This is a genomic window from Arthrobacter rhamnosi, assembly GCF_054510975.1.
The window spans coordinates 452,432-508,400 of sequence record NZ_JBTNDN010000001.1 but is presented as its reverse complement, the minus strand read 5'-3'; the positions used below and the strand labels follow the sequence as shown (position 1 = coordinate 508,400).

The window sequence follows — 55,969 nt, the reverse complement described above, 5'->3', positions numbered from 1 at the left end:
AGATCAGTGCCGTCGGTGCCGTGCAGGACATTGCACCACCCGGCTCGGCGATCATCTCGGCTGCCAACCCGACGCCCTGGCGCAGCGAGGGCTACCTCGACCACCGGTACCGGACGATCGACGACCTGTGCCTGAAAGACCTGGCGGCCGAGACCTGCGGCCCGGCCGTCTACGACTACATCCGGCACAATCCGGCCGGTGGCGTCGTGCTGCTCACGCGCTCCGCGGAGGCGAGCCTCGTGCTCCAGGGCACCACCACGGCGGGCGAGTTCGCCGAGCTGGAGGAGTGGCTGAGCGCGCAGGACGGCGTGGAGCTCGCGTTCAGCAACGCCGATGCGCGCGCGTACACGGTGGCGCGATGAGCGGCGTCAGCCGGGGCACCGTGGTGCTCGGTCTCCTGGCCGTCGCGCTGTCGCTGGCGACGCTCGTCGGGCTGCCGGCACCGCTGCAGGCGGTCGCCGCACTGGCCGTCCTCATCCTGCTCCCGGGACAGGCACTGGTACGGCTCATGGACGTGAAGGACCTCGCGCTCGGTGCGCTGCTCGTCCTGGCGGCCGGCCTCGCCGCGCTCACGGCGGTGTCCACGGCGATGTTCTACCTCGCGCTCTGGTCGTGGCAGGCGTGCGTCCTCGTGATGGGCGTCATCACCATCCTCGCGTGCATGGCACGCGCACGGCAGGAGGCGGCAGCATGATCATAGACGTGGCGGGACTTCTCGCGACGGCCGTCCTGCTCTTCACCCTCGTCGCGCTCGAGTTCCGGCGCGTCGGACCGGACAGCGGCCTACCGTCCGCAGCGGATCGATCCCCCGCCCGGCATGCTGCTCGTCCTGGTGCTCTGCCTCGCCTCGCTCCGGGCGATGTCCTACCCCGCGTTGCGGCCGTGGCAGGCGTGGGCCGTCACGATGGACGTCATCAGAGTCCCTCTGTGCAGGGCACGCGCTCCGCGGGCGGGACGCTGATGGACCTGGCAGGGGCTGTGAGTCGCAGGGGTGTCGCCATCATGTGGATCATGTACCTGCTCCTCGTTCTGCCCCGTGTCCTGGGACTGCTCCTGTGAGCGGCGCCGCGCGGTGGTGGCTCGTCAGCGACCTCCACCTGGGCGTGTCGGACGACGACCCCCGTTCCCCCGGGAGGGTGTTGTCCGAGTTCCTGCGCGGCGAGGTCCTTGCAGCCTCCGGCCTGCAGCAGCACGTCGTGTTCGTCGGTGACACGTTCGAACTGGCCGGGTTCACCGAGGAGGAGACCCTGGCGCGGCTCGAGTCCATCCTGTCCTGCCACCTCGACACCTTCCGGGCGCTGAAGGCGTGCGCCACGCACGGCATACAGCTGCACTTCGTCTGCGGCAACCACGATGTGGAGTTGGCCCGGCCCTCGGCCGCCGCCCGCCTGGCGGCGCTGCTGTCACCCGCCGAGCCCGCGCGGGTCCACGTACACCCGTGGTTCCTCCATGTGCCCCGCGTGCTGGTGGCGGAGCACGGGCACCAGCACCACGCGCTGCACCGGATACCCGAGGTGCTCCGGGCCGCGGTCAACGGTACCGACGAGCTGGACCTGCCACCGCTCGCCGCCTGGAACGAAGATCCGTCCAGGTCCCGCCTGAGCCGCGTGGGGGCCGTCGCACGGGCGTGTCTGGCATCCGAGCGGGCGGAACTCCGCGTCCGGGAGCACGCGTACGACCAGTTGTTGGAGACCGAGTCACTGCGGCTCGCGCTCGATGGGGTGGCCGTTCGGGACCTGGCGCGGCTGTCCCGCTTCCGGACGGTGTCGGCGCTGCCTGTCACCGCGACCCGGATGGTGCTCGCGGCCGCCGGGCGGAACGTCGTCAGGGAGGACGCCCCCGCTGCAGCGGTCCGGGTCGCGCGTACCCTCGAGGCGCACGATGCCGCGGTGTCCTGGTACGTCTCGGGCCACACCCACCGGGCGCTCGAGTCGGCCCTCGAGGCGAGCCCTACCCGGTACGCCAACACCGGCACCTGGGGTTCGGACGTCCGCGGTCGTGGACCTGACCAGTCGGACCGTCGGGCGTTCCCCTACGTGGTGGTCGACGTCGCCCGCGACGGCACCACCAGCGGTGGGCTGCGCTACTGGCGACCCGAGGGCGCCTGACCCGTAGCGGGTCAGTGGACTGCACGGGCAACCGTTCGGGCGCTGGAGGACCGGCCGGACCAGCATCCCCGGGGATGCTGGTCCCGTCGCGTGATGCCGGCCGCGACCTGCTATCGCAGGGTGAGTACCAGCGTGGGTGCGAGCGTGCTGACGGCCTCCTTGGAGTTGAGGATCAGGCCGTCGCTGCTGCTGGAGTCGATGGCCAGGGAGAGCTGCTGGCCGGCCTCACCGGTCAGGCCGGGGACCGTGAGCGGCACGTTGTAGCGGGTGTTGATCGCGGTCGGGCCGAGCGTGCCGATGCTGGTGCCGGCGGCCGGGGCGTTGGTGTAGGTGATCCCGCGCTCGGTCCAGCTGTCATCGGCGACCAGCTTGACGCTCTGCTTGCCCGCCGACCCGTTCTCGGCGCTGGTCAGCTGCAGCGTGGCACTCTCGATGGCCCTGCCCGCGTACGCCGACAGGTCGAACTTCAGGTACGTGGCCTCCAACGGGCTGCCGTCGACCCACAGGGCGGTGCCTGCGCCGTAGTTCGTCCCCGGCGCCCCGCTCGACACGTAGCTGTCGGCGGCGGCCGTCAGCGTGACGGTCGTCGACGTGCCGGCCGCCGCAGCCGTGGTGAAGGTCCAGGTCCTGTCCGAGGCCAGCGGGTTACCGGCCGCGTCCTTCACCCCCGTGGAACCGCCCGTGATCCTCGCCGTGTACGTCGTCCCCGCGGCAAGATCCGCCGTCGGGTTCAGCGTCGCAATCCTGCTCGTGCCGTCGAGTGCGACGGCTGCTCCCACCGACGTGCTGCTGCCGTGCGCCATGAGGGTGAACGTGTTCGCCGTGACCGTCGCCGGGTTCATCGCCTCCGAGAACGATGCCGTCACATCGGACGCCGGCGCCGCGGACGTGGCGCCATCAGCAGGAGACGTACCCGTCACCGTCGGAGCCGTCGTGTCCGCAGGCGCAGGACCAGCACCGCCACTACCGACGCTCGAGTCGTAGAAGTGCCAGTACCGGCTCGTGGCGTTCACGTCGGCGAGGATCAGCAGACCGCTGCCGGCCGTGCCCCGCGCCGAGCTGTTCAGGTTCTGCTTCGTCGAGGTCGCGTTGTGGACGTACTGGTCGGCGTCCACGATGCGAGGCACTTTCGTGGCGGTGCTGAAGTCGATATTGCCCAGCGGCACGGACTTCTCATAGATGGCGCCCCCCGTGCTGGTGCAGATGCCGGCGTTCGTGGTGCCGCTGGGCTTCGGGTAGGTGGCGAAGGTCCGCAGCATCTGGGTGCTCTCGTCGATCAGGACGGTCACCCGGTTCGGGCACTCCGCCACGGTCGCGATCGTGTGGGCCGTCCATTGCGCGGTTCCACTGTCCAGTGCCAGCAGCTGGATCAGCGGCTCGGACGGGGCGATGAACGACGTCTTGACCGCGGCGAAGACCCGGCCGCCGGAGGAATCCAGCCACTTCAGGTTCATGTGGTCATCGCCGCTGTGCAGCCCCGACACCGCCGCCACGGGATCGGTCCAGTCGGTGCTCGCGGCGCCATCGACGTGGTAGCTCCAGTACATGCCGTCGGTTGCATCGCCGACCTCACGGCTCCACATCACGCCCATCCTGCCGGGTCCGAAGGCGATCACCGCCGACGTATCGTCCACGGAGACGTTGCTCAGCCCCGCGGGGTGTGGAAACGGCGTCCCCCAGGTCTTGCCGTCCGTGCCGGTGACGTTCAGGTAGATCCGGCTGCCCTGCTGCCACGTGGCCCACACCCGACCGGTGGAGTCCTTGTCGATGGTCAGGATCTCAACCTTGGAATTGTTGATCTGGGTGGAACTGAGCAGCGTGTACGTCTTCGTGCTCGGGTTGTAGCTGTAGCGGCGCATCGTCGTCGGGAAGCCCGGCTCGGCCGGCACGCCGTCATTGACGAACCGGTAGCTGGCCACATACAGCGTGGTCCCGTCCCACAACACGTCGTGGTGCGTGCTGGCGCGCGGTTCCGTGGCCACACCGGTGTCGACCCACGAACTGGTCGCGGTGTCGAACCGGAAGATGTGGAAATCCGAGCTGGCCGTGTCCCACAGGTTGCCCCACCAGAGCCCGTCGTTGAACCACAGCGCACTCGTCGCCCGCTTCGACCCCGTCGGCGACCCCGTTCCCGCGTGCGACGGACCCTCTACCCCGACATCACCCTCAGCAGCCGACGCCGCGACCGGCACCACCAGGGCGCCCAGCGCAAGCAGAAGCGCCGTCAGCAGAGCACCGAGCCAGGAAGCCCTGCGCCCTCCACCACGCCCGCCCGTGGAAGAAAATGGATCGATCAGCATCGTTGCTCCCCGGAGTTGAAGGTCGATCCCCAGTTCGTCCAGTGTCACCGTTCGAAGCGGCCTGAACAACCCTCACGGTGGTGTGGAACTACCTGTCCCGCACGCAGCATTGCTCGTCGTCGTGTGACGTTCCCCGGGTAGCCGGCCTTGTCGTCGGTGCAGCACCCCTACCGTGGCGATCAGCGGGTCGGCGGTGGCCCCTTCTAGGGCGTCGCGCCGAAGATCGTGCGGTCGAGGAAGGGGTTGCGGAACTTGCCCTCGGGGTCCATGCGCAGGGCCAGCGCACGGAAGTCGTCGAAGCGGGGGTAGAGCGGCGCGAGTTGTGCGGCCTCGGCAGCGAACAGCTTGCCCCAGTGGGGGCGGGCCTCAAGCGGGGCAAGCGCGGCCTCGATCTCGGGCAGGAGTGCTTCCACCTCGTCCTGCAGGGGCTTCCAGGTGAAGTGCAGGCCGATCCCGGGGCGCTGGTAATTGGTGCTGAGCCACAGCTCGTCCGCCGCCATCGACCGCACTTCCGAGACCTGCAGCAGGGGGGTGATCCGCGGGGCGAGTTCGCGCATCCGCTGGATCGCCTCGACGGCGTGCTCGCTTCCCACGAGGTACTCGGTCTGCAGTTCATCCCCGTTGCTGGGGGTGAACGCGAGCCGGAAGTGCGCCAGACGGTCCGACCACGGTCCGGGGACGCCGAGCTGCTGCGTGCAGTGGTCGGCGGCCACGCCCGGCACCGGGTGGAGGGCGCGCTCCGCGGGGGCTCCGCCGTAGAACTTCGCCGGCACGCCGGAGCCGCTGTCCAGCCGGCTCTTGAGCCACGCCTGGCCGATCGTGTCCCCGGACCAGTCGGTGAACAGGCTGACGCTGTAGGCGGACGAGGTCGCGGCATCGTAGTCGGCGAGGACCGCGTCCCACGGCACCCCGGTGAACACGTCCTGGCGCACCTCGAAGGTCGGCTCGATGCGCAGGGTCACGCGGTGGACGACACCGAGTGCGCCGAGACCGACCACCATCCCGTCGAAGTCCGCATCCCCCTTCGCAACGTTCCGGACCTCGCCGGATGCGGTGACGAGCTCCAGCCCGACGACGGCCGTGGCGAGGTTGCCGTTGGCGTTCCCCGAACCGTGGGTGGCCGTGGCGATGGCGCCGCCGACCGAGATGTGGGGGAGCGAGGCGAGGTTGTGGAGGGCGAAGCCACGGCGCTGCAGGTGCTCCGCGAGGACCCCGTACCGCACCCCGGCGCCGACCGTGACGGTGAGCGCCCGCTCATCGACGTCGACGCCCGGATCGAGCACGTCCAGGGACACGAGGGTCTCGGGGCTGTCGGCGATGTCGTTGAAGGAGTGGCGCGAACCGAGCGCACTGACGCGCGTGGCGCCGGCCACCGCCCGCTGGAGGTCGGCGAGCGATGTGGGATGCTCGATCGTGCGGGCGCGGTACCCGTAGTTCCCCGCCCAGTTGAGCCGGTCCCGTACCTGTTCCTCGATCATGGTGGTCCTTCTCTGGCCGGTATCGCGACGATGGGATGAAAGACGATGGGATGAAACCTGGCACCACCTCATCAACGGTGCCCGGCCATCCTACATCGTTGTAGACTCACCTCACGCGTGACGTACAGGGCATCACGGCGGGAGGAGGGAGCGGCATGGCGGCCACACTGAAGGACGTGGCGCTGGCGGCCGGTGTCTCGATCAAGACCGTCTCGAACGTCATCAACGACTACCAGCACATCCGCGCGGACACCAAGCAGCGGGTCATGGAGGCCATCTCCGAGCTCGGGTACAGCCCGAACCTCTCCGCGCGCAGCCTGCGCTCGGGCAGGACGGGCGTGATCGGACTCGCCGTACCTGAACTCTCGCTGAGCTACTTCGCAGAACTGGCGGACTCCATCATCCGGGCCGCCGAGCGGCGCGGGCTGAAGGTGCTCATCGAGCAGACGGGCGGAGACCGTGCCCACGAGCTGGAGATCCTCTCGAGCCCCCGGCTCCAGATGACCGACGGGTTGCTGTTCAGCCCCCTCGGGATGTCCAACGACGACGCACACCACCTGAACGTGAACTTCCCGCTCGTCCTCCTCGGTGAGCGGATCTTCGGGGGGCCGACCGACCACGTGACGATGAGCAACGTGGAATCCGCGCGCGCCGCCACGGCTCACCTGCTGTCCAAGGGGAGGCGACGCATCGCCGTCGTCGGCGCGCACGAGGGTGAGGTGATCGGTTCCGCCGGCCTCCGACTGCGCGGGTACGAGCAGGCGCTCGAGGAGGCCGGCATCCCGGTCGATCCACGGCTGCTGGGCTACACGACGCTGTGGCATCGCTCGAACGGTGCCACAGCCATGCGGGAGCTGCTCGAGTCGGGGGTCGAGTTCGATGCCGTGTTCGGCATGAACGACACCCTTGCCCTCGGTGCCATGCGGGTGCTGCAGGAAGCGGGCCGGAGGATCCCCGACGACGTCGCCGTCATCGGCTTCGACGACCTCGACGAGGGGCGCTATTCCCTGCCGACGCTCTCCACCATCGATCCCGGCCGGGACGAGATCGCCGACACCGCCGTGCGCGTCCTCCAGGAGCGCATCTCCGGCCGCGACCAGGACACCGCCCCGCGGGAGTTCGAGGCGCGTTTCCAGGTGATCGAGCGCGAATCCACGGCCCTGCCCGAGTGAGGCGGGGGTTCCGAAAAAATATCGGAGCGACTGCTTGACAGTGACCCGCCCCACTCGGCATGCTTTCTCTACAACGTTTACCTACAACGATGTAAATGACGGAACCGGCACTTGCGGAGACCCTCGTACGGCGAGCTGATCTGCAGGAGGACGGACCCGGATCAAGGAAGATTCGAGCGGGCTCAGCATCTGTTGCCCCGGCGATCCTCCTCCCTGCAGTACCCGGACCGGCCGCCCCTGGGCGGACCACGGTGGAATACCACCGCGAGAGGAAGCAAGAGATATGAAAGCCAAGTTCCTGGCATCGGCAGGCATCGTCGCCGCCACTGCTGTAGCACTGACCGGCTGCTCCGGAGGAAGCGGAAGCGACGGCGGAGGCGGCTCCGAAGCTGCGTCCTGCACCAACACCATCGTCAACGCCGAGGCCCCCCAGGTCACCGTGTGGGCCTGGTACCCTGCGTTCAACGAGGTCGTCGACCAGTTCAACAACGCCAACGACGACGTCCAGATCTGCTGGACGAACGCCGGCCAGGGCAATGACGAGTACACCAAGTTCTCCACCTCCATCGAGTCCGGCTCCGGCGCCCCCGATGTCATCCAGCTCGAATCCGAGGTCCTCTCCAGCTTCACCATCCGCGATGCGCTCGTGGACCTCACCGAGTTCGGCGCCAACGACGTCAAGGCGGACTACGCAGAGGGTGCCTGGGAAGACGCGAGCAGCGGCGACGCCGTCTACGCCATCCCCGTCGACGGCGGCCCCATGGGCATGCTCTACCGCCAGGACCTCTTCGATGCCGCCGGCATCGAGGTGCCGACCACCTGGGAGGAGTTCGAGGCAGCAGCCAAGAAGCTGAAGGAGTCCGGCGACGGCGCCGTCATCGCCGACTTCCCGACCAACGGGCGCGCGTTCAACCAGGCACTCTTCGCCCAGGCCGGCTCCGTCCCGTTCGAATACGACTCCGCGAACCCGCAGGAGATCGGCATCAAGGTGAACGACGAAGGTGCCAAGAAGGTCCTCGAGTACTGGGACGGCCTCGTGAAGGACGGCCTCGTCGCCACCGATGACGCGTTCACGGCCGACTACAACACCAAGCTCGTGGACGGCTCCTACGCCGTCTACCTGGCTGCCGCCTGGGGCCCCGGCTACCTGCAGGGTCTGTCGGATGCCGATCCGAACGCCGTCTGGCGAGCGGCCCCGCTCCCGCAGTGGGACGCGGCCAGCCCCGTCCAGGTGAACTGGGGCGGCTCCACCTTCGCGGTGACCGAGCAGGCGAAGGACAAGGAGCTTGCAGCGAAGGTCGCCATGGGCATCTTCGGCAATGAGGAGGGCATGAACCTCGGCGTCGACAAGGGAGCCCTCTTCCCGTCCTACGCTCCCGTCCTCGAGTCCGAGGCATTCGCCGACAAGGAGTACGAGTTCTTCGGCGGCCAGCAGATCAACAAGGACGTCTTCCTCGACGCCGCAGCCGGCTACGAGGGCGCCACGTTCAGCCCGTTCCAGAACTACGCCTACGACCAGCTGACCGTCGAGATCTACGCGATGGTCCAGGGCGAGAAGGACGCGAGCCAGGCGCTCGACGACCTGCAGGCCTCGCTCGAGCAGTACGCGACCGAGCAGGGCTTCACCATCAAGTAAGCCGCGGGAGGGCGCCCGCTCCTGCGGGCGCCCTCCCGAACCGCTCCCGGTAGGCTTCCGCCGCACATCCGTCCCACAGCTCGAGGAAAGACCACCATGGCCACGACCACCGCGCCGACGTCGTCACACCGCGCCGAGGCACCCCACCAGGTCAAGCACCGCCCGGACAGGAACTACCGGCGCAAGCAGCGCTGGGGATGGCTGTTCGTGGCGCCCTTCGCCCTCATCTTCCTGACCTTCCTCATCCTTCCCCTGGTCTATGCCTTCCGGATGAGCCTGTTCACCAGCACCCTCGCGACCGGCAACAGGTTCGTCGGCGGAGACAACTACATCAAGGCGTTCTCCGACCCGATCTTCCTCCAGGGCCTCGGCACCGTGGCGAAGTTCGCCCTGATCATGATCCCGGCCCAGATGCTCGTGGCACTCGTCGCGGCCCTCGTCCTCGACAACCTGACCACGTGGGCCTCGAAGTTCTCCCGCCTGATGATCTTCATCCCCTATGCGGTGCCGGTCGTCATCGGCGCCCTGATGTGGGGCTTCCTCTACAGCCCCCGCTTCGGCCCGGCGAGCAGCATCTTCGGCATCTTCGGACTCGCCGCACCGGAATTCCTGGCACAGGACAACATCTTCGGCAGCCTCGTGAACATCGTCACCTGGCAGTGGGCCGGCTACTACATGATCATCATCTACGCCGCCCTGCGCGGCATCGACCCCGGGATCTACGAGGCGGCGGTGCTCGACGGCGCCTCCGACCGGCAGATCGCCCTGCGGATCAAGGTCCCGATGATCTCGTCCTCCCTGGTCATGGTGGTCATCTTCGCCCTGATCGGCACCCTGCAGTTCTTCACCGAGCCCCAGGTGCTGAGGGGTGTGGCGCAGGGCGCCATCCCGACCTCCTACACGCCGAACATGTACGCGTTCTCCCTGGCGTTCTCCTACAGCCAGTTCAACTACGCCTCCGCCATCTCCTTCGCCCTCGGCATCGTCGTGTTCGTCTTCTCCTTCTTCTTCCTCTTCCTGACCCGCAAGCAGAGCGGACTGAAATAAGCCATGGCACTCGTCACAGACACCCCCCAGCAGCAGGACAGCGGGCGCAAGGTCCGCGGATCGGCCTCCCGCAACCGGGCACGCAACGGCGGTCCGCGCATCGGCTCGCACATCTTCCTGCTCATCCTCGTCATCTACTTCATCACCCCCATCTGGTGGCTGACGGTCGCGAGCACCAAGGACACTGCCGGCCTCTTCGGAGGATCGGGCGGACCGCTCTGGTTCGACAGCGAATTCCACTTCTTCAGCAACCTGCAGGGCCTGTTCGAGCGGCAGGACGGCATCTACTGGCGCTGGCTGGGCAACTCGTTCCTCTACGCGATCTCCGGCGGAGTGGGCGCGACCATCCTGGCGGTCCTTGCGGGCTACGGCTTCGCCAAGTACAACTTCCGCGGCCGGGGCGCCTTCTTCGGGATCCTGCTCGGCGCCGTCATGGTGCCGCTCACGGCGCTGGTCATCCCGACGTTCGTCCTCCTGAGCTCGGTGGGACTGGTGAACACCATCTGGGCCGTCATCCTGCCCTCGCTGCTCAGCCCCTTCGGTGTCTACCTCATGCGGGTCTTCGCGCAGGAGGCGGTGCCCGACGAGCTCCTCGACGCGGCACGGATCGACGGCGCGGGCGAGATCCGCACGTTCTTCCAGATCGCGCTTCCGCTGCTGCGCCCGGCGATCGTGACGGTGCTCCTGCTGTCCGTCGTCGGGACCTGGAACAACTTCTTCCTGCCACTCGCGGTCCTCAGCGACCCGCTGCTGCTGCCCGTCACGGTCGGCCTCAATGGCTGGCAGGCCCTCTCCAACGCCGGCAGCGGCGGCGAGGCGCTGTGGAACCTGATCACCACGGGTGCGTTCATCTCGATCATCCCGCTGATCATCGCCTTCCTCTCCCTCCAGAAGTACTGGCAGGGCGGGTTGTCGCTGGGCTCGCTCAAGTAGCCCGCACCCCGCCCGCCGCCTACCACTCCGTACAGAAAGTAGCCCGATGCAGAACGCACGCCTAACGCTCGACCCCCATTTCACGGTCGGGCCCATCAACCGCAACATCTTCGGCGGGTTCGTCGAACACCTCGGCCGCCACGTCTACGACGGCATCTACGAGCCCGGCCACGCGACCGCCGATGACGAGGGCTTCCGCCAGGACGTCATCGAGCTCGTGAAGGAGATGGGCGTCTCGACCATCCGCTACCCCGGGGGAAACTTCGTCTCCGGCTTCCGCTGGGAGGACAGCGTCGGACCGCGCGAGGAGCGCCCCACCCGCCTCGACCTCGCCTGGCACTCCACGGAGACCAACCAGGTGGGCATGCACGAGTTCGCCTCCTGGCTTCGAAAGGTCGACAGTGACCTCATGCTGGCCGTGAACCTCGGCACGCGCGGCACTCCGGAAGCACTCGACCTCCTCGAGTACTCGAACCTGCCCAAGGGCACCGCCCTCGCCGACCAGCGCATGGCCAACGGCCGCCCCGATCCGTTCGACGTCAAGATCTGGTGCCTGGGCAACGAGATGGACGGTCCGTGGCAGCTCGGCCACCGGTCCGCCGAGGACTACGGCAAGCTCGCGGCCATCACGGCGCGGGCGATGCGCCAGCTGGATCCCTCCATCGAACTCGTGGCCTGCGGCTCGTCCAGCGCCCACATGCCGACCTTCGGCGAGTGGGAGCGCGTGGTGCTCTCGCACACCTATGACGTCGTCGACTACATCTCCTGCCACGCCTACTACGAGGAGAAGAACGGCGACCTCGGGTCGTTCCTCGCCTCCGCCGTCGACATGGATTCCTTCATCGAGTCCGTCGTCGCCACCGCGGACCACGTGAAGGCGGTCCGCGGCAGCTCGAAGACCATCAACATCTCCTTCGACGAGTGGAACGTCTGGTACATCAGCCGCTTCGAGAACGTCGACAAGATCGAGGGCCTCGACAACTGGCCCGTGGCACCTCGCCTGCTCGAGGACTGCTACTCGGTCGCCGACGCCGTCGTGTTCGGCAACCTGATGATCTCCCTGCTCAAGCACGCGGACCGCGTCACCTCGGCGTCGCTCGCGCAGCTCGTCAACGTGATCGCGCCGATCATGACGGAGCCGGGCGGCCCGGCCTGGCGCCAGACCACGTTCTTCCCGTTCTCCATCACCTCGAAGCTCGCGCAGGGGTCGGTGCTCGAGCTCAAGCTCGACGCCGGCACGTACCAGACCAGCGACTACGGCGTCGTGCCCCTCGTGGACGCGGTGGCGACGCACGACGACACGACGGGCGCCACCGCCGTCTTCCTCGTCAACCGTTCGCAGACCGAGGAGACGACCGTGACCATCGACATCGCCGCGCTCAACGGGTTCAGCACCGTGGACGCGCAGTCGCTGTACGATACGGACGTATATGCCAAGAACACCCTCGAGGAGCCCGAGCGCGTGACCATGAAGACCAACACCTCAGCGAAGCTCGACGGCAACGCCGTCACCATCACGCTTCCCCCCGTGTCGTGGACGGCCGTATCCCTCGCATGAGCTCTTCCGAATACAGGATCGAGGGCGGCGGCTACACGGCCGTCGTCCTCGGTCTCGGTGCCGCTGTCCGGGAACTGACCTACGAGGGGCGGCCGCTCGTGGTCGGCTTCGGCGCCGACGAGGAGATGCCCAATTTCCGGGGCGCCTTCGTCGCGCCATGGCCGAACCGCATCGCGGACGGGCGCTACTCGTTCGACGGCTCCTCCTATGAGTTGCCGATCAACGAGCCCGAGCGCGGCACGGCCCTCCACGGTCTCGTGTTCGACATCCCCTGGACCCTCGTGGAGCACACGGGATCCGCCGTGACGCTGGGGTGCACCATCGAGCCGACGGAGGCGTACCCCTTCACGGTCGCGCTGCACGCACGCTTCGGCGTCGGACCGGAGGGCTTCCGGACGGACATCACCGCCCTCAACACGGGATCGCGGCGAGCGCCCTACGGGGTCTGCCCCCATCCGTACCTCGTCGCCGGTCCCTCACCGCTCGACGCGTGGGTCCTCGAACTGCCCGCCGCGACGGTCCTCACCGTCACTCCCGACCGCCTGCTGCCCGTGGCCAAGGAGCCCGTCGCCGGCACACCGTTCGACTTCCGCGTGGCCCACGCGCTCGGTGACGTGCAGATCGACCACGCCTTCACCGACCTGACGCGCGACGACGCCGGCCGGGCCACGGTGCGGGTCACCGATCCGGCCTCCGGGACCGGGACCGCCATGGTGTGGGACGACACCTGCCCCTGGGTGCAGATCCACACCGCGGACCTCCCGAAGAAGCCCGAGAGCACACGGCTGGGACTCGCGGTGGAACCCATGACGTGCCCGCCCGCAGCCTTCACCACCGGTGAGGATCTCGTGGTCCTCCACCCGGGGGAGACCCACCACACGGGCTGGACCATCACCGCCCTGTAGTCCCGGCGCCGTCCCCGGCCGGTGCCGTGCCGGTCGCGGACGAGAGGGCAGAAAGAACCGCTGGAGCGCCCGTTCCGCGGTTCTTTCTGTCCTCTCGCCGAATGGTCGGCAGTGTTGCGGCACGAACTAGCCGGAGCGGAGCCCGGCGTCGTCGAGCACGAGGCGCCCCTGGATCGCCCCGCCATCGCAGTGTTCGCCGTTCGGATGCACCATGGCAGGGACGACCGTGGCCGTGTAGGCGGCGGTGCGTCCGTCCCGCTGGTGGACGGTCACACCGGTAGGCACCTCATCCTCGGGCAGGTCGAGTTCCGCGAACCCGGTGAGCGTCCCGTCCGGCGTGGCGACGGCGCGGCAGGTGCCGTCCGGGGCGCAGGTTTCCTCCGTCGTCGTCGACCCGAGGGCGAGGTCGACCTCGGTGGTGCTGCAGCCGTCGTCGGTGCAGGCCGACACCTCGAGCCGTTCCGCCGCGGCGGCCGGCGCTCCCGCCAGGGTGATGGACAGACCCGGAAGGGCCGCGATGGCGGTGCAGGACTCCGCAGTACAGGACGGAAGCGCGAGGATCAGCCCGCACAGGAGGGCCGGCATCGCGGTGCGCATGGTCCACCTCCTCCCACCTCTTCGGAGGTCCTGCCCGCAGGGTAGGCCCGGTGGCTTGCCGGGGCAGGACAGCGCTCCGGGACCGGGGCTACCCGCCCTGATCCAGGGGCCCGCCCCGAAACCTGCCCCCTGGGGGAAGGGCCTCCGCTACGACACGGCCCGGCCGGCACCGACCGGGCCGCCGTCAGGAATCGCGCCGCTGGGTGCTTCCGCGCTCGTTCGCCGCCTCGAGCACGCGTGCCGCCAGGTCGCGCGCCTCGCGGAGTCGCTCCGGCGGGCATGCATCCACGGGAGGCATCGCGAAGTCGGAATGCCTGCGAGCGCAGGACGAGGGTGTGGAACCTCCGTCCCGCCTGAAGCACAGCAGCGCGAGGACGATGCCGCCTGCCACGAGAAGGAGGAGGGGGTAGCCCTGGGCGCCCGCGGCAAGGGCGGCGATGCCGAGGGAGATGGTCAGCATGCCGAGGAGTAAAAGGAACCTGGTCATCACACGTCCGTCGTCGTTGACTGATTGTGGTGGCACTGATAGTACTCCCGTGCCGCCCGGTCCACCGCATCGGGCGCCGTCCGGCCGCCCCTGCCCCTTCCCGCCGGCCGACGGCGCTGGCACACTGGCCCCATGGCTGGAGCTTCCGACCCCCGCGTCGACGAGTACATCGCCGCGCTGCCTCCCTGGCAGCAGGACATCTGCCGCGCGGTCCGCCGCCTCGTGCACGAAGCGGATCCGGAGGTGGAGGAGACGATCAAGCGCACGCACCGGCCCTACTTCGTCCTCCAGGGGAATGTCTGCGCCCTGCTCGCTACGAAGGACCATGTCAACGTCTTCCTGTACGACGGCGGCCTCGCACCCGATCCGCAGGGCATCATCACGGGCGGCCACACGAACTCCACGGGGCGGACGGTCGCGGTGTACCAGGACCGCCCGCTCGCCGAGGACGCGCTGCGGGAGATCTTCCGGACGATCATCGCAGCCAACCGCGCCGGCGGTTGGCGCAGTATCAAGAAGCGTGCAAGCCTAGGCGAATGAGCTTCTTCCAGGACATCGCGACTCCCCACGGCGCGCTGTCCGCCTGTGTCGCGCGGCCCGACGGTCCCGTGAAGGGCGGTCTCATCCTCATCCACGAAGTGTGGGGGCTCGTCGCCCATACCCGGGATGTGGCAGACCGTTTCGCCCGGGAGGGCTACGTCGTCGTCGCTCCCGACCTGCTCTCCGACCAGGGCATCACGGAGGAGAACACTGCAGGAATCGGTGAGGCGATCGCCGGCCCTGACGCGGAGGCACGCAACCGGGCCCAGCCGAAGCTCAGGGCACTTCTGGCGCCGCTGCAGAACCCCGAGTTCGCTGCGCTCACCACCGGGCGCGTCCAGTCCTGCTTCGACTTCCTGTACGACGACGAGGAGGTGCGCGGACGCGTGGGTATCACCGGTTTCTGTTTCGGTGGCACGTACAGCTTCTCGTTCGCCGTGCACGAGCCGAGGCTCCTCGCCTGTGTGCCCTTCTACGGCCACGCCACCTTCTCCGGCGAGGAACTCGCCCGCATCACGTCACCTGTCCTGGCGTTCTACGGCCAGGACGACCATGCGCTCACCACCGGGCTGCCGGACCTCGACGCCGCGATGACGGAAGCAGGCGTGGACTTCACGGCGAAGGTCTACCCGGGAGCGGGCCACGCCTTCTTCAACGACTCGAACCGTTTCGCGTACCGGCCCGAGGCAGCCGCGGATGCGTGGGACCTGACCCTGAGCTTCCTCGCGCGGAACGTTGCCTGAGTCCACGACACGTGTGCAGAGCCGGCGCGACGACGTGCCGCCACACGTCCGGCCCGCCTACCTCGGTCTCGTCTTCATCGGAGGCATGGGGGGAACGCTCGCCCGCTTCCTCATCGCCGCGGCCCTTCCTACTCCCGCGGGGCTCCCGCTCGGCATCCTCCTGATCAACATCGCGGGTGCCTTCGCCCTCGGACTCCTCCTCGAGGCGCTGGCGCGGCGCGGCCCCGACCGGGGGCGCCGTCGTGCCCTGCGACTGCTTCTGGGCACGGGCTTCCTCGGCGGCTTCACCACGTACAGCGCGCTCGCGGTCGACTCCGTGCTCCTCCTCGGGGCCGGTCGCATCTGGGCAGGGATCGCGTACCTCACGGGCTCCGTGCTAGTGGGCCTCGCAGCGACGGCGGCCGGTATCGGTGTCGGACGGCTGGTCCGCCGACCGACCACCAGGGCGGGCGCCCGTTCGGAGGGTGAACCATGAGCCTCGCCCTGGCGCTCGCGCTCGGTGTCGCGGGCGGACTCGGCGCGGTCACGCGCTTCGTGCTCGTCGGCGTTCTCCACTCGACCGCTCGGGGCGTTCTGCCCGTGGGCACCATGGCGATCAACATCAGCGGTTCCCTCCTGCTGGGACTCCTCACGGGGTTCGTCCTCGCGGCCGCACTCCCGCCCGCGTGGACCCTCGTCTGCGGCACGGGCTTCCTCGGCGGGTACACCACGTTCAGCACGGCGAGCAGCGAGACGGTCCGCCTGATCCAGGAGGGCCACGCCCGGGCAGCCCTGCTGTCCGGTGCAGGGACCGCGGTGGCGGCGCTCGCCGCAGCGGGTCTCGGCCTGTCGCTGGGCCTCCTGCTCGCCTGACATCCTCCCGACCGCCGGACCCTGGTCGAGGAGTCGACCCTTGACGGCGGCGCCCCAGCGGGGACGATCGATGCAGGGGACGCGCCGCGACCCCCAGGGAGGACGATCTGATGGCCCCGAACGATTCCGCCGAGGTGCCGCTGCGCGTCTCCTTCGTGGGGGACTCCACAGCCGCAACCAATCCTGCGACGTGCATTCCGGCTCCGATCCCGGACGGCACACCCCTGGAGCCCGCCGAGGTCGCCGCATGGCACCAGCCGGATGACGACGGCGCGACGGACTACGAGGACCTGTCCGTCCTTCGAGCCGGTGATTCGGGTCAGACCTCCAGCATCGTGGACGGCCCGCCGGCCGGACTGCCGGGCTTTGTCGACGGCGGGATCGGCGGCGGGGACGACGGCGGGGAGTAGGCGGCGGGGAGTAGGCCGCCCGGCCGGCGGGTTTTCCTCATCCGTCGGCTCCGCATGCTCGGAAACCGCGGTCCGGTGCTCCTCCCTCCGGGCTAGGGTTGAAGGGTGCCCCAGGAAACCTTCGATCTCCGTTCGATCGCCCTGGGAGCGTACGGTCCCTCGCTGCTGTACGGGGTGGCGACCGGCGCCATCCTCCCGGTCATCGCCCTGACCGCACGGGACCTCGGCGCCGACGTCGCCACGGCGGCCCTGGTCATCACCCTCTCCGGCATCGGTTCCCTGGTCGCGAACGTCCCGGCCACCCTGATCGCCACCCGGTTCGGCGAGCGGAAAGCACTGGTGGGTGCCGCTCTCTGGTGTGCGGCGGCGATGGTGCTGGCGCTCTGGTCGCCTACACTGCCGGTCTTCGCGGCAGCCGTGATGATGGTCGGCATGGCCGGTGCTGTGTTCGGACTCGCCCGGCAGAGCTACCTCACCGAGGCCGTTCCGGCGTACTTCCGCGCTCGCGCGCTCTCCACGCTCGGAGGCGTCACCCGCATCGGCGTCTTTCTCGGGCCCTTCGCCGCAGCCCTCGCCATGAGCGTGCTCGGTCTCGACGGCGCGTACTGGGTCGGGGGCGTGGCGAGCCTCGCCGCAGCAGCACTCAGCTGGCGCGTGCCCGAACTCGGGGCGGGCAGGAGCGGACCCGCGGGGCGGACACCGTCCGGGGCCGCTCCACCCTCGGCACCGACGGTGCGCTCGGTACTGCGCAGCCACGCGCGTATCTTCGCCACCCTGGGCATCGGGGTGCTGCTGATCGCCGCGGTCCGGGCCACGCGCCAGGCGGTGCTGCCGCTGTGGGCGGAGGACATCGGGCTGGATGCGTCCACCACGGCGCTGATCTACGGGCTGTCCGGCGCCATCGACATGCTGATCTTCTACCCCTCCGGCAAGATCATGGACGCCAAGGGTCGCCGCTGGATCGCGGTCCCGTGCATGCTGATCATGGGTACGGCGCTCGCCCTGCTGCCGTCGACCGGGGAGGCGGTGGGCCTGCTCCTCGTCGCCCTGCTCATCGGCTTCGGCAACGGCATCGGATCGGGCATCGTCATGACGCTCGGGGCCGACTTCTCGCCCTCGCCCGGACGCCCGCAGTTCCTCGGGATCTGGCGCCTGCTCACCGACGCAGGGACCATGGGCGGGCCGGCGCTCCTCTCGCTCGTGACCGCCCTTGCGACACTTTCCGCCGGGATCTGGGCGACGGCGGCCCTGGGCTTCCTAGGCGCAGCGGTCCTCTGGTACTGGATCCCGCGCGCCGCTCCGGGGTCAGCCGTCACGCCGACAGCCCGTCGCTGACAGGGCGGTCACCGCCGGACGACGGGGGCGTCGGCGTCCACCCGCCGGTCGGTGGCGAGGGCGACTGCGAGGGGCGGGGCGGTGCTACTGCGAGGGGCGCCTCAGCGCCGCCCGCGGCGCGCGATGGCACGCGCGGCCAGGACGGCGCCCGCCGACGCGGCGACCCACGGGCCCCCGACGATGATCGGATCGATCCACGTGTGGTTGACGTCCGCGCGTCCCTTGCCGAAGCGTGACGCGAGGCCGTGCCGGCGTCCCTCCGACAGCACCCCGGTCTCCGTGATGGGGTTGTCGGGGCGCAGCGTGGCGAATGAGGCCATGTGGGAGCCCCATGCGTCCACGCGGTCGCCGAGCAGGAGCAGGAGCCAGTGCGCGGCGCGGCCCTCGCTGTAGCGGTAGGCGTAGCGACGGATGCCGCCGGAGACGCCTTTCAGGGGGACGCTCGTGCCGAAGACGGGCGTCAGCCGGCTGTGCTCGATCGACCGCTCCCGCCCCTCCCCGCCCGGCTGCTCCTCGGGGTAGTCCCAGTGCGCCCCCGTCCCGGCGGGGTCGAACACCTCGCGCGGGAACGACGGACGGTCCTTCGGGTCGAGATCCACCCCCCAGCCGGGGATCCGGGCGCGTAGCGCCTCGGCGGTCGGGATGTCTCGGGCCTTGTTCGCGATGTAGGGTGTGGACGGCGTGGAGGACGACACGGTGATCTCCTAGCTGGGGTTCGGGATGACGAGCGTCTTGATGCAGTTGTCGAGCTTCGCCGAGAACATGTGGTAACCCTCCGCGATCTCCTCGAGGGGTATCCGGTGCGTGACGATCTCGTTGGGCTTGAGGTAGCCGTTGCGGATGTGGTCGAAGAGGCGCGGCCACTGCCGCTTCACCGGCGTCTGGTTCATGCGCAGGGTCAGGCCCTTGTTGAGCGCGTCACCGAATTTCACCGCACTGAAGATCGGACCATAGGCTCCGACGACGGATACCGTCCCGCCCTTGCGCACGGCGTCGATCGCCCAGTTCAGTGCGATGGGGGAGCCTCCCTGCAGCTTGAGCTTCGTGCCGGTCACCTGCTGGAGGAAGTTGCCGTCCGCCTCCGCTCCCACCGCGTCGATCACGACGTCCGCGCCGAGGTAGTCCGTGGTCTTCTTCATCTCGACCACGATGTCGTCGTGCTCGGCGAAGTTGTAGGTCTCGGCGTGCGCGAAGGTGCGGGCCTTCTCGAGCCGGTACTCGAGGTGGTCGACGACGATCACGCGGCCCGCCCCCATGAGCCAGGCCGACTTCGCGGCGTACAGTCCCACCGGCCCGGCACCGAAGACCACCACGGTGTCACCCTCGACGATGTCTCCGAGCTGCGCGCCGAAGTACCCGGTCGCCAGGGCGTCGGTGAGCAGGACGGCGTCCTCGCTGTCCAGCCAATCGGGGATGATCGCCGGCCCCACGTCGGCGAAGGGCACGCGCACGAACTCCGCCTGGCCGCCGTCGTAGCCGCCCGTGGTGTGTGAGTAGCCGTATATGCCGCCCACCGCCGTCGCGTTCGGGTTCACGTTGTGGCAGTTCGAGTACAGGCCGCGCGCGCAGAAGTAGCACGACCCGCAGTAGACGTTGAAGGGGACCATGACGCGGTCGCCGCGCGTGAGGTTCTGGACGGAGGGCCCCACCTCCTCGACGACGCCGATGAACTCGTGCCCGAACGTGGTGCCCACGCGGGTGTCCGGCATCATGCCGTGGTAGAGGTGCAGGTCCGAGCCGCAGATCGCCGCGGTCGTGACGCGCACGATCGCATCGTTCGGGTGCTCGATCTTCGGCCGGGGCTTCTCCTCGACCCGGATCTTGTAGGGCCCGCGGTACACCATGGCTTTCATCGTCGGCCTCTTTCGTCGCTGGTCCGGCCAGCGTTGCACCGTCGCGCCGGCGCGACAACAGGTGCGGTGGGATGCGGAAAGGGCGTGCGGAGGGGCCGCGAGGGTGTTACGGCCGCGTCTGCTCAGCCGTGGTCCGTGCCTGGGCCGCGAAGAGCCAGCCGACGGAGGCGGAGAGGGCGAAGCCGACGCCGACGATGCAGGTGAGGCCCGACCAGAAGAACAGGGGTACGCCCGCCGTGCCCGGTGCGGGCGCAGGGCCGATGGCCTGGACGGAGAGGTAGAGGGCGGCGGACAGCGCCAGGCTGCCGAGCCCGAGCACCCAGCACAGGACGAGCCAGCCGCGCGAGGACGCCCAGTGCGCACCGAAACCCTGCCACGTGTTCCAGGCGTTCCCGGTGCGCATGATGATCAGGCCGCCGACCAGTGTCCAGGCCCCCACGACGAGGAGGGCTGCGACGACGTCGGCCGGGCGGTGCCACAGGTTGAGGAAGGTGGCGGCGCCCGCGAGGACGGAGTAGCCCCCGCCTGCCGCGGCGGCGAAGGGGCGCCAGCGGGGCGTGGCGATGATGAAGACGGCGGCAGCGGCGGATGCCGCGAGCGTTGTATGCCCTGACGGTAATGAGTTGAAGTCCAGCGTGTCGACGCCCCGGTCGGGCCGGTCGAAGACGAGGTTCTTGAGGATCTGAGTCGTCAGGTTGGAGGCCGCGATGACGGCGACGGCGGTCAGGGCGGCGGCGTATCGCCTGCGCCCGAAGGCCACGAACAGGATGGCGGCGGCCGCGAGGACCGCCGAGATGGTGGGCAGCGTATCCAGGAACCGCAGGAACGGCAGCTGTGTGTCGGGTGCTGCGACTCCTGCCTCACGCCACGCGGATTCGTCGGCGAACTGGCCCGTGGTGGTCCGGACGAAGGCCCAGTAGGTCCATCCGAGCGCCGTCGCGCAGGCGAGGGCGGCCAGCACGAAGAGCAGCGGCGAGCGTGCTGCTTGCGCCTGCCGGGAAGGGGTTCGCTGCGAGGTCATCGACCCAATGGTTCCATACGATCCTGCGAGTTCCGCTGTCCCGGAACCTCCGGGCGAGCGGGCGCTACCGTAGCCTGAGGTCGTGCAGATGCGACCGATGGCCCCGCCGGTTCCCCTTCCGCTTCCTCCGCTGGAGGAGATCGAGGCCTCGGCCCACGTGGTGTCGGTCCCCATGCGGGTGAAGTTCCGGGGTGTCCTCGTGCGTGAGGCCCTCCTGGTCCGGGGACCGGCAGGGTGGGGCGAGTTCTGTCCGTTCCTCGAGTACGACGACGCCGAGTCCGCTCCCTGGCTCGCCTCTGCCGTCGAAGCGGCCTGGTACGGATTCCCGGACCCGATCCGCGCCTCGGTGCCCGTCAACGCGACGGTCCCCGCCGTGGGGCCCGCCGCGGTCGAAGGGGTGCTGTCCCGATTCGGTGCCGTCGGTGCAGTGAAGGTGAAGGTGGCGGAGAAGGGGCAGGACCTGGCCGACGACGTCGCCCGCGTCGCCGAAGTGCGCAGACTCCTCCCGGAGGCGGGGATCAAGGTGGACGCCAACGGCGCGTGGGAGGTCGGTGAGGCGCTCACCGCCCTCGAGGCGCTGGCGCCGTTCGACCTGCAGTACGTCGAGCAGCCGGTCGCGGACATCGCCGGACTGCGTGCGGTGAGGCTCGAGCTGCGCCGCCGCGGCGATCGGGTCCTGGTGGCGGCGGACGAGAGCGTGCGGCGCCAGGACGACCCGCTGCGCGTCGCCCGGGAGGATGCGGCCGACCTCCTCGTCATCAAGGCGCCGCCGCTCGGAGGCGTGCGCCGGGCGCTCGACATCATTGGCCGCGCGGGCCTTCCCGCCGTCGTCAGTTCCGCCCTCGACACGTCCGTCGGAATCCGTGCCGGCGTCGCCCTCGCCGCTGCGCTGCCCGAGCTGCCCTACGCCTGCGGCCTGGCAACGGTGTCGCTCATGGCCGGCGACGTCACCGACGCGTCGCTCGTGCCGCTGGGCGGCGCACTGCCCGTGCGGGACGTGGAGGTCTCCGGTGAGAAGCTGATCTCCTTCGCCGCGGCCCCGGACAGGAGGCGGGAGTGGCTGGAACGCCTGGGACGCTGCCACACAGTTCTCGCCGCCGCGCAGCAGCGCTGACGCGGCGGAGAACGATACGGGATCCTCACGCTCCCGTAACACGTCGTCAATGCGGAAGCACTAGAATTGGATGTCAACGATCTCCTGAAAGGAATATCCACTTGACATCCTCGGACTCGCTCCCGAAGCCGGTCATCGGCCTCACGGCCTATCTCGATCCGGCCGTCACGGAGGGGTGCGGAACCGTCGAGGCAGCCTTTCTGCCGCAGAACTACCTGGCGCCCGTCCTCGCCGCCGGTGCCATCCCCGTCCTGCTGCCGCCGCAGGGAACCGATGGCGGCGTGGTCGAGCAGCTGCTGCCACGGCTCGACGGCGTGATCGTGGTCGGAGGCTGGGACATCGACCCCTCGCGCTATGGGGCCGAGCCCCACGCCCAGACGGATGCGCCACACCTGCTGCGCGACGCGTGGGACTCCGCCGTGGTGCGGGAGGCGGTCCGGATCGACCTGCCGCTCCTCGGGATCTGCCGCGGCGAGCAGATGCTCAATGTCGCTCTCGGGGGGTCGCTGCACCAGCACCTGCCCGACCTGGTGGGTGACAGCCCCTACCAGCTGGGCGATCACCGCTTCAACGCGGTCCCCGTGGACCTGCGGCCGGGGTCGCAGGTGGCGCAGGTTCTGGGAGCGACCCACCTCGACGCCGTCCCGGTCTCCCACCACCAGGCCGTCGACCGGGTAGGACTGGGGCTGCAGGCCTCCGCGTGGAGCAGGGACGGCATCATCGAGGCCATCGAGTTCCCCTCCAACCGTTTCTGCATCGGCGTCCAGTGGCACCCCGAGCAGAGCCCGACGGAGACCGCGCTGTTCGACGCGTTCGTGCACGCGGCACGGGAGCGCCAGCTGGGGCGCGCACTCCCGCTGCGCGTCGAGGGCGGTTTCCAGGACGCGGGTCTCCCGGCAGCCTGAGACGGACGGACGGACGGACGGATCGGCGCCGGTCCCGGGACCGGCGCCGACGCCCGAGTTCGGACGGCGTTCATGCGCCGTTCACCGCCACGCACCGCGGTTGTTCAGGTGGAATCTGCAGGGTGGGGACGGACGACGTTCATCCTGCGAGAGGTACCACCCCATGACTGAAACTCCACGCCGCCTGCTGCCGATGCTCGGCTCCACCAAGGGAAAGCGCAGCGCCGTCACCTGTGCGCTGAAGTGTGACAACGCCTGCTCCGATGCGGTCTGCAACACCTCCACCAACACCTACTTCCGCGACATCGTCTCGAGCGAGTTCTCGCGCCGGAGTGCGCTCGGCGCCGGTGCCGCCGGTGCCCTGACCCTCCTCGTCGGCACGCAGACCGGAGCCGGCTCGGCCCAGGCCGCACCGCCTCCCGGCACGGGCTACCGGAAGAGCAACCTGCCGTTCGACGCCATCGCGCCGGTCGACGCCTCGGTGGACGCCATGACGGTACCGCAGGGCTACGGCTGGAAGCCGGTGATCCGCTGGGGTGACCCGCTGTTCGCGAACTCGCCGGCCTTCGACGCGGACAAGCAGAGCGCTGCAGCGCAGGCGCGGCAGTTCGGCTACAACTGCGACTACACGGACGTCCTCGAGATCGAGGGCAGCAAGGGCCGCCGCGCGGTCCTCTTCGCCAACCACGAGTACACGAACGAGACCATCATGGTCCCGCCGACCACGCCTGCCGCTGAAGTGCGCGGCATCGGCAAGGCCGCCCACGGACTGTCCGTCGTCGAGCTCGAGCGCAGGAACAGGAACAAGCCGTGGTCCTACGTGCAGGGGGCCCCGCTCAACCGCCGCTACCTGACCACCACCCCGTACGAGGTGACCGGCCCCGCCGCAGGCTCCGACCTGCTGAAGACCAAGGACGACCCCTCGGGCCGCACCATCCTCGGAACGCTCGGGAACTGCGCCGGCGGCACCACTCCGTGGGGGACCATCCTCTCCGGCGAGGAGAACTTCAACGGCTACTTCGTGGCCACCGGCACCAGCGCCGGCGACCGCCGCTACGGCCTCACCAGCCGTCCGACGGCGCGCGGCTGGGAGATCGACGAGCCGCGCTTCGACACGCGGAACGCCGGGTACGAGAACGAGAAGCACCGGTTCGGCTACATCGTCGAGGTCGATCCCTTCGACCCCACCTCCACGCCGAAGAAGCACACCGCCCTCGGGCGCTTCAAGCACGAGGGTGCCAACGTCACCGTCGCGTCCGACGGCCGTGTGGTGGCCTACATGGGCGACGACGAGCGCTTCGACTACCTCTACAAGTTCGTTTCGAAGAACACCGTCCAGCCCGGGACGAGCGCGGCCGCCCGCAAGGCGAATCTGACGCTGCTCAGCGAGGGCTCGCTCTACGTCGCGCGCTTCCAGGGCAACTCCGTGGCCGAGATCGACGGCACCGGCACGCTCCCTTCCGACGGCGCGTTCGACGGCGTCGGCGAGTGGCTGCCGCTCCTCATCGACAACCGGTCGGTGGTGGCCGGCATGACGGCCGAGGAGGTCGCCGTCTTCACGCGCCTGGCCGCCGACAGGATGGGCGCCACCAAGATGGACCGCTGCGAGGACGTGGAACCCAACCCCCTCACGGGCAGGGTCTACGTCGCCTGCACCAACAACACCAACCGCGGCGTGGGCTCCAATGCCGCCCCGGACGAGGCGAATCCGCGCACGCAGAACCGCGACGGTCACGTGGTCGAACTGACCGAGGCCGGCGGCAACGCGTCCGGTACCCGGTTCACCTGGAACCTGCTCCTCGTCTGCGGCGACCCTGAGCGCAACCCGGCGACGTACTTCGGCGGCTACCCGAAGGACAGGGTCTCGCCGATCTCCTGCCCCGACAACGTGGCCTTCGACTCGCAGGGCAACCTGTGGATCTCGACCGACGGCCAGCCGGGCACCATGGGCTTCAACGACGGCCTGTTCAAGGTGGGCCTCGAAGGCGCCGAGCGGGGGCGCGTGGAGCAGTTCCTCGCGGTGCCGCGGGATGCCGAGACGTGCGGTCCGGTCATCCACGACCAGGAGGGAACGGTCTTCGTCGCCGTGCAGCACCCGGGTGAGGACGGGAGCTGGGCGGACCAGCGTTCCTTCTTCCCCGACTACGTGCCGTCCGGCAGCACACCCGGGAAGGGCCAGGCGGCGCTTCCCCGGCCCTCCGTGGTGCAGGTCTACCGCACCTAGGGATCTTCGCCGGACGCCCTGTCCGGCGCACCCCCTTCCGCCGAGAGGGTGTGCCGGGTGGAAGGATGAGAGGGTGACGACACCAGCGACGCCCCCTCCAGTCCTCGACTCCGCCGCTTCGGCCGCCCGCGCGGTCGCAGCCCTCGTGGCAGGTGGCGTCGTGGACGTCGTCGTCGCGCCGGGCTCCCGCAGTGCACCCCTCGCGTACGCGCTGGCCGACGCGGAGGCCGCGGGACGCGTCCGCCTGCACGTGCGGATCGACGAGCGGTCGGCCGCCTTCACCGCCCTGGGCCTCGCACTCGGCGCCCAGCGGCCGGCGGCCGTCGTGACCACGTCGGGGACAGCGGTGGGGGAGCTGCTGCCGGCCGTCATGGAGGCCAACCACGCGGCCGTCCCCCTGGTGGTCGTCTCCGCAGACCGGCCCGGCGAGCTGCGGGGGACCGGGGCCAACCAGACCACGGTGCAGCCGGACCTGTTCGGCGTACACGTGCGGGCGGGCCTCGACCTGGGAGCCGGTGAGGATCCAACCGCCCCGATCGGGGACGCCCTGCAGGCCGCCCTCGGACGACCCGAGGGCGGGGTGCCGACCGCGCCGCCCGGGCCGGTGCACCTGAACCTCGCCTACCGCGATCCGCTCGTGCCCACCGGCGCAGCGTCAGGTTCCGCCGCGCCGGGAACGGCGGCGGAGGAATCCGCAGCAGTCCCGGCCGCAGCGACGAGGGCCCCGGCGCCCGTGACCGGACAGCGCGACGGCACCCGGACCGTCGTCGTCGCAGGGCATGGAGCGGGAGAGCTGGCCGCGGTCTTCGCCGCGCACCTGGACCTCCCGCTGCTCGCCGAGCCGTCGTCGAACGCGCGCTTCGGCACCAGTGCGATCGCCCCCTACCGGCTGCTGCTCGAGCACCTCGGCCCGGCCGTCACGCGCGTGGTGACCTTCGGTCGCCCCACGCTGTCGCGTCCGGTCACCGCGCTCCTCGCGCGGGCCGACGTCGAGCACGCCCTGTACCTGCCCGTGCCGGTGGCCTGGTTCGAGGAGGGCCGGCGCACCGAGCGCATCATCGACACCCTGCCCGACCTGCTGGAGTTCGCGGGGCGCGGCGAGGACGGCTGGCTCCGCTCCTGGCGGGAGGCGGGAGCGACGGCGGAAGCCGCCGTCCAGTCCCTGCTGGCAGACGAGGACCGCATCACCGGCCTGCACGTCGCCGACGCGGTGTGGGAGCACACGGACGGGAACCTGGTGCTCGGCTCCTCCAACCCCATCCGCGACGTCGACCTCGTCGCCGCGACCGACTGGCACCCCCTCGAGGTCTTCGCCAACCGGGGACTGGCCGGGATCGACGGCACCGTCTCGACGGCGACGGGCGTGGCACTCGCCGCCGGCATCCCGACACGCGTGCTGATGGGCGACCTGACGTTCCTGCACGACGTCGGCGGGCTGCTCCTCGGCAGCGGCGAACCGCAACCGGACCTCCACATCGTGGTGCTCAATGACGGCGGCGGGGGCATCTTCGGCCTCCTCGAGCACGGGGCGGAGGCGACGACGGAGCGGTACGGGGCCGCCGTCGAGCGACTGTTCGGGACACCGCACACCGTGGACCTCGCCGCGCTCGCCGCTGCCTACGGGCTGCACTACGAGCGGGCGACCACGCTGGAGGAGCTGGATACAGCGATGGAGCGGCCCATTCGGGGCCGCTCCATCCTTGAGGTCCGGGCCGAGCGCGCGACGCTCCGGGACCTCCATGCGCGCATCCGCCGCGTCGTGGCGGAGGTCACGGTGTCCTAGCTAGAGCACCTTCGACAGGAAGAGTTTCGTCCGCTCGTGCTGGGGGTTCCCGAGGACGTCCTCGGGCTTGCCCTGCTCCACGACGACGCCGCCGTCCATGAAGACGACGCGGTCGCCGACCTCGCGGGCGAATCCCATCTCGTGCGTGACCACCATCATGGTCATGCCCTCCTTGGCGAGCTGCTTCATGACCTCGAGGACGTCGCCGACGAGCTCGGGGTCCAGCGCGCTGGTGGGCTCGTCGAAGAGCATCATGTCGGGGTCCATGGACAGCGCGCGTGCGATGGCGACGCGCTGCTGCTGGCCGCCGGAGAGCTGTGCGGGGAAGGCATCGGCCTTCTCCGCGAGGCCCACCTTGGCAAGGTTCCTCCGCGCGATCTCCGTGGCCTCGGACCTGCTGCGCCGCTTGGCGCGCTGCTGCGCGAGGGTCAGGTTCTTGAGGACCGTGAGGTGCGGGAAGAGGTTGAACTGCTGGAAGACCATGCCGATGCGCGTCCGCACATCGTCGAGGTCCGTCTCGCTGTCCGTGATATCGACGCCCTCCACCATCACCGTGCCGGTGGTGGGTTCCTCGAGCCGGTTGACGCACCGGAGCAGGGTGGACTTGCCGGAGCCGGAGGGGCCGATCACGCACACCACCTCGCCCTGGTCCACGTGGAAGTCGATGCCCTTGAGCACCTCGTTGCTGCCGAAGGTCTTGCAGAGTGCCCGGACCTCGATGGCCGGCACTGCCGCCGTCGATCCCGGTGCCGTGGCACCCGATGCTGGATGGGACACCGGAATCACCGGCCTCTCTTGTTGTGTCGTTCGAGCTTCGCGACCAGCTGGGTCAGCGGCAACGTGATGATCAGGTACATCGCCGCGGCCACCACGAGCGGTGTCGCGTTCGCCTGGCTGGTCAGGGCGTCACGCGAGAACGTGGTCAGTTCACGGTCGCCGATGGCCATGCCCGCGATGAACAGGAGGGACGTGTCCTTGATGAGGATCACGAGCTCGTTGGTCAGGGGAGGCGTGATGATCCGGAAGGCCTGGGGGAGGACGACGGTCACCATGGTCCACGCGGAGTTCATGCCGAGTGAGCGGGCGGCTTCCACCTGCCCCTTGGGCACCGCCTCGATGCCGGCTCGGATCGTCTCCGCGATGTAGGCCGAGGAGACGATGATGAGGGCGATCAGGCCGGCGCCCGCGTTGCCGCCCGGCGGATGCCACTGGAACGCGATGGGCACCGCGTAGGCGAATGCGAAGATCACCAGCAGGGCGGGAAGGCCACGGAAGAGCTCGATGTAGCCGGTGGCCAGCCAGCGGTACGGCAGGACCGGCGAGAGCTTCATGAGGGCGAGGACGAGCCCGAGGAGCAATCCGCCGAGAAAGGCGATGGCTGTGTAGACGATGGTGTTCTTCGCCGCGATCGTCACGATCTCCGGGAAGGAGGCCGCGGCGACGTCGAGGTCGAAGAAGTTGGAACGGATCTTCGCCCAGTCGGCGGCGAGGACGATAAGGAGGACTACGGCGGCGAACACCGCGTAGAGGACGCCCTGGATCAGGCGCCTGCGTGTCGATCGTTTCACGCGGGGGGACTACCTTCCTTCGGGAAGTGGCACCCGTGCGGCCCGGGCTCCGGGCCGCACGGGTCGGATGGGCTACTGCTCGAAGTAGGAGTCGTAGATTTCCTGGTACTTGCCGTTGTCGCGGAGGGTGGTGAGCTGCTCGTTGACGGCGGTGACCAGCGCCTCGCTGCCGTCCTTCGCCATGATGAAGCCGTACTGCTCGTCCGTGGGGTACTCCTCGGCGATGGTGAAGGCGCCGTCCTCGGTGTGGCCGATGTTGACCGGGAGGTCCTGCAGGAGGGCGTCGACGTTGCCTGCCTGGATGGCGGCGTACATCTCGGCGTCCGAGGGGAAGGCGACCAGCTCGGCCTCGGGCGCGTTCTCCGTGGCGTAGGTCTCGCCGGTGGTGCCCTGCTGGACGCCGACCTTCTTGCCGGCGAGGTCGTCGATCGAGGCGATGTCGGAATCCGTGGGAACGAGGAGGGACTGCAGCGAGTCGTAGTACGGGTCCGAGAACGCGAGGTTCGCCTTGCGCTCCTCGGTGATCGTGACCGCGCTGGCCCCGATGTCGCACTGGCGGGCCGCGAGGACGGCGCCGCTCTGGAGGCCGTTGAACTCGACGTCCTGGACGGCGAGCTCGAGATCCAGGCCGGAGGCGATCTCCTTCATGATGTCCATGTCGAAGCCGGTGTACTCGCCGTTCTCCTCGAACTCGAAGGGCGGGTAGGGGATGTCGGAGCAGACGGTCAGCGAGCCCTCGGAGACGAGGTTCAGGCCGCTCTCCTCGGCGGAGCCGGAGTTGGAACCGGAACCGGCGTCGTCGGAACCGCCGCCGCAGGCGCTCAGCGCGAGGGCGCCGGCGGCCATGGCGGCCAGCATTGCGGATTTCTTGGAAAACATGGGTACCTCACTTGGACGGGCGGAATGGAACGGAAAAAAGGTCCTGCTGATTCTAGCGACGAAAGAGAGATGTGCATCACAGGCTACAGCTATTGCCTATTGGTAACCAGAGACCCGCGTCGGGGCCCGAGTCCGAGGGCTTCGGTCATGGGCCGGAACTTGCTCCACGTCTCGGCGAGCTCGGCCTCGGGCTGGGAGCCCTCCACGATGCCGCAGCCCGCGTACAGCCGGATGCGGGTGGGCGCCTCGATGACCGCTCCGCGCAGGGCGATGCCCCATTCACCGTTGCCGCCGGCGTCGATCCAGCCCACCGGCCCCGCGTAGGGGCCGCGCTCGAGGTGTTCCAGTTCGCGGATGAGGGCTCCGGCGACGGTCGTGGGCGTCCCGCAGACGGCCGCGGTGGGGTGCAGCGCCTGGACCAGGGCCAGCGAGGTCGGGACCTGGCCGGTGTCGTCGGGCGCGAGCTGGGCCGTGACGTCCGAGGCGAGGTGCCAGACGTTCGGCAGCTGCAGGACGAAGGGCTCGCTGTGCGAGGTCATGGAACTCGTGAAGGGCTCGAGGGTCTCGGTGAGCGAGTCGATGGCGATCTGGTGCTCGTGGAGCTGCTTCTCCGATCCGGCCAGGACGCGGTCGGCGTAGCCGGGATCGCCCTCGGGCGCGTCGGCACGGTCGAGGGTGCCGGCGAGGACGCGCGCCTGGGCCGTGTTGTCCTCCACCTTGATGAGCATCTCCGGGGTCGAGCCGATGAGCCCGTCGACGGCGTACGTCCAGCAGTCCTCGTACCGCACGGCGAGCTCGCGCAGCACCTGGGCGGTGGCCACCGGCGTCTCGAGGTGCGCGACGACGTCGCGCGCCAGCACGAGCTTGCTCAGCTCACCGGCCTGCACGTGCTTCACGCCCTCCGCGACGGCGAGCTTGTACTGGTCCTCGCTGAGGACGCCCGGGCCCAGGCTGTCGCCGGGGCTGGGGGAGCGGCCGGCGTCGGGGGCGGCGAGGTAGGCGGCGAGCGCTGCTTCCGCCGCCGAGGCGCTCAACTCGGCTTCGGCGTCGTCCGTGATGTACGTCAGCCAGCTCCTTCCTTCACTGCAGCCCACCACCACCTCGGGGACGATCAGGCGCGACGGGTGCGAGGAGGTCTTGGAGAAGGCGAAGGACCCGAAGGCGATGAGGCCGGAGCCGGGGACGCCCAGCTCGTCCAGGACCTCCGCGCCGGCGAGCTCGCTGCGCCACCACTCCTGGGCCTGCGTGAAGCGGTCCGGCCCCGTTCCTGTGAATCTCGCCGTCTCCCCGTAGGCGACGAGCCCGCCGCCGCGGCGGATCCAGGTGTGGGCATCGTTGCGCACCACGTACTCGAGGAGGCCGGACCGGGGATCCATGGCGCCGCGTGCCACCGTGATGCTGCGGAGCCCGCGGGACTGTCCGGGCGCAGGCGTCAGCGCGGTGAGGGACGGAGTGCTCATGATGCTCCAAGCGTACTCCGCGGCTCCGCGCCACCTTCGTGCCGGGCCGTGAGCTTGGGCACGTCCCCGGAGGCCCGAGGAGGCCCGGCCGGGGCTGCGCGGCTCCGCCCGGATCGGGGATCGGCGCCGATTAGGTGCGGGGTGTTTGTTTGAGACAATGAGCGGGTGAATCGTGCATCCCTGGAGAAGCGCCCTGACGAAGTAGCGGCCATGTTCGACGACGTGGCCCCCAAGTACGACGTCGTCAACGACGTCCTGTCGGTGGGGCAGACCCGCCGCTGGCGTCGCATCGTCGTCGACGCGGTCGGGGCCGAACCGGGCCAGCGCGTGCTCGATCTCGCTGCCGGCACCGGCACCTCGAGCGAGCCCTACGCGGACGCCGGGATCGACGTCGTGGCCTGCGACTTCTCGCTCGGCATGCTGAAGGTGGGCAAGCGCAGGCGGCCGGACATCGCCTTCGTCGCCGGCGACGCCACGAACCTGCCGTTCGCGGACAACTCCTTCGACGCGAGCACCATCTCCTTCGGGCTCCGCAACGTTCACGAGCCGAAGAAGGCACTGGCGGAGATGCTCCGCGTCACGCGCCCGGGCGGGCGGCTGGTGATCGCGGAGTTCTCCTCGCCCACCGTCGCGCTCTGGCGCACCACGTACACCGAGTACCTGATGCGGGCGCTCCCGGCGATCGCCCGCAAGGTGAGCTCCAACCCCGATGCGTACGTCTACCTCGCCGAGTCCATCCGAGCTTGGCCGAACCAGGACGAGCTCGCGGCGTGGATCGGCGAAAGCGGCTGGAACGACGTCGAGTACCGGAACCTCAACGGCGGCATCGTGGCCGTCCACCGCGCCACCAAGGCGCCCGCGGCTCCCGGCGAGGAGCCGCTCCTGCCGGGGCAGGTCCGCCTGCGCCGCACGACGGCGGCCGTCTAGATGTCCGTGCTCATCGTCGGGGCGGGTCCTGCCGGCTCCACGGCGGCCTACTACCTCGCGAGTGCCGGCATCGAGGTCACCGTCCTCGAGAAGACGTACTTCCCCCGCGAGAAGGTGTGCGGCGACGGCCTGACCCCCCGCGCCACGCGGGAACTGCAGCTCCTCGGCCTCCCGCACGACGAGAGCGAGGGGTGGCGCCGCAACAAGGGGCTCCGCCTCATCGCGGGCAAGCGAACCGTCGAGGTGCCCTGGCCCGAACTGAGCGACTTCCCCGACTACGGCCTGGTCCGCACGCGCCTCGGCTTCGACGAGGCACTCGCGCAGCATGCGCGGGCCGCCGGAGCGACGATCCTCGAGGGCCACTCCGTGTCCTCCGCACTGCGCGACGACGCCGGACGGGTCACCGGGGTGACAGCGAACCTGCTCGACGCCCACGGCCGCAAGACGGGTGACACGCGCACCTTCGCCGCCGACGTCGTCCTCGCCGCCGACGGCAACTCGACGCGCACCGCCGTCAGCCTCGGACTGCAGAAGCGCGACGACCGGCCCCTCGGCGTCGCCGTCCGCACGTACTTCACGAGCCCCCGGACGAACGACGACTGGATGGAAGGGTGGCTCGAACTCCCGGACGCCACCGGCAAGCCGCTGCCGGGCTACGGCTGGGTCTTCGGCGTCGGCGACGGCACGTCCAACGTGGGCCTCGGCATCCTCAACTCGTCCGCCGAGTTCGGCAAGCTCGACTACAAGCAGGTCCTGCGTGACTGGACGGCGGGCATGCCGCCCGAATGGGGCTTCACGCCGGCCAACCAGGTGGGCGAGATCCGTGGAGCTGCCCTGCCCATGGGCTTCAACCGCACGCCGCACTACAGCCCCGGATTGCTGCTCCTCGGTGACGCCGGGGGCATGGTGTCCCCGTTCAACGGCGAGGGCATCTCCTACGCGATGGAATCGGCACGCTACGCCGCCGAGTTCATCACGCGGGCCGAGGGAGTGACGACGCCGCTCGGACGCGACCAGGTGATGTCCGGGTACGCGCCCTACGTACGGGAGCAGTGGGGCAGCCACTTCACGCTCGGACGCGTCTTCGCGCGGCTCATCGGCAAGCCGGCGATCCTCTCGCTGGCGCTGCGCACGGGCATGCCGGTGCCCGTGCTGATGCGGTTCGTGGTGCGGATGCTCGCCAACCTGACCGACGCCGGCGGCCGCGGGTTCGAGGACCGCGTCATCCACCTGCTCGAGTCGCTCGTGCCGCCCACCTCCAACCAGCCGTCCCTGACGGGCCACCTGCGTGCGCAAAGCGCCGCCCCACTTGGTTAGTCTTAGACCGTGACACAATCCTTCAACTCCGGGTGGACCAGCGTGGGTCCGAACAGCGCGCTGGACACGGCGGACATCCCGGACGACGCCGACGCCCTGCGTCTGCCTCCCGGCTTCGCCCTCATCGCCGAGGACCCGGACCTGGGGCCGTCCGTCTCGTCATGCCTCGCCGAGGTGGAGAAGCAGCTCCGCGGGGCCATCGCCAACTCGGATCCCCTGGCCGATGCCACTAGCCGCCACCTGGTCGAGGCCGGCGGCAAGCGCATCCGCCCCCTCCTGACGATCCTCGCGTCTCACCTCGGCAACCCGACCCACGCCAAGGTGGTCCAGGCGGCCGTCGTCGTCGAACTGACGCATCTCGCCACGCTGTACCACGACGACGTCATGGACTCCGCGCCGTACCGCCGGGGCGCACCCACCGCGCACGAGGTGTGGGGCAACTCCGTCGCCATCCTCACCGGCGACCTCATCTTCGCCCGGGCATCGATCCTCGTCTCCGAACTGGGCGGTGAGGCCCTCGGTATCCAGGCCCGTACCTTCGAGCGGCTGTGCCTGGGCCAGCTGCATGAGACCGTGGGCCCGCGGGACGGCCAGGACGACCTCGAGCACTACCTCTCCGTGATCGCGGACAAGACCGGTTCGCTCGTGGCGGCCTCGGGCCAGCTCGGAGCCCTGTTCGCGGACACGTCGCCCGAGGTGGTCGACGTCATGGTGTCCTACGGTGAGAAGGTCGGTGTCGCGTTCCAGCTCGCCGACGACGTCATCGACGTCACCGGCCTGAAGGTCACGTCGGGCAAGGCGCCCGGCACGGACCTGCGCGAGGGCGTCCCCACCCTGCCGGTCATCCTGCTGCGCCGTGCCGCGGCCGCGGGGGATGCATCGGCCGCCGAGGTCATCGCCCTCGTCGACAGCGACCTCTCCTCAGACGAGGCGCTCGCGGATGCCGTCGAGGCCGTGCGCTCCCACCCCCAGACACAGGAGGCGTGGGCCGTGGCGCAGCAGTGGGCCGACGACGCCGTGGCCGCCCTGGAGCCGCTGCCGGACAGCACCGTCAAGCAGGCGCTGGCGAGCTTCGCGCAGGCCGTCGTCAGCAGGGACGTCTAGCCCCCTCCCGCGGCTGCCACGCAGCGCTTCGCCGTCGTTCCTGCGGCGTCGCGCACGCCTCGGTTGGCGGCCCCTGACGCTGGGCCTCGCCGTCGTTCCTGCGGCGTCGCGCACGCCTCGGTTGGCGGCCCCTGACGCTGGGCCTCGCCGTCGTTCCTGCGGCGTAGCGCACGGCTTTCCCTCGGAAGTGTCCTTGATAATCGGCGTGTCCCGTGCCGACACGCCTCCTCCACGATGAAACGCGTGCACGACGCCGCTTCCTCCCGTGTCGCAGCACCTCGCGGCCGTCGCAGCACCTCACGGCCGTCGCCGGCGACATGCGCGTGCCGCTGCCCTCGGCCTGTCCACATAGCCGTGGGTCCAGAGGTGCTTACGGGCGGCAGCCTCTTGGGTTGGGCCATGACGATCGAGCGGATTCTCACGGCGTCGGGCGGTGTGGCTTCCACGGGTGACCTGTTGAAGCGAGGGGTGGGGGAGCGCGCGATCGAGCGCTACATCGGCGACGGCAGGCTTCTCCGCGTTCGACGGGGAGTCCTCGCTCTTCCCGACGCACCACCGGACTTCATCGAGGCGGTTGCCGGGGGAGCGCGGCTCACCTGCGTCTCCGCCGCGGTCCACTACAGGCTGTGGTGCACCCGACCTGCTGTCCGCATGCATGTCAGCCGGCCGACCCGCTCGGTCGCCGGCTGCATAAACCATCGCGCCGTCACCGTTCCCCCGCACCCCCAACTGCCGCTCGTCGGTGTGGCCGATGCGCTCGTGCACGTGCTGCAGTGCCGCCCTGCCGACGAGTCGGTCCCCATGGTCGAGTGTGCCCTTCGACGCGGTGACACCACGGCTGCGTTCCTCGAGTCGCGGCTGCCTGGTAAGCGCAACGGGAAGGCCCGCGCAGCATTGGCGCTGGTCGACCTCACCGCGGAATCGGCGATCGAGGTCGTCACGCGACTCCTGCTCCGCGGGGCCGGTCTCGGTGTTCGCTCACAGGTGCGGATAGCGGGCGTGGGTCGGGTGGACTTCCTGGTCGAGGATTGCCTCGTCGTGGAGATCGACGGAGCCGCGTTCCACTCCGACCGGCGGGCACTCCGGCGCGACCGCAGGCGGAACAACATGACGGTCATCGGCGGCTACACGGTGTTGCGGTTCTGCTACGAGGACGTCATGTTCGAGCCCGAGGAAGTCCTCGCCATGGTCTTCCGGGCCCTCGGGCGCCGGCCGATTCGCTGACATCGACGGCCACGCGCGGCTTCGTGCACGGCTTTAGTGGGCAACTGACTCTGATAACCGGCGTGTCGTCGTAGGACACGCTCTTGTTGCCCAGAACCCGTGCACGAAGCCGCATCAGCGGGTCTCGGCGGGGTCTCGGCGGAGCGGGAACGGCGGCAGGCCTACCTCGCGGGGAGGAAAGCCCTCAGCTCGTCGGCCTTCCGGGCCCGAATCACCGGGTCGACGATCGGCCGCTTCGGCGTGAAGTAGAAGCCGTCGTCGTGCCAGCGCGGGAGCACGTGCTGGTGGTAGTGCCAGACGTGCTGGCTGCCTGCGGGCTCGTTGTGCTGGCGCGTGGAGACGCCGTCGGGGGTCCAGGCCCGCTTGATGGCGATCGCGATGTCGCGGGTGAGGGTCATGATCCGGGCAGCGACGTCGTCGGGCAGTTCGTAGAGCAGTTCGACGTGCGCGCGCGGGGTGATGAGGACGTGGCCGGGGTTCGGCTCGAAGCCGTGGGACGCGATGAACGCCAGCACGAGGTCATCGGAATAGATGACGTCGCCGGGGCGGCACAGGTTCTTCGGGTTGCTGAAGTCGTTGCGCGCCAGGTCGCAGAACGGGCACTGGTAGCCCTCGGGGGCGTGGTGGGCGAACTCCATCAGTCCTCGTCGTCCTCCTCGAAGACCCACTCGAACAGGTCGAGCACGTATTCGCTGAACGTGCCCTCCTCGCTCTGCCACTCGCCCCGCGCGTTGTTGCGCCGCCAGACGATGGGGTCCGGCACGTCCAGCTGGTCCGCCCTCATGCCCCACGTGAACTGCTCGTCCTCGTCCTCGAGGAACAGGAGGAAGCCGTCCTCGATCTCGAGCTCGTCGGGATCCCAGAAGAAGTGGTAGGCCTCCATGATGTCCTCGGTGGCTCCCACCGCACGGTAGAACTCGCGGAGCGCCAGGGGCAGTTCGAAGTCCTTGCCCTCGAGCATCTGGGCGAGCTCGTCGTCGGACAGGCCGTCCTCCTCGGCCCACTCGCCCTCGAAGTACGAGGGCACGAGGGCGCGGAATTTGTCGGCAAACAGCTCAGTCACGAGTACTCCAGGAGTGGTGGTGGGGATGCTCCCATCCTAGCCGCCGCGCCCCGCGCCCGGGTCACCGTCGTACGCTGGCCGTCCGTGCTGCGAGCGGCGCGTGCCAACCGTAGCGCCAGGCGAGGACACGCAGGGTGAACACGAGCGACGCCGCCACGGTGCCCGTGAGGAGCGTGAAGGTCCCCGTGAGGTACAGCGCGGTGACGACGACGGCGCCGAGTAGTGCGGGCAGGGCGTAGATGTCGCGGGGATCGAAGAGCTGGGGGATCTCGTTGGCGACGACGTCGCGCAGCAGGCCCCCGCCGACGGCGGTGGTCACGCCGAGCAGGACCGCGGACACGGGATTCAGGCCCACCTCGAGTGCCTTGATCGTGCCGGTGATGCAGAACAGGGCGAGTCCGGCGGCGTCGAAGATCACCAGGACCCGCTTGACGCGCTCCACGCCGGAGAAGACGAAGTAGACGAGGACGGTGGCGAGGAGCGGAGGCAGCAGGTAGGCGGGAGTGGTGAAGGCCGCCGGCGGAACGTCGATGATGAGGTCCCGGGCCACTCCGCCGCCCAGTGATGCGAGCGATGCGAGGAGGAGCGAACCGACGATGTCGAAGCCCTTGCGCGCGGCCAGCAGGGAGCCGGAGACCGCGAAGAAGAAGACGCCGAGGAGGTCGGCGGCGAGGGCAATCTGTGAAGCGGTATCCATGTCTTCCTTCGGCGGACCGGAACGGGTGCGGCGGGGCGCTGCTCCCGTTCGTCGACGGGCGGCAGAAGGGCCCTGACCAGCATGACAGAGGCGGCGCCGCCTTCGGTTCCCCTAGGCTGGGGTCATGACCCGGGGATACGCAGCAGGCACGGAGACGGTCGAACCGAGCGCGAAGGACGGCTCACGGCCGATGCGCCTCGCGTCCCTGCTCATCGGCCTCCTCCCCACCAAGAGGAACCTGACCGGCACCGACTGGGTGAACTCGAAGTACCCGGGCCGGACCTACCCGTCGATGGCCGCCATCCCCTGGACCTTCCGGCAGACCCACAGCATCCAGGAGAAGCGGGTCGATGGTGTCCGCACGCTCACGGTCCGGCCGCTCCGCGGAGGCACGCGGTCGCACATCATCTACACGCACGGCGGCATCTACATCAACGAACTCAGCCGCCCGCACTGGTGGATCATCGCCGAGCTGACCAGGCGGACGGGCGCTGCCGTCACCGTGCCCCTGTACCGCCTCGCTCCGGAGAGCACCTACCGCGAGGCCTTTCCCTATCTGGTGAGCGTCTACCGTGAGGTGCTGCGCACCGCGGCGCCGGACGACGTGACCCTGATGGGCGATTCCGCCGGCGGTGCGCTAGCCATCGCCCAGCCCTGGGCCTTCCGCGACGCCGGCCTGCCCGTGCCCGGCCGCATCGTCGCGTTCTCCCCGTGGCTCGACGTCACGGCCACCAATCCCTCCATCCCGACGTACGACGCCGTCGACCCGATGCTCTCCGTGGGCGGCGGCGTGCAGGCAGGACTGTGGTGGGCCGGGGGCGACGATCCCAGGACACCGCTGGTCAGCCCCGCGTGCGCTCCCGGCGATCTGCTGGCCGCGGTGCCGGTCACGCGCATCTACCAGGGCACCCGCGACGTGTGCATGGCGGATGCGACAGTGTTCCGGGACAGGGCGGTTGCCGCCGGCGCCGATGTCACTCTGAAGGTCTATCCGGGCGCGTTCCACGTCTTTCCCGCGTTCCCCCGCCTGCCGGAGTCCCGGGAGGTCTATGCGGACATCGCGGCGTTCCTGGGACGGCCGCCACTGCCGTAGCAGGACGGGCCCGAGGGGTCAGTTCCCTGCGCCGGAGTCCCGGGAGAGGACCCACACGTTGGTATCGCCCTGGCGCTCGACCGTGACCGTGGTGACGAGTGCCCGGATCATCGAGAGCCCGCGGCCGGATTCGTCGTAGTCCTCGAGCAGTGCGTCCGGGTCGGAGGCCGGGGGTGGTCCGTCGAGGTCGGGCACCGGGTCGAGCGCCGCGGCCCCGATCTCGCTGATGACCGCACGGAGGCGTCCGGTGGCGACGGTGAGGTCGACTCCGAGGAGGAGGTCGCACCCGGCCTCGGGGACACCGTGCTGCACCACGTTGCTCGCGGCCTCGATCACGGCCGTGGTGAAGGCCATCTGGTCGAGTGCGGGCACGAAGGCCGCGTCGAGCCACAGCTGGTCCAGGATGCCGTGCAGGTCCTCGATCGCCTGCTCGTCGGCCGGCTTCTCGAGGGTGCGCCGGGCCAGGATGTCAGTCATTGAGGAAGGCTTCCTCGGGTGTTGCGTGCGGCGTCAGGACGCGGTGCATGCTGGTCAGTTCGAGCACCATGTTCACCTGCGGCTGCACGGCGGCGATGCGCAGGTCCCCGCCCGACTGCCGGGCGAGCTTGAGGCAGCCGATCAGCGCGCCGAGGCCGGAGGAATCCATGAAGCTGGTGTCCGCGAGGTTGACGACGATCCGCTTGCCGCCCCCGCTGACGACCTCGTCGATGACCTCGCGCAGCTTGGGCGCCGCGACCATGTTCAGGCGGCCGCTGGCCGACACCTCGGTGTAGCGTCCCTTGTCCTGCGTGGTGAATTCCATCTGTACTTCCTCTTCCGATCCCTGTCCGCGTTCCTGAAGTGTTCCTGAAGTGTTCCTGGAGGAGCGGCGTCGCTCCCCGGCGCCGGTCAGCCCTGCAGGCGCTGGAGCACGACGACGGTGACATCGTCGGCCACCTCGGGCACGTCGGCCATGTCCAGCAGGACCGCGCAGGCGTCCTCCGCGCTGGGGGCGGCCGTGATGACGCCCGCTACCGCCTCGGTGAACTGGTCCACAGTCTCATAGATGTCCAGCAGGCCGTCGCTCACGATGGCCAGGGAGTCGCCGGGCCGGAGGCTGACCGTACCGGGCGGCCACACCTGGTCCGGCCACGCACCGACGGGTGGTCCCCCCGACGAGAGCCGCGTGACGCCACCGTCGGCCGCGACGTGCAGTGCGAGGCCATGGCCGGCGTCCACATATCCGACGATGCCGGTGGCGGCATCGAGGCGCCCGTGGAACAGCGTGACGAACGAGCTGGTCTGCTCGAGGTCCGCCTCCGTCGCGCGCGCCGCCGTCGCGAAGGCGCTCTCGATGCTCGGCTGGGGCGCCACGGACCGCATGATCGCGCGGACGGTCGCCGCGATCAGCGCAGCACCCATGCCCTTGCCCATCGCATCCGCGACGGTGAGGTGCAGTCCGTCCGGCGTGCGGTACCAGTCGTAGAAGTCACCCCCGACACTGCGCGACGGCCGGAACTTCCCGGCGAGCTCGTAGTCCTCGATCCTCAGGTTGTCGCGGGGGAGGAGGTTCTTCTGGACCTCGGCCGCGCGCTGGCGCTCATCCGCGTTGGCGACGTCGACCGCCGCCTGGCGGCTCTGGCGGCGGAAGAGGGAGTTGATCCGTGCGACGAGCTCGCGCGGGCTGAAGGGCTTGCTGATGTAGTCGTCCGCGCCGGTCTCGAGGCCGGTCAGGCGCTCGATCTCGTCCGTACGGGCCGTGATCATCAGGATGTAGGCGTCGGAGAACTCGCGGACAGCACGGCAGACCTCGACGCCGTCGCCGTCGGGCAGGTTGAGGTCGAGCGTGATGAGGTCGGCGCCGGCGCGGGCCTTCTCCAGGCCCTCGCGGGCGGTGGCGGCCTCGGCCACCTCGAAGCCCTCACGCTTCAGGATCTGCACGAGCAGCCCCCGAATATCTACGTCGTCCTCAACAACCAGTGCACGGCGTATCTCAGGGGCGGCAGTCATGGTCCTCATTAAACGCTACGCCGCACGATCATCCGGACGCCGGGCGGAGCGTCGCCCTGATCGATGGATTGTTGCACCGAACTTGATGTGATCTTGAGGTCGGGCGCCACTTTCAGCAGCCGTAATAGCAGGGCTCCCGCGATATTCTGTGGACACTGGCGCGGGAGGTCCGCCTGGCACGTCCTGCAGGAACGGGACGGCTCGACGACGGACAAGGGGGATGGCCGACCGATGGACAGGGTGCTCTCCCATCTCACGCTCAACACGAGGCAGTTCCACGAACTGACCCTCCGTATGCGTGTCGTCCTGAGCCAGCTGCCGCTCTTCCTGACCGTCCTTCTCATCGTCGTCGGGGGCTTCCTGTTCCACCGGGACCTCCTGGCAAGCCAGGCCTTCCTGGTCGGTGTGGGACTGCAGGTCGTGCTGCTGGCGGTGTGTGTGCTCGTACCCTGGGACCGCCTGCCCCACGCCAGCTTCCTGGTCATCCCGCTCCTCGATTTCATCCCCATCGGACTCATGCGCCACGGGGCCGGCACGGTCATCACCGGTGTGGGCCTGCTGGCGGTGTTCCCCGTCATCTGGCTGGCGGCCTCCGGGCTCTACCCGCGCGCAGCCCTCACGGTGGGCTTCCTGGCCTCGCTCGGCATCGTCTGGGCACCCGTCTTCTTCGGCGGTGCAGCGGTCAACCTGGAGTCGCTGACCCAGTCCTTCCTCCTCCCGTTCATCATGCTCGCCATCGGCGTGACCATCCGTGTCATGACGGCGAGCATGATGGCGCAGCAGGCGGTCGTGGAGGAGAAGGACCGCGCGCTGCAGGGCCTCCTGGAGGAGAGCGCGCGGCGCGAGCGTCTGCTGGAGACCGTGGTCAACAGCGTGGACATCGGGCTGCTGGCCGTGGACGAGGCCGGCCGGCCCGTGCTCACGAACCGCAAGCTCGAGCACTTCCGGGCGCTCGCGGGCGGGACCGGCGACACCCCCGAGGCGGACCTCCAGATCTTCCAGCAGGACGGCCAGTCGGCCATGCCCGAGGCGCGGCGGCCGACGCGGCGCGCCGCCGAGGGCCAGGTCTTCTCCGATTACCTGCTCTGGTGGGGCGAACGGCCCCACCAGAGGGTGCTCTCGACGTCGTCGCGCCTGATGACGAACCAGGCCGGCTCCCGGGAGGGTTCGGTCGTGACGTTCAACGACGTCACCGAACTCGTCACCGCATTGAACGCGAAGGACGAGTTCGTGGCCACGGTGTCCCACGAATTGCGGACACCTCTGACCGCGATCCGTGGTTACCTCGAACTGCTCACCGGCATGCCCGATCTCCAGCCCGAGGTCGCCTCCGGCCTCGAGGTGGTGTCGCGTAATTCGGAGCGCCTGCACAAGCTCGTGGTGGACCTGCTCTCGACGGCCGAGGGTTCACCGGAGATCACGCCCGTTCCCACGGATCTGTCCGAACTGGTCGTCCAGCGGGTGGCCAACGCCCGGGAGCGCAACATCAACCCTCAGGTGCGCTTCGAGGACTTCACGGAGCCGGGCCTCGTGGCGTTGTGCGACGCGTCGCGGATCGGTCAGGTGCTCGACAACCTGCTCTCGAACGCCGTCAAGTACTCACCCGGCGGTGGACGCGTGACCGTCCGCGCTGCCGAGGTCGACGGCGAGGTGGAGTGCAGCGTGACGGATCAGGGCAGCGGCATGTCCACCGAGGAGCTCCGCGGTGTCTTCTCGAAGTTCTTCCGGACCTCGGCGGCACGCAATGCGGCCATCCCCGGGGTCGGGCTCGGCCTCGCCATCTCGAAGGCGATCGTGGAGCGCCATGGCGGCACCATCAGCTGCCGGAGCGTCGAGGGCGAGGGCTCGACGTTCACCTTCCGTCTTCCGCTCGCGTACGCCGGCCAGAACCAGCAGCTGCAGCCGCAGGAGCGGTAGGGGCCCGAGGAGGCCGACGCGCACTGCGCCCGCGTCAGCCTGCTGGGCCGAGGTCCACGGTCACGGTCGTGCCGCCGCCGGGCGTCTCCGTCAGGCTGATCGAGCCTCCGTGCGCCGCCGCGATCCGCGTGCAGGTCGCGAGGCCGATGCCGCTGCCTGCGGGATCCCCGTCGCGCTGCAGGCGCACGAGCGGCTCCAGCGCCCTGGTCCGGTCCTCCGCGGGGATGCCCCTGCCGTGGTCGATGACGCGCAGCACCTGTGTCTCGCCGGTGCTCGCGAGGACCTCGATCCGTGGGGGCCGGCCCTCCGCCGAGTACTTGATGGCGTTGGATACGAGGTTCTGCAGGAGTGCGGTGACCTGCGCCTGATCCACCGACAGCTGCGTGTCCTGGACCGTCACGACGGCGTCGTAGGCGCTGCTGAGCGGCAGGACGTCCTGAAGGACGGCGTTCATCATCGTGCCCAGGCGGACCGTCCGGCGGCTGATCGTCCCGCCGATCCGGGAGAATTCGAGGACCTCCTCGACGGTGGAGAGCATCCGGCTGGCACTGCCGCGGATGATGCTGAAGTAGCGCGCCGCGGGTCCCGAGGGTTCGACGTCGTCGTCCTGTTCGCTGAGTTCGGTGTAGCCCAGGATCGCCGTCAAGGGGTTCTTCAGGTCGTGGCTGACCCGCGCGGCGAAGCCCGCGAGGTCTTCGTTGCTGCGGCGCACCACCTCGAGGGCTTCGACGAGCTGGCGCGTCGTGAGCTGCAGTTCGAGGACCTCGACCACCTGCCGGGCGAGGATCTCGAGTCCCTCCCGTTGGTCGGGTCCGAAGCCGATCGCGCGGAGGGAGAAGACGCAGAGGGTGCCGAGCGCGTACCCGCTCCCGGTGATGAGTGGCACGGACGCGTACGACCGCACGTCCGCGATGCGGCCGTTGACGAAGGGGTTGTCGGCGAAGCGCGGGTCGAGGGACGCGTCGGCGAGCGCCGTGATGGAGCCGGACCGGAAGACCTTCGAGCACATCGAGTCCTCTCGGGAGCAGACTCCTGCGTCCACGCCCACGGCGGCGATCTGGTGCTGCTGGTCAGCGGTGATGATGTTGATGACGCCCGCGTCCATACCGCTGACCCGGACGGCGAGCTTCACGAGGTTGAGGAGCTCCGGGGGAGTCTGGTAGTCGCGCTCGTTCCCGGGGAGGCCGTCGGTCTCGCCGTAGGGAAGCCGGTAGTCCTGCAGGGCCGTCTGGCGGGCGAGCTCCTCCAGGTCCCACTCGTCGGCATGAATCACTGGCATGTATACCCCCGAAGAACTTTGAGACCGGTGTAGGTAGGTCCAACTATTACACGGGGCGTCACCTGCCGGTGCCGCCTCGCGCGAATGGTGCGGACGGGTGCGTCAGCCCAGTGCGCGCACGCGGAGGGCGAGGTACAGGTGGACGCGGTCCGCAGTGACCGCCGGGTCGTACCCGGTCAGTGTGACGACCTGCTGCAGCCGGTAGCGGATGGTGTTGCGGTGCAGGTCCAGGTCGGCGGCGACGGCGGCGACCGAGCCGTCGAGGTCGAGGTAGCGCTGGAGGGTGGCCAGGAGGCCCGCGCCGTGCGCCTCGTCGAAGGCCTCGAGGGGTTTCAGGGTCTCGCCGGCGAGGTCGGCGAGGGGTACGTCGGCGCTCGACATGAGCAGGGAGGTGATGCTCAGCCGGTCCGCGAGGTTCACGGACTGGCCGCGCTGCAGCGCCTCGCGTGCCTCGAAGTAGCTCCAGCGCAGCCCGTTCGGCTGGGCGTAGGTCCCGCCGACGCCGATGCGCGAGGTGAGCCCGGCACCGTGCAGGTACCGGCTCAGGTCCGCCGGCTCGGGTGCTGCGCCCGCCGGGAGGACGAGGACGAGCCGCTCGTCCACGAGTGCGGCGGCGGCACTGTTCCAGCCGTCGGGCAGGGGGAGCGTCCGCAGCGCACGGCGCTGCCCCGACGCGACGTCGACGATCAGCACGCTGTGCCGGGACGAGGTGTCGATGCCCGAACTGGCGAGCCTGGCTGCGGCTTCCGCCCCGGCGAGGGTGCCGCGCACCACGTCCTCCAGCAACTGGCCGGCCGCGGTCCGCGCTCCGGTGCGGTTCCTGGCCTGGTTGGTGAGCTCGACCGAGATCAGGCTCTGCGCGTAGTCGACGATCGCCGCATGCCCGTAGGGTTCCGCTATGGCGAGGGTGCACCGGTCCTTGAGTCCCGTGGCGATCGGGAGCCGGTGCCACTCGGGGGGATCGACGCGCGCCCGGGAAGGGTCCGGGGCACCCGCGATGCGCGCACCGTACTGGAAGAGGGCCACGTCGGTGCCGAGCATCCCGGCGAGTTCGCCGAGGAGGGAGCCGAGGCCTCCTGCCCCGAGCAGCGCCGATGCGAGGACGGCGTGCCCCTCCAGAAGGTTCTCGAGGCCCGCGTAGTGGTCCGCCGACAGGGCGTCGGCCACCTTCTTGCCGATGGCGATGAAGGGGGTCTCGTAGGGGACACGGAAGGCGGGCAGGCCGACATCGTCCGCCTCTGCCAGCACGGCCGGCGGGATCCTCCGGTGGGTGAGGCCGACGCCGAAGCCGAGGGCCAGCGCTCCCGCCTCGTGCACCCGCTGCACGAAGGCGCGTTGCGCGGCTCCCGTCTTGAGCCGGACACCGGTGGTGAGGACCACCTCCGCGCCGTTGAGGAAAGGCCGGGGGTCCTCGAGTTCCGTCACCGCGACCCACTGGATGGAGGAGGCCGGGGCCTCGGAACGACCCTCCGCGACGAGTCCGAGTGCGGGATCGGAGAGGAGGTCGGGAAAGGTGATGGCCATGGAGCCAGCTTACGTGCGGCTGTGCCTTTGCACGGGCCCTTCCGGTATCTGCTGTGCAGATACACGTGGCGGAGGTTACCTCCTCCCGGTACCGTCGTCTCGATACCTGCGGCCGGTCGTATCCGGATTGCCCGCGGACTCCACCTCGTGAAAGGCACTGCAGCGTGGCTGAGACCCTTCAGAACTACATCGACGGCGTGTTCGTGACGCCGGCCGGGACCGAACTCCTGGACATCGTCAACCCGACCAACGGAGAAGTGGTGGCCCAGTCACCGGTCTCCACCCCCGCGGACGTCGATGACGCCATGCAGGCCGCGGCACGCGCCTTCACCACCTGGAAGCGGACCACGCCCAGCCAGCGCCAGCTCCTGCTGCTCCGGCTCGCCGACGCCGTCGAGGCCGCGAGTGATGAGCTCGTCGAGGCGCAGCACCGGAACACGGGCCAGGTGCGCGAGATGATCGCGGCCGAGGAGGTAGCCGCAGGAGCCGACCAGCTGCGGTTCTTCGCCGGCGCCGCGCGCATCCTCGAGGGCAAGTCCGCGGGCGAGTACCTCGAGGGCCACACGTCGTTCGTGCGCCGGGAGCCCATCGGTGTCGTCGCTCAGGTGGCCCCGTGGAACTACCCGTTCCTCATGGCCATCTGGAAGATCGGCCCCGCGCTCGCCGCCGGGAACACCGTCGTGCTCAAGCCCAGCGACACCACGCCCGAGTCCACCCTCGTGCTGGCACGCCTCACCCAGGGCATCCTGCCCGACGGCGTCCTGAACGTGGTGCTCGGCACGGGCGAGACCGGCGCTGCGATGATCGAGCACCCCGTGCCCGGTCTCGTGTCGATCACCGGATCCGTGCGCGCCGGGATCGCCGTCGCGACCGCCGCGGCTAAGGACCTGAAGCGGGCACACCTGGAGCTGGGCGGCAAGGCGCCCGCCATCGTCTTCGCCGACGCGGACCTCACGAAGACCGCCGAGGCGATCACGGAATTCGCCTTCTTCAACGCAGGCCAGGACTGCACCGCCATCACCCGCGTGCTCGTGCAGGAGGAGGCGCACGACGACCTCGTCGCCGCCATGGTCGCCCACACCGCCACCCTGAAGACGGGCAGCGAGGACGACTCCGAGAACTACTTCGGGCCGCTCAACAACATCAACCACTTCAATGCCGTCAACGCGGTCGTCGACGCGCTGCCCGCCCACTGCAGCATCGCGACCGGCGGCAAGCGCGCGGGGACCAAGGGCTACTTCTTCGAACCCACCATCATCACCGGCGCCCGCCAGGATGATCCCGTGGTGCAGCAGGAGACCTTCGGGCCGATCCTCACCGTCCAGACGTTCACCACGGAGGAGGAGGCGGTCGAACTCGCCAACGGCGTGGACTACGCCCTCGCCTCCAGCGTCTGGACCTCGAACCACGGAACCGCGATGCGCGTCTCCCGCGACCTCGATTTCGGCGCCGTGTGGATCAACACGCACATCATGCTCACCGCCGAGATGCCGCACGGCGGCTTCAAGCACTCCGGCTACGGCAAGGACCTCTCCATGTACGGCGTGGAGGACTACACCCGCATCAAGCACGTCATGAGCGTGCTGGACGTCTGATCGTCCCGTCTAGATAAGGAACTCCCATGACAACGTACGCAACTCCCTCCGGCGCGGTCGCGCCGAGCTTCCGGCTCGAGCAGAAGCGCCGCATCACCGGCGACTTCCCGGGCCCCAGGTCCACGGAACTCGCCGCCCGGCGCGCCGCCGTCGTCGCCAAGGGTGTCGCCTCGACCGTCCCCGTCTACGTCGCGGATGCCGACGGCGGCGTGATCCACGACGTCGACGGCAACTCCTTCATCGACTTCGGCTCGGGCATCGCCGTGACGACCGTCGGAGCCTCCGATCCCGCCGTCGTCGGCGCCGTGAAGGAGCAGGCCGAGCACTTCACCCACACCTGCTTCATGGTCACGCCCTACGAGGGCTACATCGCGGTCGCCGAGCAGCTCAACGAGCTGACCCCGGGCGACTTCGAGAAGCGCACCGTCCTGTTCAACTCGGGCGCCGAGGCCGTGGAGAACGCGGTCAAGGTGGCACGCCTGGCCACCGGCAGGGATGCCGTCGTCGCGTTCGACCACGCATACCACGGCCGCACCAACCTGACGATGGCACTGACGGCCAAGGCCATGCCCTACAAGACCAACTTCGGTCCGTTCGCCCCCGAGATCTACCGCGTGCCGATGAGCTACCCGTTCCGCGAGGAGAACCCCGCGATCACGGGGCCCGAGGCGGCGCAGCGCGCCATCACGATGATCGAGAAGCAGATCGGCGCCTCGTCGGTCGCCGCGATCATCATCGAGCCCGTGCAGGGTGAGGGCGGCTTCATCGTCCCCGCCGACGGTTTCCTCCCGGCCCTGGCCGAGTGGGCCAAGGCCAACGGCGTCGTCTTCATCGCCGACGAGGTCCAGTCGGGCTTCTGCCGCACCGGCGAGTGGTTCGCTGTGAACCACGAGGGCGTGGTGCCGGACATCATCACGATGGCGAAGGGCATTGCCGGCGGCTTGCCGCTCTCGGCCATCACGGGCCGCGCGGACCTGCTCGACTCCGTCCACGCCGGCGGCCTCGGCGGTACCTACGGCGGCAACCCTGTGGCGTGCGCCGCCGCGCTGGGTGCGATCTCCTCCATGAAGGAACAGGACCTCGCAGGCCGGGCCCGGCACATCGAGGCCCAGGTCACGGAGCGTTTCGCCGCCCTGCAGTCCGAGCTGGGAGACGCCAGTATCGTCGGTGAGCTCCGGGGCCGCGGCGGGATGCTCGCGATCGAGTTCGTGGAATCAGGGAGCAAAGCGCCCAACGCCGACGCCACCAAGGCGATCGCGGCACTGTGCCTGCGGGAGGGCGTCATCATCCTCACCTGTGGAACGTACGGCAACGTCGTCCGCCTGCTGCCGCCGCTCGTCATCACCGACGAGCTGCTGGCCGACGGCCTCGACGTGCTGACGAACGCTATCCGCACGGTGAACGCCGGCTGACCACCGAGCACGAAGAAGGCCCGCAGCGATGCTGCGGGCCTTCTTGTGTCGCAGGGCTGTCAGCCCACCGGGATGAGCGCCCGGAACTGCGGGTTCTCGGCCAGGAAGGCCTGTGCGTGCCTGCAGTAAGGGATCGGTGCGAGGCGGCGGCGGTGGGCGTTCAGCAGGGCCTCCCGCACGAGGACGGGCTCCAGACCGGAGCCGCGGTGGTCGGGACCGACGACGGTCTCCAGCAGGCGGATGCGTCCCGCCCGCATGTCGTACTTCACGTAGCCCACCATGGTGCCGTCGTGGAAGAGCTCGAAGCGCGAGCCCACGGGATTGTCGCGGAACTTCTCGCGCAGCTTCTCGCTCTCGGAGCGTTCGGCCGCCCGGGCCTCGCGGTCGGCAAGGGTCTCGACTACGGCTTCGTAGTCTTCCTGCAGGCCGAAGGGCGGGAAATCGGTGTCCAGCACGCGGTACAACTGGTTGCACAGGACGCGGAGCTCGCGGGTGGATACGGCGGACAGGTCGTGGGGGACATCAGGAATCACCGGGCCGAGGGCGGCGGGCGAGTCCGGCGCAGGGGCGAAGTCCACAGCGTCCAGGTCCGACCAGGCGCTCCGGGAGCCGTACTCCGCGTGCTGCGAGGGGGCTGGGGAGAGAGGGGCAACAGACATGACGAACCTCGAATGATCGACAAAAGGGGTAGGCCGTTGCTTGACCGTCCTCAGACCGTAACAGCTATCTCGGCATCCGTAAAGCTAGTTCTTCTAGCAATCAGCAGGCTCACGAGGTCTGACCCCGACATCCGGGGCGAGCCGCCTTCCGCTTGTCGGTCGTCCGCAGCCCGTCGATTCCGTCCCTTCAGGCCTTCAGCGTCGAGCGATGACACAGCGTGTCTTCGCTCTGTCACGATGACATGCTATGTCATCGATTAGGGTAGGCGCATGAGTCGATGGGCACCGAATGCAGCGCTGCGCCTCGAACGCGCGGCACTCGAGCTCTTCGCCGAGCAGGGCTTCGCGGCGACCTCCGTACCCGAGATCGCCGCCCGCGCAGGTCTCACCACCCGCACGTTCTTCCGGCACTTCCCGGACAAGCGCGAGGTGCTCTTCCTGCTGGAGCGGGAACTCCCCGCCGTCCTCGCGCCCCTCGTGGCCGGCGCTCCCGCATTCCTGCCACCGCTCGGCATCGTGATGCACGGGTTCGAGGCGATGGCAGCCGGGCCGTTCGAGGGCTGGAGGCCGGCGCTGCAGGCCCGCCGCGCCATCATCGGCTCGGACCAGGGCCTGCGCGAACGCGAGCTGCTGAAGAACCACCTCCTCGCAGGAGTCATCACCGAGGCGCTCGCGGGGCAGGGCGTGGGCGGACGTGAGGCACGCCTGGTGGCGCACTACGGCGTCCTGGTGTTCGGGATCGCGCTGGCCGACTGGCTCGACAGCGACAGCGGCATGTTCTCCGACGTGCTGCACTCCACGGCGTACCGGATGGGACAGCTCGTCCGTCCCGCGCGCCAGGACGACTAGAAACTCAGGGCGACTAGCGCCTCAGGACGAATAGGCCGCCAGCTGCTGGCGCAGGCCGGCGATCATGCCGTCGAGCCCTGTGCGGAAGGCGGCGTCGGCAGCGCCTTCGGGGCCTGTGGAGTCGGTGGCTCGGCGCACGGCGGCGGTGAAGACGGGGAACTGGTGGGCGAGGGTGCCCGAGTCGAAGATGTCGCCGGGTGCGGCGACGTCGAGCGCCGAGCCATAGATGAAGGACTCCAGGGCCACGATCGCCGGGACGATCCGGTCCTCCGGCCAGCCCGCCCGCAGGAAGCCCTGGGCCACCTCCTCGTACATGCGCAGGGTCTCGGCGGCATCCGTCACGGGCAGGACGGCGATGACGGGGATCAGGGGTGCGTGCCGCGCGAAGACCTCCCGGTAGGACCAGGCCCACTGCCGGACGGCCTCGTCCCACGGCTCGTCGGTGAACGCGCTGAAATCCACCATGGTCATGACGTGGTCCTGCACCCACCGGAGCACTTCCTGCTTCGACTCGGCGTGGTTGTAGAGGGCCGAGGGTGCCACGCGCAGCCGGCGGGCGAGGGCCGACATGGTCAGCCCCTCGTAGCCCTCGGCGGCGATGAGGTCGAGGGCCGCCGCGGTGATGCGGTCCCTCGAGAGGACGCTGCGTGGAGGCCGCCCCGCTCGCCGGGGTGCCGATGAAGCTGCGGTCATGGATCCTGCTCCCTGTTGCGGTGGCGTTAACTCTACGGGCGCGCCCTTCCCTCCGACGGCACCCATGGCTATAGTAGGGCGAAATAATGAACGCCATTCATTTAGTGGCCTGCGTCATGCAGGCCCGGGAGGAACACGTGAAGATCATCGAGCGCGACGTCGTCGTCATCGGAGCGGGGCCGTCCGGCCTCACCGCCGCACGGGAACTGAGGAAGGCGGGCCATACGGTCGCCGTCGTCGAGGCACGGGACCGCGTGGGCGGAAGGACGCACACCGACGTCATCGACGGCGCCGTCGTCGAGGTCGGGGGCCAGTGGGTCTCCCCGGACCAGACCGCCCTCATCGGGCTCCTCGACGATCTGGGCCTCGGGACGTTCTCCCGCTACCGCGAGGGCGACTCCGTCTACATCGGCCCCGACGGGAGACCGGTCCGCTACACCGGCGAGATGTTCCCCGTCAGCGACTACACACGGGAGGAGATGGAGCGCCTCATCACCCTCCTGGACCGCCTTGTGGCGGAGGCGGGACCCGAAGCGCCCTGGAACCACCCCGACGCCCGCGCCCTCGACACCATCTCCTTCCACCACTGGCTGCGGCAGCAGTCGGACGACGAGGAGGCCTGCAACAACATTGGCCTGTTCATCGCCGGCGGCATGCTGACCAAGCCCGCCCACTCCTTCTCCACGCTGCAGGCGATTCTCATGGCAGCGACCGCCGGCTCGTTCTCGAACCTCGTGGACGAGGACTTCATCCTCGACAAGCGCGTCATCGGCGGCATGCAGTCCGTGTCCGAGCGCATGGCCGCGGAACTGGGGGAGGACGTGATCCTCTCGAGCCCGGTCCGCACCCTCCGGTGGAGCGGCATGGACGGGGGCGACGGGGTGACGGTCGTCTCGGACACGGCGACGGTCAACGCGCGGTACGCCGTCGTCGCCGTTCCGCCCAACCTCTACTCGCGCATCAGCTACGAGCCGCCGCTGCCGCGCCGGCAGCACCAGATGCACCAGCACCAGTCGCTGGGGCTCGTGATCAAGGTGCATGCCGTCTACGCCACGCCGTTCTGGCGCGAGGAAGGTCTCTCCGGAACCGGGTTCAGCGCCGACTCGATCGTCCAGGAGGTCTACGACAACACCAACCACGAGGACCCGCGCGGCACCCTGGTCGGCTTCGTCTCGGACGAGAAGGCCGACGCGATGTTCGAACTCGCCCCGCACGAGCGCCGTGAACGGATCCTCGCCTCGATCGCCGGCTTCCTCGGCCCCCAGGCGCTCGAACCCGAGGTGTACTACGAGTCCGACTGGGCCTCGGAGGAGTGGACGCGCGGCGCATACGCGTCGAGTTACGACCTCGGCGGCCTGCACCGCTACGGACGCGACCAGCGCACGCCGGTCGGACCGATCCACTGGTCCTGCTCGGACATCGCGGCCGAGGGCTACCAGCACGTCGACGGCGCCATCCGGATGGGGCAGCGCACCGCCGCGGCCATCCACCGTGCGCTCGCCACCGGACTGCAGCCCGCGGCGTCCGGCCGGGAATCCTGACGGTGCGCTACATCGTCGGCTATACGGCGGACGAGCGCGGGCACGACGCCGTCTGCCTGGCCGTCGCGTTGGCGCGCCGGCAGGACGCCACCCTGGACCTCGTCCTCGTCACGCCTGAGCACTCGCCCTACGCCGGGGCCTACCCGCCGGGCAAGGGCTTCGACAGCCTCCTGTCCGAGCAGATGCGGGAGTGGATGGACCAGGGGCTCGCCCTCGTGCCCGACGACGTTTCCGCACGCGGCGTGGTCGTCCGGGCCGAATCGAACGCGGAGGGCCTCATCCAGGCGGCCGAGGACACCGAGGCGTCCCTGATCGTGATCGGCGCGAGCTCACGCGGGCTCGCCACGCGGTTCAATGTCGGCAATGTGGCGCGCAGCCTCCTGCACGCGTCCTCGGTGCCGGTGGCCCTGGCCCCCCGGTCCTACCGGCGCACCGATCCCGTCACCCGTCTCACCTGCGCCGTCGGGCGGAGGGCGGGCGCCGACGACGTCATCTCCATCGCCGTCTCCTCGGCCCGCCGCCGCGGGCTTCCCCTGCGGCTCGTGTCCCTCGTCTCGCTCGACGCCGGGCCGGACTCCGTCGGGGCGGAGGACGAGGCGAACCGGCGGCTCGCGGAGGCGGCGTCGTCCCTGGCGGCAGGTGGACGCGTCAGCGTCGAGACCGCGCGAGGCGCCTCCGTAGAGGAGGCCATCGAGGCCCTCGCCTGGGAGGAGGGGGAGGTGCTGCTCGTCGGATCGAGCCGCCTCGCGCAGCACATGCGCATCTTCCTCGGCTCCACGGCCAACAAGATCCTACGTACGCTGACCATCCCCATGGTCGTCGTCCCGCGTACGTACGCAACGCCCGGCACCACTTCCGGCCCGGGCGCCTTACCCACAGAGGCGGACGCATGAGTATCGACGAGACAACACAAAGGGGAACAGGACTCAGCAGCAAGGGCTTGGACTCCGGGACCGTAGGCCTGCTGGGCGCCGTCGTGATCGGGGTGTCCTCCGTGGCCCCCGCCTACACCCTGACGGCAGCCCTCGGCCCTACCGTCGCCGAAGTGGGGGTCAACCTTCCGGCCATCTTCCTGGTGGGCTTCATCCCCATGCTGCTCGTGGCCCTCGGCTACCGCGAGCTGAACAACTCCATGCCGGACTCCGGGACGTCCTTCACCTGGGCCACGCGGGCCTTCGGGCCCTGGATCGGCTGGATCAGCGGCTGGGCGAGTGTCGCCGCCACCGTGATCGTGCTGTCCAACCTCGCCGCCGTCGCGGTGGACTTCTTCTACCTGATGCTCGCCCAGCTGCTGAATGACCCCGCCATCGCGGACCTCACGCTGAACCTGCCGGTGAACATCGCAACGACACTCGTGTTCATCGCGCTCGCCTGCTATGTCTCGTACCGCGGGATGGAGGCCACCAAGACGGTCCAGTACGTGCTCGTCACCTTCCAGCTCGTGGTCCTCGCCTGGTTCGCCATCGCAGCCTTCCTCCACGTCGCCGACGGCACCGCCTTCGACGCGACGCCCATCAGTGCGGAGTGGTTCAACCCGTTCGCCGTCGGATCCTTCTCCGCCTTCGCCGCAGGCGTCTCGCTCTCGATCTTCATCTACTGGGGATGGGACGTGACCCTCACGATGAGCGAGGAGACCACCAACCCGAAGAAGACACCGGGCCGCGCGGGCGCACTGACCGTCTTCGTCATCGTCGTCATCTACCTCACGGTCGCGCTCGCGACCCTCGCCTTCGCAGGCGTGGGCGAGGGCGAACTGGGGGCGGGCAACCCGGACAACCAGGAGAGCATCTTCGCGACCCTCGCAGGTCCCGTCATGGGCCCCTTCGCCATCCTCATGTCCATGGCCGTGCTCAGCTCCTCGGCCGCGTCCCTGCAGTCCACGTTTGTCTCCCCGGCGCGCACGCTGCTGGCGATGGGCCACTACAAGGCCCTGCCCGAGGGCTACGGGCGGATCAGCCCCCAGCACAAGTCGCCGAGCTTCGCGACCGTCGCCGCCGCCCTCGCCGCCGCCGGTTTCTACGTGTTCACCCGGCTGGTCTCCGAGAACGCCCTCTGGGACACCATCACGGCCCTCGGCCTGATGATCTGCTTCTACTACGGCATCACCGCCCTGGCGTGCGTCTGGTACTTCCGGGCGCAGGCGTTCTCGAGCATCCGCCACATGTTCTTCCGGTTCCTGGCACCGCTGCTCGGCGGCGTGATCCTGCTGGTCATGTTCTTCAAGACGGCCGTCGACTCCATGGACCCCGAGTACGGTTCCGGGTCGGAGCTGTTCGGTGTCGGCATGGTGTTCATCCTCGGCATCGGGGTCATCCTGCTCGGAGTGGTGCTGATGCTGGTGTGGGCGCGGATCAATCCGGCCTTCTTCCGCCAGGAAGTGATCACCCAGGGGACCGCCCCCGCGGAGTAACGGACTGGGAACAACGGACTGGAACAGCTGGCCGGAACAGCTGGACGGGGCGGCACGGCCGGAGGCGCTGCGGAGGAGGAGATCGACTCCGCGGCGCCCCCGACCGTGCCGTCCCCGTGTCCGCGGGGGGGATTGCCCAGGTGGCCGACGAGGGGGGCTGATCGTGACCGGCGCCGGCACCGGCCTGCCGCGTCGCTCTCCCGCAGTCATCAGGGCGGGTAATGCCGTCACAATAGGGTGCCGATGCCCCCGCGCATGCCTACTATTCGGCCATGGAAGGACGCGATGAACGGGCAGGAAGCGATTCCCGCCGCGCCGCGCTCGACGCGGTCGAGGAGAAGGCGGCCGCGATGTGCCGCAGCGAGCAACTGGTGTGCCGTGTCCTCGCGCGCGAGATCGACCCCGGGATGGAACCGGCCGCCTACAGTGTCCTGACCGCAGTGCGCATCGCCCGGGCGTGCAGGGTCACCGACCTCGCGTCGACGCTGGGCATGAGCAAATCCGCAGTGAGCGGACATGTGGCGGCGCTGCAGCGGCTGGGCCTCGTGGAACGCCACAGGACCGGCGACGACGAGCGTTCCCACCCGGTGGCACTGACCGAGGAAGGCATGCGCAGGGTGGAGCGTGCACGCGGGGCCCGGCGCAGGGCCTTCCGCCGGCAGCTCGAGGGCTGGAACCAGGCCGACGTCGTCGACCTCGTCGGCCTGCTGTCACGCTTCAACGCGGCATACCTCGGCGCGGAGGGCGCCATGCCCGGCGCGTCTGCGCGGCTTCCGCACCCGGACTGACCGGAGGGCGCCACCACGCAGAGGACTGCCCGGGAAGAGGCCCGTCCTCAGGCCGCCGTCGCGGCCGGTTCGGGGGTCTTCGCGGGCCGTGGCTGACGGCGGACGGTCCGCAGCATGTCGACGGTCAGGAGGATGAGGCCCGTCCAGACGAGGCCGAAGCCGATCCACCGCTCGAAGGGCATCTCCTCGTGGAGGACCAGGAGTGCGAGAACGAACTGGAGCACGGGGGCGAGGTACTGCAGGAGCCCGATGGTGGTCAGCGGCAGGCGGCGGGCCGCAGCACCGAAGAAGATCAGCGGGACGGCGGTGATGACGCCCGACGCGGCCATGATCCAGAAGTGACCCACCCCTTCGGTCACCAGGGTCGCATCACCGGTGGACCCGAGCCAGAGCATGACCGCCGCTGCGATCGGCGCCAGGGCCGCCGTCTCGATGCTGAGGCTCGTCACGGCGTCCACGCGCGAGCCCACCTTCTTCTTCGCGAAGCCGTACAGGCCGAAGGAGAAGGCGAGGGACAGGGCGATCCAGGGCACGGCCCCGTACCCGACGGCCAGGACGACCACCGCCAGCAGACCCATGCCGATCGCCGTCCACTGCAGCGGCCGGAGCTTCTCGCGCAGCACGATCACGCCCAGCAGCACGGAGACGATGGGATTGATGAAGTAGCCCAGGGCGGCCTCGATGGCCTGTCCCGTGGTGACGCTGTAGGTGTACACGAACCAGTTGACGGCGATCAGGAGCGCCGCGACCGCGAGCGTCCCGACGATCCGCGGGGTGCGCAGGGCGTCGAGCACCGGCCGCCAGGAGCGCAGGACCGTCAGGAGGAGCGCGCAGAAGAGCAGGGACCAGAGCACGCGGTTGGCGACGATCTCGATCGGACCGGCTGGCGCCAGGACGAGGAAGTACAGCGGCAGCAGGCCCCAGAGCCCGTAGGCGCCGATGCCGAAGAGGACACCTACCGAGTTCTCGCTCCTCGCGGG

At 69.5% G+C, this 55,969-nt stretch carries 54 protein-coding genes and 1 pseudogene (2 of these 55 cut by a window edge); 33 read left to right on the top strand and 22 right to left on the bottom strand.

The genetic code is table 11. The features are described from left to right. The 4 genes in view from ACX80J_RS02385 to ACX80J_RS02370 are tightly spaced (each overlapping or abutting the next) and all read left to right on the top strand, a layout consistent with a single transcriptional unit that may run on beyond the window. Positions 1-362, top strand: the final stretch of a protein-coding gene (locus tag ACX80J_RS02385) for a glycosyltransferase (protein WP_459346702.1). The gene continues 1,420 nt to the left of window position 1, outside the view; the window shows 362 of its 1,782 coding nt (coding positions 1,421-1,782); its start codon lies beyond the left edge, outside the window; its stop codon occupies positions 360-362. After that, the gene (locus tag ACX80J_RS02380) at positions 359-694 is read left to right on the top strand and encodes a hypothetical protein (RefSeq protein WP_459346701.1); all 336 of its coding nucleotides are present in this window, start codon (positions 359-361) and stop codon (positions 692-694) included. Before ACX80J_RS02385 ends, ACX80J_RS02380 begins: the two co-directional genes overlap by 4 nt. Continuing rightward, positions 691-1,059: a hypothetical protein gene (locus tag ACX80J_RS02375; protein ID WP_459346700.1), complete on the top strand. Its 369-nt coding sequence runs from the start codon at positions 691-693 to the stop codon at positions 1,057-1,059. Before ACX80J_RS02380 ends, ACX80J_RS02375 begins: the two co-directional genes overlap by 4 nt. Then, a complete protein-coding gene (locus tag ACX80J_RS02370) occupies positions 1,056-2,108 on the top strand; it encodes a hypothetical protein (RefSeq protein ID WP_459346699.1) in 1,053 nt (350 codons plus the stop codon). Before ACX80J_RS02375 ends, ACX80J_RS02370 begins: the two co-directional genes overlap by 4 nt. A gap of 110 nt (positions 2,109-2,218) precedes the next feature. On the opposite strand, the gene ACX80J_RS02365 is transcribed toward ACX80J_RS02370, so the two are convergent. Next, positions 2,219-4,456 carry a CBM96 family carbohydrate-binding protein gene (locus ACX80J_RS02365; protein WP_459346698.1) on the bottom strand — a complete coding sequence of 746 codons (2,238 nt, stop codon included), beginning with the start codon at positions 4,454-4,456 and terminating at the stop codon, positions 2,219-2,221. 155 nt (positions 4,457-4,611) lie between these two features. Then, positions 4,612-5,886 (bottom strand): FAD-binding protein, encoded by a 1,275-nt coding sequence (locus ACX80J_RS02360; RefSeq protein WP_459346697.1) that lies wholly within the window; start codon positions 5,884-5,886, stop codon positions 4,612-4,614. 155 nt (positions 5,887-6,041) lie between these two features. Between ACX80J_RS02360 and ACX80J_RS02355 the strand changes: the two genes are divergently transcribed. From ACX80J_RS02355 to ACX80J_RS02330, 6 genes are all read left to right on the top strand, one after another. Then, positions 6,042-7,058: a LacI family DNA-binding transcriptional regulator gene (locus ACX80J_RS02355; RefSeq protein ID WP_459345538.1), complete on the top strand. Its 1,017-nt coding sequence runs from the start codon at positions 6,042-6,044 to the stop codon at positions 7,056-7,058. Between the two features lie 283 nt (positions 7,059-7,341). Then, positions 7,342-8,694, top strand: coding sequence for an ABC transporter substrate-binding protein (locus ACX80J_RS02350; RefSeq protein ID WP_459346696.1), 1,353 nt, complete (start codon positions 7,342-7,344; stop codon positions 8,692-8,694). A 96-nt stretch (positions 8,695-8,790) separates the two neighbouring features. After that, positions 8,791-9,741: a carbohydrate ABC transporter permease gene (locus ACX80J_RS02345; RefSeq protein ID WP_301225874.1), complete on the top strand. Its 951-nt coding sequence runs from the start codon at positions 8,791-8,793 to the stop codon at positions 9,739-9,741. Between the two features lie 3 nt (positions 9,742-9,744). Next, positions 9,745-10,674: a carbohydrate ABC transporter permease gene (locus ACX80J_RS02340; protein ID WP_459345536.1), complete on the top strand. Its 930-nt coding sequence runs from the start codon at positions 9,745-9,747 to the stop codon at positions 10,672-10,674. 46 nt (positions 10,675-10,720) lie between these two features. Continuing rightward, the gene (arfA, locus tag ACX80J_RS02335; RefSeq protein WP_459345535.1) at positions 10,721-12,232 is read left to right on the top strand and encodes an arabinosylfuranosidase ArfA; all 1,512 of its coding nucleotides are present in this window, start codon (positions 10,721-10,723) and stop codon (positions 12,230-12,232) included. Continuing rightward, a complete protein-coding gene (locus ACX80J_RS02330; protein WP_459346695.1) occupies positions 12,229-13,137 on the top strand; it encodes an aldose 1-epimerase family protein in 909 nt (302 codons plus the stop codon). Before arfA ends, ACX80J_RS02330 begins: the two co-directional genes overlap by 4 nt. Positions 13,138-13,263: 126 nt before the next feature. Here the strand turns inward: ACX80J_RS02330 and ACX80J_RS02325 are convergent, their stop codons facing one another. Both ACX80J_RS02325 and ACX80J_RS02320 read right to left on the bottom strand, forming a co-directional pair. After that, complete coding sequence (locus tag ACX80J_RS02325) at positions 13,264-13,734, bottom strand: hypothetical protein (RefSeq protein ID WP_459346694.1); 471 nt, start codon at positions 13,732-13,734, stop codon at positions 13,264-13,266. A gap of 184 nt (positions 13,735-13,918) precedes the next feature. Next, entirely contained in the window at positions 13,919-14,221 is a 303-nt protein-coding gene (locus ACX80J_RS02320) for a hypothetical protein (protein ID WP_459346693.1), read from the bottom strand. A gap of 132 nt (positions 14,222-14,353) precedes the next feature. Between ACX80J_RS02320 and ACX80J_RS02315 the strand changes: the two genes are divergently transcribed. The 6 genes from ACX80J_RS02315 (at position 14,354) to ACX80J_RS02290 (ending at position 18,101) form a co-directional block, all read left to right on the top strand. Next, positions 14,354-14,761 (top strand): DUF1801 domain-containing protein, encoded by a 408-nt coding sequence (locus tag ACX80J_RS02315; RefSeq protein WP_459346692.1) that lies wholly within the window; start codon positions 14,354-14,356, stop codon positions 14,759-14,761. Beyond that, complete coding sequence (locus tag ACX80J_RS02310; protein ID WP_459346691.1) at positions 14,758-15,504, top strand: dienelactone hydrolase family protein; 747 nt, start codon at positions 14,758-14,760, stop codon at positions 15,502-15,504. Before ACX80J_RS02315 ends, ACX80J_RS02310 begins: the two co-directional genes overlap by 4 nt. Next, positions 15,497-15,979, top strand: a complete 483-nt coding sequence (locus tag ACX80J_RS02305; RefSeq protein ID WP_459346690.1) for a fluoride efflux transporter FluC — start codon at positions 15,497-15,499, stop codon at positions 15,977-15,979. Before ACX80J_RS02310 ends, ACX80J_RS02305 begins: the two co-directional genes overlap by 8 nt. Further along, entirely contained in the window at positions 15,976-16,356 is a 381-nt protein-coding gene (gene crcB / locus ACX80J_RS02300; protein WP_459346689.1) for a fluoride efflux transporter CrcB, read from the top strand. The genes ACX80J_RS02305 and crcB overlap by 4 nt, the downstream gene beginning before the upstream one ends. A 110-nt stretch (positions 16,357-16,466) precedes the next feature. Beyond that, positions 16,467-16,766, top strand: coding sequence for a hypothetical protein (locus tag ACX80J_RS02295; protein ID WP_459346688.1), 300 nt, complete (start codon positions 16,467-16,469; stop codon positions 16,764-16,766). A 105-nt stretch (positions 16,767-16,871) separates the two neighbouring features. Further along, positions 16,872-18,101 carry an MFS transporter gene (locus ACX80J_RS02290; protein WP_459346687.1) on the top strand — a complete coding sequence of 410 codons (1,230 nt, stop codon included), beginning with the start codon at positions 16,872-16,874 and terminating at the stop codon, positions 18,099-18,101. 101 nt (positions 18,102-18,202) lie between these two features. Here the strand turns inward: ACX80J_RS02290 and ACX80J_RS02285 are convergent, their stop codons facing one another. The 3 genes and pseudogenes from ACX80J_RS02285 to ACX80J_RS02275 form a co-directional block, all read right to left on the bottom strand. Beyond that, entirely contained in the window at positions 18,203-18,796 is a 594-nt protein-coding gene (locus tag ACX80J_RS02285) for a hypothetical protein (protein ID WP_459346686.1), read from the bottom strand. 9 nt (positions 18,797-18,805) lie between these two features. After that, complete coding sequence (locus ACX80J_RS02280; RefSeq protein ID WP_459346685.1) at positions 18,806-19,954, bottom strand: zinc-dependent alcohol dehydrogenase; 1,149 nt, start codon at positions 19,952-19,954, stop codon at positions 18,806-18,808. Between the two features lie 430 nt (positions 19,955-20,384). Further along, positions 20,385-20,975: pseudogene (locus ACX80J_RS02275) on the bottom strand (phosphatase PAP2 family protein); the annotation flags it as partial. A gap of 88 nt (positions 20,976-21,063) precedes the next feature. Here ACX80J_RS02275 and ACX80J_RS02270 point away from each other — a divergent pair. The 4 genes from ACX80J_RS02270 to menD all read left to right on the top strand — a co-directional run bounded on the left by ACX80J_RS02270 (position 21,064) and on the right by menD (position 27,001). Beyond that, positions 21,064-22,089, top strand: coding sequence for an o-succinylbenzoate synthase (locus ACX80J_RS02270; RefSeq protein WP_459346940.1), 1,026 nt, complete (start codon positions 21,064-21,066; stop codon positions 22,087-22,089). Between the two features lie 101 nt (positions 22,090-22,190). Continuing rightward, positions 22,191-22,994, top strand: coding sequence for a gamma-glutamyl-gamma-aminobutyrate hydrolase family protein (locus tag ACX80J_RS02265; RefSeq protein WP_459345524.1), 804 nt, complete (start codon positions 22,191-22,193; stop codon positions 22,992-22,994). Positions 22,995-23,157: 163 nt separating this feature from the next. Then, the gene (locus ACX80J_RS02260) at positions 23,158-25,218 is read left to right on the top strand and encodes a PhoX family protein (RefSeq protein ID WP_459346684.1); all 2,061 of its coding nucleotides are present in this window, start codon (positions 23,158-23,160) and stop codon (positions 25,216-25,218) included. Between the two features lie 73 nt (positions 25,219-25,291). Further along, entirely contained in the window at positions 25,292-27,001 is a 1,710-nt protein-coding gene (gene menD / locus ACX80J_RS02255; RefSeq protein WP_459346683.1) for a 2-succinyl-5-enolpyruvyl-6-hydroxy-3-cyclohexene-1-carboxylic-acid synthase, read from the top strand. Here menD and ACX80J_RS02250 read toward each other — a convergent pair whose 3' ends face one another. From ACX80J_RS02250 to ACX80J_RS02235, 4 genes are all read right to left on the bottom strand, one after another. Beyond that, entirely contained in the window at positions 27,002-27,778 is a 777-nt protein-coding gene (locus ACX80J_RS02250; protein ID WP_459345521.1) for an amino acid ABC transporter ATP-binding protein, read from the bottom strand. Between the two features lie 5 nt (positions 27,779-27,783). Beyond that, on the bottom strand, positions 27,784-28,569 hold the full coding sequence (locus tag ACX80J_RS02245) for an amino acid ABC transporter permease (RefSeq protein ID WP_459345520.1): 786 nt from the start codon (positions 28,567-28,569) through the stop codon (positions 27,784-27,786). Between the two features lie 72 nt (positions 28,570-28,641). After that, positions 28,642-29,448 (bottom strand): ABC transporter substrate-binding protein, encoded by an 807-nt coding sequence (locus tag ACX80J_RS02240; RefSeq protein ID WP_459346682.1) that lies wholly within the window; start codon positions 29,446-29,448, stop codon positions 28,642-28,644. 89 nt (positions 29,449-29,537) lie between these two features. Next, positions 29,538-30,908, bottom strand: a complete 1,371-nt coding sequence (locus ACX80J_RS02235) for an isochorismate synthase (protein ID WP_459346681.1) — start codon at positions 30,906-30,908, stop codon at positions 29,538-29,540. A 165-nt stretch (positions 30,909-31,073) separates the two neighbouring features. Here ACX80J_RS02235 and ACX80J_RS02230 point away from each other — a divergent pair, with 165 nt between their 5' ends. The 4 genes from ACX80J_RS02230 to ACX80J_RS02215 all read left to right on the top strand — a co-directional run bounded on the left by ACX80J_RS02230 (position 31,074) and on the right by ACX80J_RS02215 (position 35,480). After that, positions 31,074-31,835, top strand: coding sequence for a demethylmenaquinone methyltransferase (locus ACX80J_RS02230; protein ID WP_459345517.1), 762 nt, complete (start codon positions 31,074-31,076; stop codon positions 31,833-31,835). After that, positions 31,836-33,152, top strand: coding sequence for a geranylgeranyl reductase family protein (locus ACX80J_RS02225; RefSeq protein WP_459346680.1), 1,317 nt, complete (start codon positions 31,836-31,838; stop codon positions 33,150-33,152). Positions 33,153-33,161: 9 nt separating this feature from the next. Beyond that, positions 33,162-34,256: a polyprenyl synthetase family protein gene (locus tag ACX80J_RS02220; RefSeq protein ID WP_459346679.1), complete on the top strand. Its 1,095-nt coding sequence runs from the start codon at positions 33,162-33,164 to the stop codon at positions 34,254-34,256. 399 nt (positions 34,257-34,655) lie between these two features. Then, the gene (locus ACX80J_RS02215; RefSeq protein ID WP_459346678.1) at positions 34,656-35,480 is read left to right on the top strand and encodes a DUF559 domain-containing protein; all 825 of its coding nucleotides are present in this window, start codon (positions 34,656-34,658) and stop codon (positions 35,478-35,480) included. A 161-nt stretch (positions 35,481-35,641) separates the two neighbouring features. On the opposite strand, the gene ACX80J_RS02210 is transcribed toward ACX80J_RS02215, so the two are convergent. The 3 genes from ACX80J_RS02210 to ACX80J_RS02200 all read right to left on the bottom strand — a co-directional run bounded on the left by ACX80J_RS02210 (position 35,642) and on the right by ACX80J_RS02200 (position 37,240). After that, positions 35,642-36,118: an HIT family protein gene (locus ACX80J_RS02210; protein ID WP_459345513.1), complete on the bottom strand. Its 477-nt coding sequence runs from the start codon at positions 36,116-36,118 to the stop codon at positions 35,642-35,644. Continuing rightward, positions 36,118-36,543 (bottom strand): hypothetical protein, encoded by a 426-nt coding sequence (locus ACX80J_RS02205; protein ID WP_459345512.1) that lies wholly within the window; start codon positions 36,541-36,543, stop codon positions 36,118-36,120. The genes ACX80J_RS02210 and ACX80J_RS02205 overlap by 1 nt, the downstream gene beginning before the upstream one ends. 61 nt (positions 36,544-36,604) lie before the next feature. Then, complete coding sequence (locus ACX80J_RS02200; protein ID WP_459345511.1) at positions 36,605-37,240, bottom strand: trimeric intracellular cation channel family protein; 636 nt, start codon at positions 37,238-37,240, stop codon at positions 36,605-36,607. Between the two features lie 124 nt (positions 37,241-37,364). Between ACX80J_RS02200 and ACX80J_RS02195 the strand changes: the two genes are divergently transcribed. Beyond that, positions 37,365-38,333 (top strand): alpha/beta hydrolase, encoded by a 969-nt coding sequence (locus ACX80J_RS02195; RefSeq protein ID WP_459346677.1) that lies wholly within the window; start codon positions 37,365-37,367, stop codon positions 38,331-38,333. Positions 38,334-38,351: 18 nt separating this feature from the next. Here the strand turns inward: ACX80J_RS02195 and ACX80J_RS02190 are convergent, their stop codons facing one another. The 3 genes from ACX80J_RS02190 to ACX80J_RS02180 form a co-directional block, all read right to left on the bottom strand. Continuing rightward, complete coding sequence (locus tag ACX80J_RS02190; protein WP_459345509.1) at positions 38,352-38,810, bottom strand: ATP-binding protein; 459 nt, start codon at positions 38,808-38,810, stop codon at positions 38,352-38,354. Then, on the bottom strand, positions 38,803-39,135 hold the full coding sequence (locus ACX80J_RS02185; RefSeq protein ID WP_301225932.1) for an STAS domain-containing protein: 333 nt from the start codon (positions 39,133-39,135) through the stop codon (positions 38,803-38,805). Before ACX80J_RS02185 ends, ACX80J_RS02190 begins: the two co-directional genes overlap by 8 nt. Before the next feature lie 86 nt (positions 39,136-39,221). After that, positions 39,222-40,322 (bottom strand): PP2C family protein-serine/threonine phosphatase, encoded by a 1,101-nt coding sequence (locus tag ACX80J_RS02180; protein WP_459346676.1) that lies wholly within the window; start codon positions 40,320-40,322, stop codon positions 39,222-39,224. Between the two features lie 231 nt (positions 40,323-40,553). Between ACX80J_RS02180 and ACX80J_RS02175 the strand changes: the two genes are divergently transcribed. Further along, the gene (locus ACX80J_RS02175) at positions 40,554-42,239 is read left to right on the top strand and encodes a sensor histidine kinase (protein WP_459346675.1); all 1,686 of its coding nucleotides are present in this window, start codon (positions 40,554-40,556) and stop codon (positions 42,237-42,239) included. 34 nt (positions 42,240-42,273) lie between these two features. Here the strand turns inward: ACX80J_RS02175 and ACX80J_RS02170 are convergent, their stop codons facing one another. Beyond that, a complete protein-coding gene (locus ACX80J_RS02170) occupies positions 42,274-43,518 on the bottom strand; it encodes a sensor histidine kinase (RefSeq protein WP_459346674.1) in 1,245 nt (414 codons plus the stop codon). A gap of 102 nt (positions 43,519-43,620) precedes the next feature. Next, positions 43,621-45,042: a PucR family transcriptional regulator gene (locus ACX80J_RS02165; protein WP_459345506.1), complete on the bottom strand. Its 1,422-nt coding sequence runs from the start codon at positions 45,040-45,042 to the stop codon at positions 43,621-43,623. A gap of 164 nt (positions 45,043-45,206) precedes the next feature. Here ACX80J_RS02165 and ACX80J_RS02160 point away from each other — a divergent pair, with 164 nt between their 5' ends. Both ACX80J_RS02160 and gabT read left to right on the top strand, forming a co-directional pair. Beyond that, positions 45,207-46,637, top strand: coding sequence for an aminobutyraldehyde dehydrogenase (locus ACX80J_RS02160; protein ID WP_459345505.1), 1,431 nt, complete (start codon positions 45,207-45,209; stop codon positions 46,635-46,637). Positions 46,638-46,663: 26 nt separating this feature from the next. After that, a complete protein-coding gene (gene gabT, locus ACX80J_RS02155) occupies positions 46,664-48,049 on the top strand; it encodes a 4-aminobutyrate--2-oxoglutarate transaminase (RefSeq protein WP_459345504.1) in 1,386 nt (461 codons plus the stop codon). 59 nt (positions 48,050-48,108) lie between these two features. On the opposite strand, the gene ACX80J_RS02150 is transcribed toward gabT, so the two are convergent. Beyond that, positions 48,109-48,708, bottom strand: coding sequence for a GNAT family N-acetyltransferase (locus ACX80J_RS02150; RefSeq protein WP_459345503.1), 600 nt, complete (start codon positions 48,706-48,708; stop codon positions 48,109-48,111). Positions 48,709-48,978: 270 nt separating this feature from the next. Between ACX80J_RS02150 and ACX80J_RS02145 the strand changes: the two genes are divergently transcribed. Beyond that, complete coding sequence (locus tag ACX80J_RS02145; protein WP_459345502.1) at positions 48,979-49,557, top strand: TetR/AcrR family transcriptional regulator; 579 nt, start codon at positions 48,979-48,981, stop codon at positions 49,555-49,557. A 21-nt stretch (positions 49,558-49,578) separates the two neighbouring features. On the opposite strand, the gene ACX80J_RS02140 is transcribed toward ACX80J_RS02145, so the two are convergent. Then, on the bottom strand, positions 49,579-50,250 hold the full coding sequence (locus ACX80J_RS02140; RefSeq protein ID WP_459345501.1) for a TetR/AcrR family transcriptional regulator: 672 nt from the start codon (positions 50,248-50,250) through the stop codon (positions 49,579-49,581). A gap of 86 nt (positions 50,251-50,336) precedes the next feature. On the opposite strand from ACX80J_RS02140, the gene ACX80J_RS02135 reads away from it, so the two are divergent. The 4 genes from ACX80J_RS02135 to ACX80J_RS02120 all read left to right on the top strand — a co-directional run bounded on the left by ACX80J_RS02135 (position 50,337) and on the right by ACX80J_RS02120 (position 54,989). After that, the gene (locus tag ACX80J_RS02135; protein WP_459346673.1) at positions 50,337-51,791 is read left to right on the top strand and encodes a flavin monoamine oxidase family protein; all 1,455 of its coding nucleotides are present in this window, start codon (positions 50,337-50,339) and stop codon (positions 51,789-51,791) included. Between the two features lie 2 nt (positions 51,792-51,793). Further along, on the top strand, positions 51,794-52,684 hold the full coding sequence (locus ACX80J_RS02130) for a universal stress protein (protein WP_459346672.1): 891 nt from the start codon (positions 51,794-51,796) through the stop codon (positions 52,682-52,684). Then, positions 52,681-54,201, top strand: coding sequence for an APC family permease (locus ACX80J_RS02125; protein WP_459346671.1), 1,521 nt, complete (start codon positions 52,681-52,683; stop codon positions 54,199-54,201). The genes ACX80J_RS02130 and ACX80J_RS02125 overlap by 4 nt, the downstream gene beginning before the upstream one ends. A 272-nt stretch (positions 54,202-54,473) precedes the next feature. Beyond that, the gene (locus ACX80J_RS02120; RefSeq protein ID WP_459346670.1) at positions 54,474-54,989 is read left to right on the top strand and encodes a MarR family winged helix-turn-helix transcriptional regulator; all 516 of its coding nucleotides are present in this window, start codon (positions 54,474-54,476) and stop codon (positions 54,987-54,989) included. 47 nt (positions 54,990-55,036) lie between these two features. Here the strand turns inward: ACX80J_RS02120 and rarD are convergent, their stop codons facing one another. Beyond that, positions 55,037-55,969, bottom strand: partial view of an EamA family transporter RarD gene (gene rarD / locus ACX80J_RS02115; RefSeq protein WP_459346669.1) — the 3' portion only. It continues 30 nt past the right edge of the window; only the last 933 of its 963 coding nucleotides appear in the window; its start codon lies beyond the right edge, outside the window; the stop codon is at positions 55,037-55,039.

Excerpts from the sequence above, each read along its gene's own strand:
- ACX80J_RS02150 (WP_459345503.1), bottom strand. The coding sequence starts at position 48,708 with ATGTCTGTTGCCCCTCTCTCCCCAGCCCCCTCGCAGCACGCGGAGTAC.
- ACX80J_RS02350 (WP_459346696.1), top strand. The coding sequence starts at position 7,342 with ATGAAAGCCAAGTTCCTGGCATCGGCAGGCATCGTCGCCGCCACTGCT.
- ACX80J_RS02240 (WP_459346682.1), bottom strand. The coding sequence starts at position 29,448 with ATGTTTTCCAAGAAATCCGCAATGCTGGCCGCCATGGCCGCCGGCGCC.
- ACX80J_RS02360 (WP_459346697.1), bottom strand. The coding sequence starts at position 5,886 with ATGATCGAGGAACAGGTACGGGACCGGCTCAACTGGGCGGGGAACTAC.
- ACX80J_RS02165 (WP_459345506.1), bottom strand. The coding sequence starts at position 45,042 with ATGGCCATCACCTTTCCCGACCTCCTCTCCGATCCCGCACTCGGACTC.
- ACX80J_RS02215 (WP_459346678.1), top strand. The coding sequence starts at position 34,656 with ATGACGATCGAGCGGATTCTCACGGCGTCGGGCGGTGTGGCTTCCACG.
- ACX80J_RS02325 (WP_459346694.1), bottom strand. The coding sequence starts at position 13,734 with ATGCGCACCGCGATGCCGGCCCTCCTGTGCGGGCTGATCCTCGCGCTT.
- gabT (WP_459345504.1), top strand. The coding sequence starts at position 46,664 with ATGACAACGTACGCAACTCCCTCCGGCGCGGTCGCGCCGAGCTTCCGG.
- ACX80J_RS02345 (WP_301225874.1), top strand. The coding sequence starts at position 8,791 with ATGGCCACGACCACCGCGCCGACGTCGTCACACCGCGCCGAGGCACCC.
- ACX80J_RS02140 (WP_459345501.1), bottom strand. The coding sequence starts at position 50,250 with ATGACCGCAGCTTCATCGGCACCCCGGCGAGCGGGGCGGCCTCCACGC.
- ACX80J_RS02195 (WP_459346677.1), top strand. The coding sequence starts at position 37,365 with ATGACCCGGGGATACGCAGCAGGCACGGAGACGGTCGAACCGAGCGCG.
- ACX80J_RS02210 (WP_459345513.1), bottom strand. The coding sequence starts at position 36,118 with ATGGAGTTCGCCCACCACGCCCCCGAGGGCTACCAGTGCCCGTTCTGC.
- ACX80J_RS02280 (WP_459346685.1), bottom strand. The coding sequence starts at position 19,954 with ATGAAAGCCATGGTGTACCGCGGGCCCTACAAGATCCGGGTCGAGGAG.
- ACX80J_RS02125 (WP_459346671.1), top strand. The coding sequence starts at position 52,681 with ATGAGTATCGACGAGACAACACAAAGGGGAACAGGACTCAGCAGCAAG.
- ACX80J_RS02235 (WP_459346681.1), bottom strand. The coding sequence starts at position 30,908 with ATGAGCACTCCGTCCCTCACCGCGCTGACGCCTGCGCCCGGACAGTCC.
- arfA (WP_459345535.1), top strand. The coding sequence starts at position 10,721 with ATGCAGAACGCACGCCTAACGCTCGACCCCCATTTCACGGTCGGGCCC.
- ACX80J_RS02340 (WP_459345536.1), top strand. The coding sequence starts at position 9,745 with ATGGCACTCGTCACAGACACCCCCCAGCAGCAGGACAGCGGGCGCAAG.
- ACX80J_RS02120 (WP_459346670.1), top strand. The coding sequence starts at position 54,474 with ATGGAAGGACGCGATGAACGGGCAGGAAGCGATTCCCGCCGCGCCGCG.
- ACX80J_RS02315 (WP_459346692.1), top strand. The coding sequence starts at position 14,354 with ATGGCTGGAGCTTCCGACCCCCGCGTCGACGAGTACATCGCCGCGCTG.
- ACX80J_RS02270 (WP_459346940.1), top strand. The coding sequence starts at position 21,064 with ATGCGACCGATGGCCCCGCCGGTTCCCCTTCCGCTTCCTCCGCTGGAG.
- ACX80J_RS02200 (WP_459345511.1), bottom strand. The coding sequence starts at position 37,240 with ATGGATACCGCTTCACAGATTGCCCTCGCCGCCGACCTCCTCGGCGTC.
- ACX80J_RS02260 (WP_459346684.1), top strand. The coding sequence starts at position 23,158 with ATGACTGAAACTCCACGCCGCCTGCTGCCGATGCTCGGCTCCACCAAG.
- ACX80J_RS02380 (WP_459346701.1), top strand. The coding sequence starts at position 359 with ATGAGCGGCGTCAGCCGGGGCACCGTGGTGCTCGGTCTCCTGGCCGTC.
- ACX80J_RS02145 (WP_459345502.1), top strand. The coding sequence starts at position 48,979 with ATGAGTCGATGGGCACCGAATGCAGCGCTGCGCCTCGAACGCGCGGCA.
- ACX80J_RS02320 (WP_459346693.1), bottom strand. The coding sequence starts at position 14,221 with ATGACCAGGTTCCTTTTACTCCTCGGCATGCTGACCATCTCCCTCGGC.
- ACX80J_RS02135 (WP_459346673.1), top strand. The coding sequence starts at position 50,337 with ATGAACGCCATTCATTTAGTGGCCTGCGTCATGCAGGCCCGGGAGGAA.
- ACX80J_RS02175 (WP_459346675.1), top strand. The coding sequence starts at position 40,554 with ATGGACAGGGTGCTCTCCCATCTCACGCTCAACACGAGGCAGTTCCAC.
- ACX80J_RS02330 (WP_459346695.1), top strand. The coding sequence starts at position 12,229 with ATGAGCTCTTCCGAATACAGGATCGAGGGCGGCGGCTACACGGCCGTC.
- crcB (WP_459346689.1), top strand. The coding sequence starts at position 15,976 with ATGAGCCTCGCCCTGGCGCTCGCGCTCGGTGTCGCGGGCGGACTCGGC.
- ACX80J_RS02190 (WP_459345509.1), bottom strand. The coding sequence starts at position 38,810 with ATGACTGACATCCTGGCCCGGCGCACCCTCGAGAAGCCGGCCGACGAG.
- ACX80J_RS02185 (WP_301225932.1), bottom strand. The coding sequence starts at position 39,135 with ATGGAATTCACCACGCAGGACAAGGGACGCTACACCGAGGTGTCGGCC.
- ACX80J_RS02295 (WP_459346688.1), top strand. The coding sequence starts at position 16,467 with ATGGCCCCGAACGATTCCGCCGAGGTGCCGCTGCGCGTCTCCTTCGTG.
- ACX80J_RS02225 (WP_459346680.1), top strand. The coding sequence starts at position 31,836 with ATGTCCGTGCTCATCGTCGGGGCGGGTCCTGCCGGCTCCACGGCGGCC.
- ACX80J_RS02180 (WP_459346676.1), bottom strand. The coding sequence starts at position 40,322 with ATGACTGCCGCCCCTGAGATACGCCGTGCACTGGTTGTTGAGGACGAC.
- ACX80J_RS02310 (WP_459346691.1), top strand. The coding sequence starts at position 14,758 with ATGAGCTTCTTCCAGGACATCGCGACTCCCCACGGCGCGCTGTCCGCC.
- ACX80J_RS02375 (WP_459346700.1), top strand. The coding sequence starts at position 691 with ATGATCATAGACGTGGCGGGACTTCTCGCGACGGCCGTCCTGCTCTTC.
- ACX80J_RS02170 (WP_459346674.1), bottom strand. The coding sequence starts at position 43,518 with ATGCCAGTGATTCATGCCGACGAGTGGGACCTGGAGGAGCTCGCCCGC.
- ACX80J_RS02355 (WP_459345538.1), top strand. The coding sequence starts at position 6,042 with ATGGCGGCCACACTGAAGGACGTGGCGCTGGCGGCCGGTGTCTCGATC.